We start from the raw sequence: 57671 nt of genomic DNA on the forward strand, positions 1-57671 counted from the left end.
TTCCTTATGAGCTCTACTGGTATGACAAGACGGAAGGCGTAATCTTCAAAGCACCGAAAATAGCTGCGTTCAATAACGGTAAACAAGGCTTTGTGGTATTTGAAGACAATGCCTGTGCGACATTCGCACTGACAGTCGCCAGGGCTTACGGCTCGGGCTGCGAGGTGAATACAGAGAAAACGCAGGCCGCCCAGACTGCAGCGGGAAATGCGAAAGAGATCGTTGCGAAATATAAAGATCTTTCAGACATTGAAAAACTTAAGGCGTACCGTGACGAAATTCTGTCGCTGGTGGATTACAATTACGATGCCGTGCTGAAGTACGAGGAGGATGCCATCTATGGCGATCCCTGGCAAGTGATTTATGTCTTTGACGGTGACAGCAGCACTAACGTGGTCTGTGAAGGGTACTCCAAGGCTTTTCAGTACCTTTGTGATCTGACGGATTTCACGGACAAAACTATCGTCTGCAATTCCGTTACCGGTGACATGGTCAGTGGCGCTGTCTCCGGACCGCATATGTGGAATATCGTTACCATCGGCAGGAAAAATTATCTGACAGACCTGACAAACATGGAGGGCGACAAGGCGCCGAACAACAACGAGTTGTTTCTGGCAGGAGCCGATGGCTCAGTGGAAGACGGCTACAAGATCAGCTGGTCCGATCAGTATATCTGTTATCTGTATGATAATATGACGCTGCAGGGCTACGAGAAGGCAGAACTTATGCTGGACAACTGCGGTTATTTCGGTCAGAATAAAGCTGGTTCCGGTGACGAGAAGTCGTCAGAAGACGGAAAAACAGACCCCGGGAAAGCCTCTGAAGACGGCGAGGGCAGCGACTCGATCACACCGACGGATGAAGAGGCAGATCGGGCAGGCATCAGCTCTTCTGTGGACAGGGTCAGCATTGCAGATCTAGAGAGCCGGATCATTGGGAAGAGTACGGAACTCAGCTGGAAAAAAGTTAAAGGTGCGACAAATTACCGTATTGCCTGGCGCGAGGCGGGATCCGGAAAATGGAAGACCGTATGGAGCGAGGGAAAGACCGGAGTAAAGATCGGCAAACTGAAGAAAAAAGGACTTTACGATATCCGTATAGAGACCTTCCGTCGGGTCAGAAACGAGCCCGACGCGGCATCCGGAACTTCAGGAGAGGCCTCCGCTTCTCCGGTCACAGTCTGGGTGCGCAGTGGGTGGTCCAAAACAGCGCATTATTTTGTTGGAAAGACAAAGCTTTCTGCTCGGAGAAAAGGCAGGGCGAGAATTTATGTCAGGATCAGGCGGCAGCAGAATGCCAGCGGATATCAGGTGTTCTGCTCTGCGAGCAAATCCATGAAAAAAGCCAGGGTGAAAACTCTACGGGGAAATCGCCATACGAGACAGGTAATCAGCAGGCCGAAAAGTTCCGGACGATGCTATGTCGCCGTGCGCCCGTACAGGATGCATAAGGGCATCCGTTATGTTGGGGTCTGCTCCGCTGTAAAGCAGGTGAAATAATCGAAGCTGTCAGAACATTATCACCGTAACCTCCGCATTGAAAAGTTCCGCCATATGCGTTACAATTTCATTTGTAATAAGTGTCTGCCCATTAAGTCCACGTCGGGCTTAATGGGCGCTGACGGCAGTTTATCAGCAGCGCCGCGGCGCACAATCCGATGACGGTGTGCGCCGGCAGGCCACGAATATACTCTCTGCAGTATTGGTATTTCAGAGATATTTGATGACTGAGCACGCATTAATAAAGCATGTGAAACGACAGTGAAACGGGAAAGAAGGACAGCATGGAAGAAGAAATGAAGCTGAAGAATAGCGGTTCCGCTCCGGATCGGGAGGAGCTGGTGAACTCTCTGATCCGCGAGATAAAGGGAGACTTCGCGGCGGAGGGACGTACTTCGGAGATCGCGAAGGAGGCCTGCGATATGGGTGTGGACTACGCCCGGACGCGGCGGTTCAACAATTCCGGGCGCTATCACAATTACGATTACCGGCTGGACGACGGCGGAAGCGTGAAGGCGTTCAACTATTTTGATATTTTTATGACCCGGCTGCAGACCTCGGCATATATGGATGCGGAGAAGGCAGTCCGGGGTTTTTTTGCGGACAGCGGGGACCGGCTGTTTCATCTGGTAAGGGAGCAGCGCTTCGGAATCAACGGCGTATTCAAGGCTGTCATGTCCTCCCGTGAGGCGCAGAATCTGAGCTTCTCCGACTATGTGCTGGTCATCGCCTGCTTCTGCGCGGGGTTTATGCTGGAACAAAATACAGAACGGTGAGGTGACGGCGCATGGCGGATTTCAGAAAATGTGACGGCAACTGCGAAGCCTGCGGCAAATGCAGGGGAGAGAGGCTCCTGAAGGAGCTCAGAAGCCGGAAAAGTGAACTGACGTACATGCCGGAGGGCTTCCGGTCGGCGGTCGATGACAGCACTGCAGACAATGAGCCTGCGGACGGGAACGGCAGTCCGGCGCCCGGGAGCAGTTTCGCAAACCGTCCGGAAACCGGTGCCTCAGAGTCCGGCGACCGACCGGGAAGCGGATACGGCGTCGCCTTTGATATCGGAACGACGACGGTGGTGGGACTCTGCTGGGACCTCGCGAAACGGGAACTCCTGGCAACCGACGCCGCCCGCAATCCTCAGGTGGTTCACGGCGGAGATGTCATCAGCCGCATCGGTTACTCTGTGCGGGAGGAGGAAAACCTGGAGGAGATGCGTCAGCTGGTGATTGACTGCATGAACGAGATTCTGGACGGATTTCTGGAAAAGCTGCCGGTTCGCAAAACTGAAATCGCGGAGATTACGGCGGTTGGAAACACTACGATGAGTCATCTGCTTCTGGGCGAGGATCCGGAGGGGCTTGCGGCAAGTCCGTTCCGCCCGGCGTTCAGGGGTGCGGTTCGGGAGAGCGCGGCAGCGCTGGGGCTGCGGGTTCCGGCGGAGACGGCGTTTTATCTTCTGCCGGGAATCGCGGGTCATGTGGGCTCGGATATCACGGCGGGATTGATGTCCCTGGATCTGGGGAACAAAGACAGCCTGGATGTGTTCGTGGATATCGGTACGAACGGAGAGGTCGCAGTTGCGGAGAACGGACGGATTCTGGTATGTTCTACGGCGGCCGGTCCGGCCTTTGAGGGTGCTGCGATCCGCCAGGGAATGCGGGCAACGGAAGGAGCCGTAGAGGGAGTCAGTCTTTGCGAAAGCGGCGCGGACATTGAGCTGAAGGTAATCGGAGACGTTTCGCCCGCGGGAATCTGCGGCTCCGGTCTGATCGACGCTGTTTCTGTCATGCTTTCTGCGGGGCTCATGGATCGTACAGGGAGAATCCTGACTGAGGATGAGGCTTTGTCTGCGGGGGTTTCTCCGCTGCTGGCGCGGCGGCTTGTTCTCCGGGATGAAGAGGCGTGCTTCGTTCTCCGGGAGCCGGATCCGGAAGGAAATTCAGCGGAAATCCTGCTGCGGCAGAGCGACATCCGGGAGGTGCAGCTCGCAAAGAGCGCCATCGTTTCCGGGATTCTGGCGCTGCTGAAGAAATCCGGGCATACGGCCGCGGAGGCGGACCATCTTTATCTTGCCGGAGCTTTCGGGAACTATATCCGGAAGGAGGCCGCCGTGAACATCGGACTGCTGCCCGACATTTCGCCCGACCGCATCATCGCGGTGGGAAACGCCGCAGGCGTCGGTGCCAGCCTGGCTTTGTTCGGCGACAAAGAAAAAGCCCGGGCCGAGCGCATCGCCGCATCTGCGGAGCACGTTGAGCTGGCCGGGTCGTCACTGTTTTATGATCTCTACATTGAAAATATGAATTTCTGAGGCGCGGTTCGGTCTGCGCCGGCTGCCGCGGCGGCTTTCGCCGATTATGCCGGAGCGGGAAGCAATTCGTATACTCCCCGCACGGACTGTTTTCACAGGCGGACGGTGAAGGTGATCAGGCCGGGGTCATTTTTCGCCGTAATTGTTCCGTGATGGGCTTCGACAATGGTTTTGGCGATGGAGAGCCCGAGACCGAAGTGTCCGGTTTTTCCGTTCCGCTCTTTTTCCACGCGGTAGAAGCGCTCAAAGATATGCGGAAGGTCCGCCTTCGGGATTGAGCTGCCGGTGTTGACGACTGTGATGACGGGGTGTTTGCCCTGTTCACGCAGCGTCATCTGAATGTCCCCGTTTTCCGGCGTATGTTCTATCGCGTTGTCCAGGAGAATGGCGCATACCCGGCGGAGGGCGTCGCCGTCGCCACAGTAATTGATGTTCTCCCCAATGTCGTAGGTGAGAGAAATGTTCTTCTCGAAGGCCGTGCTTTCCATGGACAGTGCGACTTCCTCGCATCCCTCCGACAGGGAGAACACCGTCTGATCCATGTGCAGCGTTTTTTCTTCTATGTAGGAGAAGGAAAGCAGCTCTGAAATCAGTCGGCTCATCCGTTCTGCTTCGGTCAGGATGTTACTGACAAGCTGGCGGCTGCTCTCGCGGTCACTGTCCGCAGAGAGCCGGTTCGGGGTTTTCGCGTCCCCGGCCGATTCAGCGTTCGGCATGTCTCCGCCGGTCGATTCTGTGTTCTGCGGCTGCCCGATGTTCATCGCGGTGACCGGCGCGTCCCCGGCCGATTCCTGATCCGCCAGGACCTGTGCATTGATGCGGATGGCGGCGACCGGCGTTTTCAGGTCGTGGCTGGCGTCGGAGATGAACTGCTTCTCACGCCGCAGCATTTCCTCGGCGGGCCGGGTCACGAACCTGGAAAGGTAGAGACTGACGCCCAGCAGCAGGAGCAGTCCGCCCAGCAGGAAGAAGATCCTCTTGAACATCCGCCGAAAGTCTGAGGACTGCATGGAGGCGTCCTGGAAGACGATATAGCTGGACCCGTCTTTGTTGCTGGCGCTGTAATACAGGTAATCCTGCCACTGGTAGGAGTCGTCGTCCTGCGCGCTGATGCCCCTGACTATTTTCGCGATGTCGGCCTTTTCATATTTTCCGTTGCTGGACTGGATACGCAGGATGGTCCCGTCTGATTTCACGGTGACGGCGTAGATGGGATTGGTCCCGCTGGTCTCGATATCGGAATCGTCCAGCTTCTCCTGGAAGGAGTCGCTTTCCGCGATTTCTCCGAGGGTGTACAAAGTATCGTACTTGTTCCAGTAATAGTCGGAGATGCAGTACACCGCAAACAGAGCGGTGAATACGATCGCGAACAGCAGCATCGTCACGATAACAAATTTTTTTCGCAGCTCTTTAATCATCGCGCCGGCTCCTCCAGGGAATACCCCACGTTCTTTGTCGTTACGATGGAAACTCCGGCCTGAATGAAACGGAGCTTCTTCCGGAGGAAGGAAATATACACTTCCAGATGATTGTACTCCGGCTCCTCCTCAGGATCCCAGACCCGGGAAATCAGCATATCCTTTGTCAGGATATGTCCCCCGTTGACCAGCAGATATTCCATCAGCTCGTATTCTTTGTGCCCGAGCTTGACCTTCCGGTCCCGGCACGACATCTCCTGGCGCGCCCGGCTCAGGGAAATGTCTCCGAAGGAAAGCTCCTCCGATTCACTGTAGTCTCCGCCGCGGATCCGCGCTCTGACACGGGCCAGCAGCTCCGCCGCGTCGAAAGGCTTTGTGATATAGTCATCCGCGCCGCAGTCGAGACCCTGCACCTTGTCCATCGTCTCCGACTTCGCGGTCAGCATGATCACCTGCGTCCGGCAGCCCTGCTCGCGGGCGGTTTTCAGCACAGAAATTCCGTCCTTTCCGGGCAGCATGATATCCAGAACGACGAGGTCGTAAACGCCGCTCAGGATCTCGTCGAGTCCGCTGAGGCCGTCATAGCAGATGTTTACCGTATATCCGCTGCGTTCAAACAGCAGGGCGAGTCCGTCCGCCAGTTCTTTTTCATCTTCAACGATTAACAGTCTCAAAGCCGTCCCCTCACTGCCTTAAAAGTCCGCGTAGGTGAACGCCGGGCTGGAGAACATTCCGCCGAACAGCGAAAACAGGTACAGCACAGCCATCAGCACGAAGAAGATTAACGTCTGCTTCGTGAAGAATATCCGGAACACCCGGGATGTTTTAATTTTCTTTACAGAAGTTATAAATCTGTTCATCAATCAGTACCCATCCTACGTTCCAGGGGTGCTGCGCATCCCTGGTCACAAAGTTTTCATAGTCGAATTTCGATAAATCGGAGGTTTCCACTCCGTACTGCTTTCCGAGCCGGATGATTTTGTCCGTGGTCTGCTTCCGGATCGCTCTGGTCGTTCCGATATAATCATACCATCTTCCGTTCACCGGTAAAACGATTATTTTGGCGTCAATGCGGTTCGCCCTGCAGATTTTCAGGAAAGCCTCGTAATCCCCGAACTCAGGGGAGTTCACATCCGTCTTCCGGTCGAATTTGCTGCGCCCGGAGCGGTAGATCTTCCGGTATTTCTGTTTCCAGCTTCTGTCCGACATATAGAACGGATTGCTGGACTTCCGGCCGCTGGCGCTGATGGCGTTTGTCATGATTCCGCCCCAGTCATTGGAGGGCATGGGCTCATGCGGCGGCTCGGCTCCCGCGGCGCCGGAGGCGGGGACATCCAGCTTCATCGCCTTCATCGCCATGCTCACGGCGGCGTAGTCTCTGCGGTCGGCCTTGCGCTTCTCCATCAGGAACAAAGTACGGGTCACAGGATCCCGGCTGTTGTACAGCAGGCTCCGGTTGATGAGCTTCACCTGTGTGTATTTGTCCAGACTGGGACGGAGAAGGCTCTCCGTCCGGTCCGCCACGTACTTCTTCACATCAGCGGGAATATCTTTGTTCTCCATGAAGCGGATGTATTCCGTCTCTGAGAATCGGAAGGCGTAGCCGTTGGAATCCACGCCGTCGGTCTTGAACCAGGTGGGAGAAACCAGCAGAATCACCTTGCGGCTTTTCAGCTTTTTCTCCAGAGAACCCAGCGCGATGGTGTGAAAGAGCGTCTGGTTCCACGGTCCGCCGACGGACACGAGCTTGAGATTACTCTTTCGGAACATATTCCGCGGGTAATACGCGGTCTTTCTGCCGTGCCGGAACTCCGAGGAGCCCAGCAGCAGAACAGTGTCTTTTTCCATGTTTTCCGACAGCGCGGCGTAGGACATGTCTTTGTACGCGTTGAACCAGAACCCGAAGTCCCGGTTGTCCATCTTCAGAGAACCGCGTTCAAAAAGACCGTTCACGATCAGTACGAACACGAGCAGAAGCACCAGCGCCGCGCCGAAGGATTTCAGTTTATTCATCTCCAATATCCCCCTGTGGATTCGGTCACGCCTCTTCCAGCTTCTGCTTCACGATCGCGATAATCTTGTTCGGCGTGTCCATCTCCTCCCGTGTGTATTCGGTCGGAGAGATGATCACCCCCAGCTGATCCTGAAGATCCATCAGCAGTGTGATGTAGTCGAAGGACTCCATCAGATGCTCCTCCACCAGATTGATATCCGGTTCCTCCGAGACAACCTCGTCTCCGCAGATGTTTTCCAGTATCTTCAGTACTTTCTCTTCCATTTCAGTTTCCCCTTTCGTGTGTTGAGTGATAGTTTTTCATTTATGTAAATCGCAATATAATCGCTGTGTAATCGGTGTCTGTTCATGAAGTCGCCGGTCGTCACCACGCCCTCCAGTGCATCAGCACGTTCAGTCTCCCTGAGAAGATGAAGAAGCCGAACAGAACCAGATGGAGGGTGAGCGCCCATTCGATTATGATGAACCATTTTTTCTTGCTGTATTTGCGATACAGACCGGACCTGGTCCGGATGATCTCGAACAGTGTGAGCAGCACGCCGTGATACAGTCCGTACAGAATATAGTACGATGTCAGACCGTGCCAGAATCCCATCAGCAGCATGTTCGTCATGAACGCGATGGAGGCGATGGTCAGCCGGCGCTTTCGCAGTCCGGTACGCATCAGCGACATCGTGACGCGCGAGAACACGTAATCTCTCAGCCAGTGAGACAGCGTGATGTGCCAGCGGTTCCAGAAGTCGTTGATATCGCGGCTGATGAACGGCCGGTTGAAGTTGTCCGGGACCTTGATTCCGAACAGATATCCTGCGCCCACAGCCATCAGACTGTATCCCGCGAAATCGAAGAACAGGTAGAAGCCGTAGGTGTAATAGTAGATCAGCACGCCGGTCATGTCCTTCTCCATGCCGTACTGCTTCATCAGGAAGTACAGCACCGAGGCGATCACGGTTTTGTACACCATGCCCAGCAGGATTTTGTAAAGTCCTGTTCCCGCCAGCTCCAGGTATTCCGACCGCGTGATTTTCCTGTTCAGGTCCTTGCTGAACCGGCGGCTCCGGTCGATGGGGCCGGAGGTGATGGTCGGGAAGAACAAAAGCAGGTACGCGTATTCAAAGGGGCTGACTTTCCTGATGATTCCGTCGTAGATCTCGATGATCATCTGTGCGACCTTGAAGGTCATGTAGGAGATTCCCAGAAATCCGAAGATGTGCCAGGGATTTCCCGTCAGCGCCAGCACCTTGTAGGTCGCCAGCGGCGCGATGCTCAGCAGCAGGAACAGCCAGTACAGGACTTTGCTTCTGTTTCCGCCGAGCCGGAGCTGCAGATAGATCTGTATGATGGTATACTCCAGCAGGCAGAAAACGATCAGGTATGTCAGCGCGACGGTGTTGTGCCCCAGCGCCAGCCAGAGGAACACCAGAGAGGCGAACATGCCGTAGTATTTAATCGGTTTTTCAAAGACGCCCAGAATGAAAGCCGGGATCGTCATCACTATCAGCCACGCGAAGAAGCTGTGATCGGCGAACATCTGCATTTTACGACATCGCCTCCAGCTGCTTTCGGTCCAGCTTGCCGTTTCCGGTCATCGGGAACTTTTCTACAAAGCGGATCTTCTTCGGCACCATGTAGGCGGGGACGAGTTCTCTGAGCCCGGAGCGTACAGCCTTGCGTCCCGCGTAATCGTCGGTGATGCCGTTGCCGTCGCGGATAATGAAGGCGGTCAGAAAATCGATTCTGCTTCCGCTGCGGGACGGTGCGACCACGGCTCTGGAGACTCCGGGAAGTTTTTCCAGATTGGCCTCGATGTCCTCCAGTTCCATCCGGTAGCCGTGGAGCTTGATCTGGTGATCGAGACGGCCCTCACAGTAGAGCATGCCGGTCTCGTCCAGGTAGCCTTTGTCCCCTGTGCGATAGGAGCGGCAGGGGCCGCAGAAATCGTCGGAACCGTCTGCACTCGCGCCGCTGAGACCGCAGGAACCGCCGGCATTGGTTTCACATTCGGAAAAAACCCTGGCCGTACGTCCGGGGTCTTTGTAATAGCCGGGGCTCACGGTGTTTCCGGTGATGATGATCTCGTTTGTTTCAGGATCGGTTTCTATTCTGGTCATGGGGCCCGGTCTGCCCACGGGAAGCGGGCTGTCCGAGGCCGCCATGGCGCCGGTAATCCGGACCTGCGTCACGCACACTGTGGTTTCCGTAGGTCCGTAAGTGTTAACGACCTTTGCGTCCGGGAAACGTTCCATCAGACGCCGGGCGGTCTCATTGGTCAATACCTCCCCGCAGAACAGGAATGCCCGGATTGACGGGATCCTGTCTGCGCTAAAGGAAGGCTCTCCCATACACAGCTCCGCAAAGGAGGGGGTGGAGACCCAGTATTCAATATGCTGAAGACTGAGAAAGTCTGTCATCTTCGGAATATCGTTCTGCAGCTCGCGGTCGATTGAGACGATTTTGCCGCAGGTGGCCAGGCTCAGATACAGGTCCATGACCGATAAATCAAAGGAGTAGGGGGCCTGGTTCAGGAACACGCGGCCGCGCTGAATGCCTCCCGCCAGATCCACGGCCCATTCCAGATAGCCGTTCAGATTATCGGCGGTGATCTGAACCCCCTTGGGTTTTCCGGTGCTGCCCGAGGTAAATATGATGTAGAAAACGTCTTCGCCGCTGCAGCCGCGGAGAGCAGTCTCCGGTGCGGACTGTCCGGCTTCTCCGGACGTTTCCGTGATGCGGCGCAGCCCATCGTAGGAGATTACTTTGTACTCCGTCTCCGGGAGCCCGCAGTCCTCCGGATGCGCGACGAGAATCAGCGGATCGCCGATCTCCCTCGCGACGGATGTCAGACGGTCCTCCGGCATATTGGTATCCATCGGACAGTACGCCCGCCCGCTTCTGACGCACGCCAGAAAACAGATGAGCATCATCGGGTCTTTATGTCCGTAGACGATGACCGGATCCCGGTTGTCTCCCATCTGTGCGTCGATTCTGCCGGCGAGGCGGCCGGATTTTTCCCATAGCTGCGCATAAGTAAGACTTCCCGCGCGTGAAGTGAACGCGACGCGGTTTCCCTCCGCGGCGGCGTTGCGCGCGATGCTTTTCAGAATATCCATCTCCCAAATCCCTTTCTGCTATTCTACCCTGATAACCTTTTTATCTCTATGGACAAAAGAATATGCAGTCTACCTTAAATAAACCTTGAACAGATGAAAAATAAGTGAAATTTTTCCGGATAATATTTTCGGATGACATGAGAGGAGCAGGCGAACGGACGTGAAACGATGTGCAGTGAGAAACAGTGTACGACGGGAATGATGTGTGGCGGGGAAATATGATGGCTAAATGCAGGAAATTGATTTTTTGACAGAAATATCACTCAGTTAAAGGCGTGCCACTTCTGGTGTGAGTGTGATATACTGTCCCTAGCAATTGTTTAGAATGAATAAAGGTGAAGCAAGGATGTCTACTTTTAAAGGAGCAGGATTGTGTAATATAGAAAGTTTTTCAAGACGTTGATACAGTTTTAATCAGACAGTAAAGCAAACTGTTTGGCTATTATCTATTTTCGAGGAGTATGGTAGTATGGCATTAACGATACGTAGAGCATTGTCTTTTGGGGGACTGTCTGATGCAACGGTGGTTGCAGGAGAGAATGGACTGGATCGTCCTCTCGAAAGTGTAAGTGTATTGGAAGTTGCAAACAGCGATATTTCCAAGTGGGCACTTAAAAATCAGTTGTATATCACATCTTTTTATGCAATATTTGATGATATCGAAAAACAGAAAGAGGTTGTCAATACATTAATTGGTTGTGGATGTTGCGGCTTGGTATTGTGCTATGTAGGCACCTGGGTGCAAGAAATCGATAGTGAAATTATTCGTATGTGTGATGAAGCGGGATTCCCTCTTCTTCAGGGAAATAGTGATGTTTCTTACATTGATATCATGAGGCCGATACTGGATAACCTGTCAGAGACAAGCGACAATAGCGATATTGGAGACAAAAATCTTCCGCTGCGGAATGAAATTTTAAGAATTATCGTAGACGAAGAAGATGACAATGTAATATTCGGACGAATCAATAAAAGGTTGAGAAAGAAAATTTCATACTATAACACTTACGGAAAGCTTCTGTTTTCAGATCAAGATAAGGCAGTGTTAGAGAAGGAAGAGCTTTTTGTTGCGGAAAATTTCAACCATATTCTTTATACCTGCAGTGAGACAGGCCATGCTATAATGGATATTGGAAGTCGACATTGCCTTGTTGCGTTAATTCGTTCAAGGAAAAACCTCTTTGGCTTATTTATCTTAGATGGTGCTGAAACTTTTTCACAGGAAATGGAAGAAACGTTGATTGATGCATTAGTGGTCTCTGGAGCGTTGGTATTAAAAAGAAGGAATCGTACAGAAGAATATCGGGACAAGGCTATGCAGGAGTACGTGACGGACTTGATAATTTGGAATTTTCAGTTACCTGAAAATGCGGAGGATCGTGCCAAGGCACTGAAAGTTTGCATCAATGACAAAAATCGAATGGTAATAATTAATATCAATTCTATTCAACGGCAAAAGGCAAATCGACAAAAAGACATCCAACAGTATATTAAACAAATGATTCTGCCAAGGTTAAAGGAATACATTTGTAAGCTTAATTCATCTAATTGGTTGGCAATGCGCAGTGATATGATTCTTTTCTTCCTCGTCGATGAGGGCATGAATATGCTTGAGTTCTGCGAACGGATAAAAAGTATTACTATGGATCGCTCGCAGTTTTCAACCTCTATAGGAATCAGCAAAAGGATTTGTTTAGAACGAGAAATTCCAGAAGCATATAACTCGGCTAGACTTGCTGCGCTCTTAGGAAGAAAATATTATGGTGAAAATCGCATTACGAATTATGAAGAAGTTTATTTTTTCGCCAAATTGGAGGAAATACGTTTGGACGAAAACGCAAGAGCGGTGGGCGAACAAATATTGAAGCCGCTAATTTCTTATGATGAAATTCACGGAACAGAACTTCTACGAACTCTATTTGTTTTAATCAAGTATAAAGAAAATACGCAGTCTGCGTCACAAGAACTTTACATTCACAAAAACACGTTGTTGCAACGAAAAAATAAAATCGTTGGTTTGCTCGGAATTTCTCCTTTTGAAATGCCGTATGAAATAAACTTCACTATTGCCCTGATGATTTATAAAGGAGACGCATGGGTGTTGTAGTAAATAATGGGAATTTGCTATTCAATATAGCCGTAGAAGGAAAACTTGTAATTGTGTGCAAATAATTCGCCGTACTACGAATTTTAGACTGAGCCCATAAATAGTACATGTAATTGGCACCATGATTTATGATATGCATTTAAAAAAGTGTCGTGATAAATCGTCCTTATATGTGAACACACATAAGGACGATTCTTTTGTGTTCTCTGAACCGATGAAATAAAGAGAAAAAAAGACTATGCTTTCTAAAAGGCGTAATTATTATTTAGTAGAAAAGGAGGCATTATGAGCAACGGTGCAGATACAAAGGTGACAGTTGCGGCTAATAACAACGATAATGCAACACGTCGAGTGCCTGAAGATGAAAAGAAAGGTTTTTTGAGTATAGCATTTGTAGCGGCAGGGTATTGTATTTGTATGTCAGGACTATACACGGGATCCGCAATTGCATTTGGCATGACTTTCAAGAACGCCCTTATTGCAGTCGTAATCGGAAATATTATTTTGAGTCTTTACGGAGGAGCTATCGGTGCAGCTGGTGCCAAGGAGGGTGTGGCTTCTGCGATGCTTGCTCGCCATAGTTTCGGACGGGAAGGATCCAAGTTTATTGGGATTTTGTTGGCAGTGGTCATGCTGGGATGGTTTGCTGTTCAGGTTGGATTTTTTGGATCAACTATGGCAGCACTGTTCCCCAACGCAGGAGTAATTACTCAGAAATATGTAGCAGCTGGGTGGGGCGGAATTCTGATGATGATTACCGCGTATTTTGGATATAAAGGATTGAATGCGTTAAGTTATGTGGCAGTTCCTTTGATTGCTATTCTGGCTACTGTTGGAAGTGTCATAGCTGTTGAAAATGCAGGAGGTTTGTCGACAATCTTGAACATTGCGCCGAACAAACCGATGACAATCGGTGCAGCTGTGGTTACAATTGTCGGTTCATTTGCAGGAGGTGCAGCGGCACAGTCTGATATTACTCGGTACGCAAAGACTCCAAAAACCGCATGGGCAGGAACAATCTTTGGGTATTTGATTGCGAATTCTTTTGTTATCTTGGCAGGATATATTATTGCAGCATCCACCGGTGAAAGCGACCTTCCGGTAGCATTCCTGGCAATGGGTTTGGGCGCGGCAGCACTTATCATTTTGATTCTCGCCCAGTGGACAACCAATGATAATAATCTGTACACGGCCAGTCTCGGTCTGTCTAACTGTCTGCCCTTTACCAAGCATCAGATTGTATTGGGTGCAGGTGTTCTAGCGACACTCGTAGGAGCCATGGGCTTGGCGGACTATTTTACTACATGGTTGAGTATTCTTGGAATTGGCCTCCCTCCGGTTGCAGGGACAATCATTTGTGATTATTATTTGTTACGTGAGCGTAAATATGAATACGGACCAGGAACAAAGTACAGCAAGGTAAACCTATGGGCATTTATCAGTATGATTGGAGGGATCATCGTAGGCTTTACTGTGAATTGGGGCATCGCTTCTATAAACTCCCTTGCAGTAAGTATCGTTGTCTACTACATCTTTATGAAACTGTTTGGGGAAAAAGGTATTGGCATTCTGGGCAACGAGATCGAAAAGTAGTTTATAAAAATCACAGTGTGATATAACAAAGTACGATTCAGCAAATTATTACATCCATGAATGAAAGGAGTATATTATGCCACAACCAATGGATCTAGAACTTGCAAATGCATGTTACAAACTGATGAATGATCTTATCAAAGTGAAAAAGGGAGAAAGTGTTTTGATTACTGTGGATTCTGTCGCCGATTTTCATGTTGTAGAGGAAATGGCAAAAGCGGCGGAGGTTTTGGGAGCCAAGACCATGGTGGCTTGGCATTCTACACCTAAGGGATACGGAGCACTGACTATGCCGTACCTTCCGGATCCGTTGAAAGCATGTGTAGATCAGACTGATGTCTGGATTGAAATGAATAATCAGTGGTTGCTGTACTCTCCGATCTGGGACAAGGCCGTTACCAATGGGAGAACTCGACAGGTTATGTTAGGTGGACTGAGTATTGAAAGAATTGTTCGCTGCATCGGAGAAGTGGATCTAGATGCACAGAAGGCGTTCCAGAACAAACTGGCCTGGATGACTAAACACGCTAAGAAGATGAGAATTGTCAATGCAGCGGGGACTGATGTTTCATTTGAGAACCATACGAAGCGTCCGGTTGCTAATGAGTGTGACTATAGCTTTGCAGGAGGTCATTTCTTGATTGGTCAGATTGGCTGGGCACCAAAGGAAGAGACTATCAATGGAGTTATTGCATTTGATGGCACTATTTCCGGCGGGGGAGACGCAGAACTAGGTAAACTGAAGGAGCCGGTAAAGTATATCGTAAAGGAAGGCAGAATTCAGGATATCACTGGTGGAGAACAAGCCAGGAAATTGAAGGACTATTACAAGAAACTGAATGACCCGAATATGTATATTGCGGCCCACGTCTGCTATGGTGTTAATCCTAATGCTAAACTGGAAGGCTGTACTACAGAAGATGAACGTGTATGGGGAAGTACAGAATGGGGATTCGGACATCAGGGCTCTTGTTATTCTGGCGGTGTGCCTAGAGAAGCTAAGAGTCATATCGATGGAATCTGTTTAGATTGTACAATCTATCTGGATGGCAAAATGATTTTAGAAAAGGGAAAATTTGTCGAGCCAGAACTTGTTACACTGGCAGAAAAACTAGGGAAATAAATCGATTTTGCGGTGGGTAATACTTACCGCTCTTTTACAAGAAAAATGGGAGTGTATGATGAATGAAAAAAGACTGAAAGTTTGCGCAGATCCTTTTCCCCCTTACCAATACCTAAATGATGAAGGAGCATTTGTAGGAACAGATTACTTTATCGTGAAAAACTGTTTGGAATCAGCAGGTTATTGTGTGGAGATGAGCATTGCTCCTTGGAATGAGATATATCCTCTGTTCGAAAAAAAGGAAATGGATGTGTTATTTCAGGCACAGGATTCTCCGGAACGTTTGGAGAGATTTTACCTCTCGGATATGTTTCGACGTGCGGTTACCGAGGTTATTACTACAAAAAAAGAGTTGGCAGGTATTTGGAGTCATGATGATCTAAAGAACTATCGCATCGGAGTAATTGATGGATTTACTAATGGGCCAAGAATTGACTGCTTACCAAAGGAAAACAAAAAGTTCTTCCAAGATACAGAGGCTATTTTAAAAGCTTTAGACCATGGACAAATTGATTTTGGAGTAGTAGATCAAGGTGTTAAGAATTATGTGAAACCAGATGATATGGAATTGAATACAGTTACGGCACTCACCTATGAACGGCCCCTATATGTGTTATTCAATTCGCAAAAAGTCCGAGATGACTTTAATTTGGAATTAAAACGACAAAAGTGACAGGTGCGAAAACAACTTTTGAATAAGGGATAAAAAAGTTGCAAAAGGATCCTTGGATAAGATGAGGAACGGAGTACAGGAGTAACAAATGTGTAAAATTTTTGATGGACATGGGGATATTTGGACAGATGTGACTACAAGAATTCTTGCTCATGGTGAGAGAGATATTTTTCGTAATCGACATTTAAAAAAGTTCCAGGAAGGAGAAGTAGGGGGTGGAATTTTCGTAATCTGGATCGATCCACCTTATGACAGGGATCCAGCCGCAAGAGTTAAACAGATTGTCTCTTGTATAAAGCGAGAAATGGAAGATTCTAAAGATATCCTCAACTATGTGACAAGATTTGCGGACTTTGCAAAAGGGACTGAAGAGGGAAAGATTAATGTGGTGGTAGGAATCGAAGGTTTGTCTGGAATTGGTGAAGATATCGACCAAATCGATTATTTATATCATGAGGTAGGTGCGCGCCATGCCATGTTGACATGGAACGAGGAAAATGCACTGGCTACAGGTTGGCCGCAAGATATAAATCGAGGCCTTACAGAAACCGGACGAGCTGCGGTGAAACGAATCCAGGATCTTGGAATGGTGATGGATGTTTCTCACCTGAATGATAAAAGTTTCTGGGATGTGATTGATATCGCGGATGGAAAACCTGTGATCGCATCTCATTCCAATGTCCGGGCCATATGTCCGGCTATGCGAAATGCTACAGATGAAATGATCCATGCGATCGCACAGACCGGGGGACTTCTTGGAATAAACAGCATGAGAGAATTCATCGCTGAGGAATACACAGAACAGGACGTAGAGCATTTAGCGAATCATGTGGATTATATCGCAGACCTGGTTGGGATTGATTACATAGGCTGTGGATTTGATTTTGATGATTATCTAGAGGAGGGGGCGCTTTCCGCATTTAGTGAAAACTTGAATTATCCAAACGGTAAAGATATCGCAAATGAAGCGGAGGCAAAGAACCTCATTGGTGTGCTCCGTAGACGCGGCTATTCGGAAGAAGATTTGGACAAAATCGCATATAAAAACTACTATCGAGTATTTAAAGAAGTTTGGAAATAGATGTCACAGATGACATTACGATAACGTGTGCACAGGAATCGGTATTAATTTAAAGAGATACTGGATGGACAGAGAAGACCGTACGCATGATGGAGATTTTCATAAAATATAGAGTTATAATAATACTTGAATTATTTGTGCAAATGAATTATACTTTTCTCAAGGGATATTAGCTATTGTCAATGTTAATGCTAGGGGGATGAGTACGATGAAGACGACAGGTGTTCCGGTAGATATGGGAATATACGATATTCTGCCGACCATAGTTCTGGTTGCATTCGTTATAGGAGTCGTTGCGCTGGTCATAGCGGTGATTGCGGTACTGCTTTATATCAGGAGAGTTTGCAGGCTGATAGAAAAAGAATCCGGGGAAGACGGAAATCGGATTGCACGGCGGGGAAGACGGCTGTAGAAAACCGTAAGGCCTTGCCGCCTGCCGGCGCGGAGCGATTCAGCTCTGATGCGCATCCGACATGCGCCCGGTCTGCGCCTGTACGCCGGCAGGCACTGTCTGATATCTGTGCAGAGGGATTCGGTGGTTTCCGAAGCCCCCCTGCATTTTATGATGTCCTGAACAAAAAACGTCCTCTCTGCAATCGTACATAGCCGGAATTTCTGCTGCCTGCACGCCCGTAGGACCATTGAAATTAACGGGAAAGAAGACTTTGTTAAAAAATAGATTATTTTTTGTGATTTTTATATCATTTAAGAAATTTCCGTGATATAATGAGGCTGAAAAGAAGTGAAAGGAGGAGTCCGAACATGAGCAGACTTGAATTCAAGAAAAAAGACCAGGCCCAGAAAGAGGTGGAGCGTCTGTATCAGGACCTGGAACGCCGTGTCGTGGCCAGCCCGCCCAGCCAGTGTCCCGTGGATATGACGGCGTCGTTTCTGAAGCTGTGTCAGGCTCAGTCCTGCGGAAAGTGCGTGCCGTGCCGCGTGGGCGTGGGACAGATGATTAACATCATCGAGGATATTCTGGATCTGAGCCGGGAGAGCAGTATGGAGGATCTGATCCTTCTGGAGCGTACCGCAGAGTCTGTCCGGAATTCCTCGGACTGCGCGATCGGGTCGGAGTCGGCGGAAATGGTGCTGAAGGGAATGAAGAGCTTCCGGGAAGACTACATATCCCATATCGAGAAAAACCGCTGCTCCGACCATCTGAGGGACACCCGGCATTCTATCCCCTGTATCGCCAAATGTCCTGCGGAGGTTGATATTCCGGGATATATGGCGCTGGTCCGCAGCGGACGCTACGATGATGCGGTGCGGCTGATCCGCAAGGATAACCCGTTCCCCACCGTGTGCGCCCTGATTTGTGAACACCCCTGCGAAAGCCACTGCAGAAGAAACATGATCGACGCGCCGCTGAACATCCGGGGACTGAAGATGTTCGCCGTAGATCACTGTTCGGACGAAGTGCCGATTCCGCGCAGAATGCCGGATACCGGCAAGCGGGTCGCTATCGTCGGCGGCGGCCCCAGCGGTCTGACCGCGGCCTTCTATCTGGCGCTGATGGGGCACAATCCGACAGTGTTCGAGAAGAGGAAACAGCTGGGCGGTATGCTCCGCTACGGAATCCCCAGCTACCGTCTTCCCCGGAAACGGCTGGAGTGGGACATCCGCGCGATTCTGAAGGCAGGCGTAGAGGTGAAGCTGAATGTGAACATCGATGACGAGGAAAGCATCAGGAAACTGGTGGACGGCTATGACGCCGTCTATGTCGCAATCGGTGCGCATAACTACAAAATGATCGGAATCGAGGGCGAGGAGAGCAATGGCGTATACTCTGCCGTGGATATGCTGCGTGCCATAGGTGACAATCACATGCCGGATTTCAAAGGGAAACGGGTTGCCGTCGTCGGCGGCGGAAATGTTTCCATGGACGTGGCGCGTACCGCCATGCGTCTGGGCGCCTCCCATGTGGACATCGTTTACAGACGCCGCAAGGTGGATATGACGGCCATGAGTGAAGAGATTGAGGGCGCGATCGCAGAGGGCTGCCGCCTTCTGGAACTCCGCACGCCGGTCCGGATCGAGTCAGATCCGGAGGGCAACGTATCGGCGCTGGTCATCAAGCCGCAGAAGGTAGGCGAGTTCGACGATTCTGGTCGTCCCAGATCCTTCCCGGCAGACAAAGAAGAACAGAGACTTTTGTGTGACGTGGTTGTCGGCGCCATCGGGCAGGAAATTGATTCGGACGTGTTTGAGAAAGCCGGCGTCTCTGTCCTCTGGAAAAAACTGAATACCGATTCCTCCATGAGCGTCATCGGAACGCCGGGCATGTTCGCCGGCGGCGACAGCGTCACAGGTCCGTCTACGGCAGTGAACGCCATCGCACAGGGGAAGGTGGCGGCTGCGAACATCGACAATTATCTGGGATATAATCATGAAATCGAGCTGGATATCGATATTCCCGAGCCTCTTCTGGAGAACAAAAGACCCTGCGGCCGCTCGGAGCTCACGTCCCGCTATCCGGATGAGCGGAACAGGGATTTCGACGGCTTCGAGAACGGACTGCTTCTGGAAGAGGCGGTGCAGGAGGCGGGACGCTGTCTGCGGTGTGACTGCAACAGCCTTGGCGCGTTCCGCGGAGGGAGGCAGGTAAAATGGTGAATTTAAGAATCAACGGAATCGATCTCTCTGTGCAGGAGGGAACTACGATTATGAACGCCGCCCACAGCGCGGGCATCGATATCCCTCATCTCTGTTACTGGGAGGGACTGAACGAGATCGGCGCCTGCCGGATCTGCGTCGTGGAGGTGGCCGGAATGGACAAGCTTCTCTCCGCCTGCAACACAGAGGTGAAGGAGGGCATGGAAATTCTGACCAACAGCCCCAGGGTCCGGCTGTCCCGTAAGACGAATGTACAGCTGATTCTCTCGGAGCACGACTGCCAGTGCGCGACCTGCACCAGGAGCGGCAACTGCGCTCTGCAGACCATCGCGAAAAACCTCGGCATCGCCAACCCGATTTATAAGGATATTACAGAGAAATTTCGGTGGAACCGGCATTTCCCGCTGATCCGCAATTCCTCCAAATGCATTAAATGTATGCGGTGCATCCAGGTCTGCGACGACATTCAGGATCTGCATGTATGGGAGATGGTGGGAACCGCCCAGCGAACCAGCGTCGGCGTGAGGAACGGCGTCCGTATGGATGAGGCCCGGTGTTCCCTGTGCGGACAGTGCATCACTCACTGTCCGGTGGGCGCTCTCCGGGAACGCAACGACATGGACGAGGCTCTGGACGCGCTGGCGGATCCGGACAAAATCACCATGGTGCAGTTCGCTCCGGCGGTCCGTGTCGCCTGGGGAGAAATGGCGGGACTGCACCGCGTGGAGCAGACGACAGGCAAGCTCGTTGCGGCGCTGAAACAGATCGGCTTTGATTATGTTTTCGATACCGTGTACTCGGCGGACATGACGATTATGGAAGAGGGAAGCGAGCTGATTAAGAGGATGGGGGACAAAGAAAAGTACAGCTGGCCCATGTTCACCTCCTGCTGCTCCGGCTGGCTGCGCTTTGTGAAAAGCGAATTCCCATGCTTCCTCCCGAATCTCTCCACTGCCAAGTCTCCGCAGCAGATGTTCGGCGCGCTGGCCAAGACCTACATGGCAGAAAAGCTGGGTGTCGATCCTGCCAGAATCGTTTCCGTCTCGCTGATGCCCTGCACGGCCAAGAAGTATGAAGCGGATGTGGAGCAGGTGAACGGCTCCGGATTCAAGGATGTGGACATCGTCCTGACGACCCGCGAGCTGGACAACCTGATCCTCGCGGACGGAATCAACGCCGGCGAGCTGAAAGAGATGCCCTTCGACAGTTTCTTCGGCGAGGGCACGGGGCAGGCGTTATTTTCGGAGCTACCGGAGGCGTCATGGAGGCGGCTCTGCGCACCGCGTATTTCCTTATCACAAAGGAAAATCCGCCGGCTGACGCCTTTAAAAATGTCCGCGGCATGAACGGATGGAAGGAAGCCACATTTACCGTGGCGGGAACGCATATGAAGGTGGCTGTCGCCAACGGCCTCGGCAATGCAAGAAGACTTCTGAACGCCATCAAGGCAGGAACTGTCGAGTACGACTTCGTCGAAATCATGGCGTGTCCGGGCGGCTGCGCCGGCGGCGGAGGACAGCCGATACACGACGGCCGGGAAATGGCGGAAATCCGCGGAGGTGAGCTGTATAACATCGACAGCACCCTGCCTCGCCGATTCTCCCACGAAAACCCCACCGTGCAGCTGACCTACCTGGAATACCTGGGCGAGCCTCTTTCCCGCCGGGCCCATCAGCTTCTCCACACCGAAGTAGAGGGCTGGGACCTGACGCCTGAAACGATGAAGCAGTAGCCTGGGATCCCGACTATTTTCGCAGAATAATGTAAACCAGGTAGATTGTATACATGATGAGCATGAAGACTCCCTCTCGCCGAGAGAGGGATTTTTTTGTGCTGCAGAAGCCCCATACGATCAGACTCACGACGATCAGCACGCCCATATCCACCAGATTCGCCGTGACGATGGCGATAGGACTGAGGAAGGCGGCTACGCCCAGAATGAACAGAATGTTGAAGATATTGCTGCCGATTACGTTGCCGATGGCCAGATCGAGCTCGCCCTTGCGGGTTGCCTGAATGGAGGTCACGAGCTCCGGCAGGGAAGTGCCGCAGGCCACGATGGTCAGACCGATCAGTGTTTCGGAAAGTCCGAAGCTTTTGGCGATATAGGAGGCACTGTCCACGACGAAATCACCTCCGAATTTGACGGCGACGGCGCCGCCTGCGACATAGAGGACCGACTGCCACATCGGCAGAATCCGGTATTCCTGCGCAGCCTCCTGAAACTCATCGTCATGCTGAGAGAGCCTGGCCTTCCGGGATTTTGTGGCGGCCCGGACGGTGTATATGATGTAGAGAACAAAGGCAGCGCACAGAACAGTGCCCGCGAAGCGGCCGATGCACATGCCTTTGTAACACATGATCATCAGGCCGGCGGTGCAGAGTATACTGATGGGAAAGTCCCGGCGCAGAACCCGGTCGTCCACGTTCAGCGGCAGAATCAGCGCGCTGGCACCCAGAACAACGACGAGGTTGAACAGGTTCGAGCCTGTCACGTTGCTGACGGACAATTCATTGTTCCCCTGCAGTGATGAGACGACGCTGACCGACAGCTCCGGCAGCGAGGTCCCCATGGCGACGATGGTCAGCCCGATGACGAGCGGGGGTATCAGCAGTGTTTTGGCGATGGAGGAGCTCCCGTCCACAAAAAAATCGGCTCCTTTAATCAGCAGCACGAACCCCAGTATTAATATTCCTGTGTTTATCAGCATTTCCATACCCGTATTATATAGAAAGATTCCCGTCAAGTCAATGAGGAACCGGGGCGGATTGACCTGTGCATGCGAACCGACTGACGCGTATCTGGGAGCCTGAGATTAAGTTCAAAATCTTCGGTGGATTTTTTACCGTAGCGTGCTATAATGGTTATAGGTTCTGCTTTGTGCTAAATGTGCGGCGGGACGCGGCGTTGCGAGAGCCGTTTATATATTGAGATATTGCCGATTGTAATGGTTGAGAAAGAGAGTGAGAATATCTTGACAGGCGATAATAAAAGAAGGACAATCTTAACAGACAGACAGACAGACAGACAGACAGACAGACAGACAGACAGACAGACAGACAGACAGACAGACAGACAGACAGACAGACAGACAGACAGACAGACAGACAGACAGACAGACAGACAGACAGACAGACACTGTCTTTTTGCTATAGAATAATTCACGAAGCGATAACGGAAGAGTCAGACCGGGAAGGGAGTAACCGCCGCAGATGCGGACGGAGACTTCCTTTTTTTGCGTGTCTTTATGCGTCTGCCCGCGGCAATGTGAGGCGTGCGGACGGAAGATGCGCGGCCGCGTGAGGATGCGGCTGCGGCAAAGGCTGATGTGGTATTTTGACAGATACCGCGGCGGGATGCTCTGAAACAGCGGAGACATCGCGCTGATGAATTGTTAAGAACGGTAATCGGGGGATTGCCGTTTTTCCGGTATGTACCCGCTGCTCGGGGGAGCAGGGGGCGTCCGGGAGTTTTGATACGTTACTGCAGGTTGAGAGAGGAGCAAACTGTGAGAAGAGTGAAAAGAGTATGGCTGACAGTATTGTGCTGTGTTTTTCTGGTGACGATGTTCGGCGTCGGAAATATTTCTGCGGCGGACAGTTTCACGCCGCCGGAGGGAAAGCGTCTGACGGCGCTGAAGGAATATCCGATAGCTCCGGGAATAAAGGAGCAGCATATTACCATGGTTGACAGCAAGGGCAATAACCAGATTGAAGGTTATGCGGCAGTTGTCAATCTGAAAAACAAAGATACCGGTATCCTTGCGGGCTATAAGGATTATGACACGTCCGGGAGATGGGGAATGCAGACCGTGCGCGATCAGGCGGCGTCTGCCCAGCGCAAACTCGGCGGGGATAAAAATATCGTCGCTGCAACAAACGGCGACTATTTCAATATGTCCACAGGCGAGCCGAACGGCGCGCTCGTGATGGGCGGAAAAGTCGTCAGAGAGGCGGGATATGAATATTACTTCGCCATCCTGAAGGACGGAACCGCCGCGATCCGGGATCCCGGAACCCCGATGGACGATGTTGAAGAGGCGATCGGCGCACCGATTAAGCTGGTGCACGACGGAAAACTGTATTTCAGAGATGAAAACGATCACTGGGATCAGGACACATCGCTGATGCCCCGTAATTCCATCGGTATCAGAGAGGACGGAACGGTCGTCATCTTTGGAGCAGACGGCAGACAGGCCCCCAAATCTGTCGGAATGACATTGAAAGAAGTCGCACAGACGATGATTAATATGGGATGCAGGGAGGTTCTCTACCTTGACGGCGGAGGTTCCTATACCTATGCCAGTAAATCTGAAGGAACAAAGGAGCTGACAGTGAAGAACAGCCCTTCGGACGGAAATGAGCGGAAAGTTTCATCGTCGCTGTTCGTGTATTCTACAGCGAAGGCGACAGGCGAATTTGATCACGCTTCCGTTTCTCCGGATAACGAGATCTACACGCCGGGCTCCACAGTGAAATTCAAGGCTGTCGGGGTTGACAGCGCCGGAGGCTCGGCGCCCCTGCCGGCGGATGCCAGGTTCGCGCTGAAGGATGCGTCGATGGGCTCCATCACGGAGGACGGCGAGTTCAAGGCCGGCGATAAGACCGGAGCTGTAAGCGTACAGCTGAAATCCGGAGACAAGGTTGTGGGTGAAACTTCGATTGAGATCCGGAATCCGGATTCCATCTCCTTCACCAACGAAGAGATTACTATGGCCTTCGAAGAGGAATCGGATCTGGGACTTGCCGTCAGGTATCAGGGCAGGCAGATCCATTACCATGACGGTGATTTCAAGTGGACGATTTCAGATGTAAAGGACGCTGATAAGAAGGACGTCGACAATCCGGAGGAACTGGGAAGCTTTAAGGGGAACAAATTTACATCATCCGACGGTAAAACCCTTTACGGGACAATTACCTGTGCTTCAAAAAGAGACGAGGCGGTGAAGGGAAGCATAAACGTTATTGTAGGTCTTCAGCCGTCGGTTGTCATGGACTTCGAGAACCATAAGGATTCGGAGGGAAATGAAATTCCGGCAGAAAAATACTGGGATTTCAATCGCGCCAGCTTCGAACCGGGCGGCGGAACCATTCTCGCTCTGTGGGACAGAGAGGGGAACTGGCTGGATAAGGCCACCGCGAGAATGCTGTACGGCCATTATGTGAACGGCGTGGATCCTGTAAATAAAACGGAAAGCTCCCGCGGCGGAAAGGAATCTGCGGAAATCGTCAACATTGCCAGCGGCGAGCCGGTGAAGAAGGGCAATAACTCGCTGAAGATAAACTATGATTTCCGAGAGGCGAACGGCACGGAGGGCGCCTGTGTGGGATTCTCATCTCAGACCCAGGAGATCCCGGGAAATCCTACCGCAATCGGGATGTATGTGTACTGTCCGGAGGGGACGCCCAATCTCTGGCTGAGACTGCGTGTGAAAGACGGAAGTGACGTTGTGCAGACTGTGAATTTTACGGAAATAGGATGCTCCAAAGTTGATGCGGACAAGCTGGGCGGTCTGGACTGGACCGGCTGGAAATATGTTGAGGCCAAGCTCCCCGGCAAAGGCCCGTATAAACTGATCGGAGGAGAGACGATCCGCGTAATGTACCTTCTTAACGGCAGCGGGAACTTCAGGATGGAAAACGGCCATATCGTTCAGATTCCCAGGAACGAGGTCAAGGGCTCCCTTTACTTCGATGATCTTCAGTTCGTCTACGGCGCCAATACCACAGACAACGACAACCCGGTCATCGGACGGATCACCGCGGACGGTCAGGAACTTAAAGAGGACACTGTCGTAAAGTCCAATGATGTGAATTTTGAAATCAATGTGTCGGATGTCCAGAACAAATATACTTCCGGCGTTGATTATGACACAAAAAATATCTGGATAGACGGAAAAAATATTACGGATAAGGCGATCGCAGACAACCGCTTTGCGCATGATGAGAGCAAGGAAGCGTTGTTCCTGTACAAGCAGCACCTGTCCAACGGGGAGCATTCTGTCAAGGTTCTGATCCGTGACAAGGAGGGTAATGAGGCGGTAAAGTCTGTTTCCTTCAGCGTTGACGGCAGTGAGACAGATAAACCGAAGGTGAAGACGGGCTTCGACGATGGAAAGGTCTACGTCGGGGAGAAGGCCGGAATAAGCCTGAAATCCGATAAGACGGACGCGATACAGAAGGTTACAGCGGAAATAAAACTCGGTAAGGACTATTCTGACTATAATGTGGAGTATGCCGAAGGCTTTGAGGAAAACGCTGAGCCGAAATACAGTCCGAAGACCGGTATTCTTACCGTTTCTGCGAAGCGGAAGGAGGGGAGCGCTCCGTCCGCTGACGGAAAAATAGCGACTGCGTATGTCAGAGTTCCCCTTTCCGTAACAAAGGGAACGTCGATGGGCTTCTCAATCCCGTCAGGGGAATTTGAATACAAGGATGAGTCAGGTGAAATCCACGAGTCATCTTTTGTCCGCAAGACGCAGGAGGCGGAGATCGGCGCCCGATATACGATCAGCGCGGATAACACTGTTGCGGGCATGGATACGACCTTCATCGTAAAGACGGAAGCGGGAAAGTCCGCGAAGAACGTCGGCATCTATCTGAGCGACGATCAGAAAATCGGCGAGACAGATCTGAACGGGAAATTTGCCACGGATAAATTCCGCAGCGCGCAGAAATACGCAGTCTACGCGAAGGATGAAAAAGGCGGATATTCCTTTGTTCTCCACTCCGCAAGCAACGGCGCGGGTGCAAACGAGGACGGAACGCCGTCATACATTCAGCTGAACGCCGCGAAGAATTCGGAAACGACGAAGAACATCACCTGGATGTCCCGTCCGGGCGCTGCGGAAAAGGCGGCGGTCGTGAAGCTTGCGCTGAAGAAGGATTATGATACAGATAAGGAAAAGGCGTTCAGGGAATACAAGGGAACTGTGGAGCTCCTGAACTTCAACGGCTCCTCTGAAAATGCGGACAACAGGGCCGTATATCTGAACACGGTGGAACTGAACGGATTGAAGCCTGATACCGATTACGTCTACATGGCGGGTGACGGAGACGAGCACTGGTCAGAGGTCAGAAGCTTCTCCACGGCATATAACGGGGAAAAGACGAACTTCTTCATTCTGGGCGACACACAGACTGAAGATGTATCTCTGGAAAACATCATGACGGAGCTGGCGAAGAAGAAGTACGCCTTCGGAATTCAGACCGGCGACTTTGTCGAGAAGGCAGATCTGTACGGAGACTGGACAGGAATCCTGAAACTGTTTGATCGGGAGCCGTTCAGCAGCACAGACATGATTCATGTTACAGGAAACCATGAGCTGTACGGCGACACCACCGGAAACATCCAGAAGAGCCTGTTCAATATCGAAAGCCAGCGGCACTACTCGGTGCAGTACGGGAACGTGTATGTTGCGGTGCTCGGATTCTCGTCGCAGGAGAAGGATGCGAAGGAATACGCGGAGTGGCTGGTATCGGATGCGTCAAAGAGCAAGGCGAAGTGGAAGATTGTGGTATCGCACCAGCCACCTTATGGAACAAATGAAACAACGGACGACTGCGCGGCGTTTACAAAGTATCTGCCTAAGGCGTGTGAAAAGGCCGGGATTGACTTCATGTTCTCCGGACATGACCACTCGCTTGTGAGAACTAACCCGACGACAGACGGCAGGACCGATGAGGCTAATGGAGTCGTGTACTACGTCTGCGGTTCTACCGGAGGGAAGTCATATACTCCGTCTAACAGCAGAGGCTTCAACTTCGCGGTGGATCCGACGAATGATTATGACGGAATCTATCTGACCGCAGAGGCGACGGACAGCGAGTTCAGAGTCAAAGTCCATGAGGCGAACGGAAGCGAGCTGGAGAAGTATTCTTACACGAAGAAGAAGGAAACCTGTGAAAACGGACTGCATGAGTGGTACTGTGCCGACGATGAACATCTGATCTGCGGGAAATGCGGAATGACCAGAAAGATCACAGCAGACTTTTCGGGAAAGGTCATTGATCGGAAGAGCGGACTGGTGAGGTACCTGCAGGACGGTAAATTCGAAAAGAACAGATGGCTTACAGACGGTGATGAGAGCTATTATATCGGAGCAGACGGTTATGCTGTGACCGGAACCGTTACCATCGACGGAAAGAAGTACACATTCAACAGACACGGCGTGTTCGTGAAGGGAAGCTTTGTGAAGGAGACCGTCACGCTGAAGAACGGAAAACAGAAAGACATCATCCGCTATTATGAAGCGGGAGGCAATGCGGCGAAGCGCTGGAGAGTAATTGACGGTGATTTCTATTACTTCAGAAAAGCGAGCGCCAACAGCACTGAAGAAACAAATCCGGATGACGGCGAGATGCTTGCGGGCGGAAAATTCAAGATCAGGACTCCGGGAAAGAATACGATAAGAGAATTCGTGTTCGATCAGAACGGCGTCCTCACACGCGGAGCCTTTGAGTCAGAAACAGACACGAAGGGGAAACTCGTGGGCACCAGGTATTACTGGGGTGATGAGTATGTCAGAAAGAGCACCGTCGTCGATGGCGTCCGGTACGACTTCGATCCGGACACGGGATATATGGCGGTGAAGGATATTTCAAAATGCAGTATCGCACCGATTGTCGACCAGCTGTATACGGGAGCCGCACTGAAGCCGGAGGTTGAGATCACAGACGGAAGCCAGAAGCTGAAGTCGGGAACGAACTTTAAGGTCACATACAGTGAGAACACCCGGATCGGAAAGGCGGCAGTGACGATTAAGGGAATTCCGTCGAGAGGTTACAAAGGAACGGTCCGGACGGAGTTCAGCATCGTGTCGAAGCCGAAGAAGCCCGGGAAGACATCCATCACATCGGTTAAAAACATTAAAAAGAAATCGATTGAAATCAGATGGAAGTCGGTAAAGGGCGCGGCAGGCTACAAGGTGTACCGCGCGACTTCAAAGAAAGGCAAGTTCAGGCTTGTGAAAACCACGAAGTCGAGAAGCTGGAAAAATACAAAGCTGAAGAAAGGAAAAACCTATTATTATAAGGTCAGAGCCTACAGCAAGGCCGCAGGAAAGACCGTATACGGATCATATTCTTCCGTAAAAAGCAAAAAAGTAAAGAAATAGTTCAGCAGTGCATCAGAACAAGGATGCGGAGATGAGGACAGACATGAGACAGATGAGAAGATCCCTGATGCTGACGCTGGTGCTTGCCGTATTAATTGCGGCAGGCATCGGCGGTTTATGTATCACATATGCGGCAGATAGCGGCGGAGCCTCCTTCAGGGAAGAGTATGCGTCGCCCGGAGACAGTCTTCACGTGGTATACAATGGGACCTCCGGTGAGGATATCAGTTACAGGTGGTATATGGATGACCAGAAGATCAGCTGCACAGGGAACACATATTGCGTGACCTCCGACGATATGGAGAAGGTGATACGCGCAGAGGTCTGGGAAGGCGGAAAAAAGGTTTCCGACTGTTCCATTATCTGCAGTGTGCTTCCGGTCGTCTATATTAACACGCAGGAAGGAAAAGACATTACTTCGAGAGAAGAATACCTGCCGGCTGAGATGAACATCCAGGGCTGTGAAAAATACAATCGGACGAATACGGATCTGTATACCGGAAAAATTGAAATCAAGGGCCGCGGGCATTCCACCTGGAAACGCTTCGACAAGAAGCCGTACAAAATCAAACTGGACAAAAAAACGAACCTGTTCGGTATGGGGAAAAACAAGCACTGGGTTCTGCTGGCCAATTATATCGACGAGAGCGGAATGCGGAACATGCTTTCCTCGTACTATGGTAAGAATCTCGGAACCACGGCGATGGACGGCCTCTGGGTCGACGTCGTCCTCAACGGGAAATTTATCGGAATGTATCAGCTGGCCGAGCACGTCCGTGTGGATAAGAACAGAGTGGATATTTATGACTGGGAGGGCGCTGCCGGCGATATTGCCAAGGCGTTCGCGAAGAAAAACGGCCTGTCGAAGGATGAGGAGGACGCTCTGGGAGATCAGCTGGAGCAGGATGTTTCCTGGATCACGACGGACAGATTCCGTTACGGGGGGAACGAATACAGCGCCTCTGATTATTACAGCAGACCGGAATCCGCAAACGGAGGATGCCTGTTTGAAATCGACGCCGATCCGGAAAAGACGCCGGGCTTTTATACCGACAGGAATGTTCCGGTGAATTTTGACACCCCGGAATTCGCGACTTCAGGCAGCACATTTTCTTCCATGATGAGAAATTCTGTCCAGAAGCTGGAGGACGCGTTTTACAGTCCGGATCAGTGTGTGAAGGACATCGGGAGCGGTCGCCTGTCGTATGTGGACATCTGTGATGCGGACAGCCTGGTATCATTCTGGATGGCTTCCGAATTCATGAGGAACGAGATCGGAGCGAAGAGCACGTTCTTTTATAAGGATATCGACCGGCCGATCTGCTTTGGTCCGATATGGGATTTCGACTGGAGTTCAGATTCTGTGGCTCCCTTCGGAACATCAGGTGCCAGGAGCTGGGTCACAAAGGATCGTCCGTGGTTCGCGGAGGCGAAGAAGAGCGCCTACTTCGCCGTCAAGGCGAGGGAACTGTTCCGGGACAAGGAAGACATGCTCCGGGAATCGGTTCAGAACGGCGGCACTGTTGACCGGTGGCATGATTACATTCGTCAGCCGGCGCTGAAGAATGAGAGTATATGGAAATATTCCAGAGGCTTTGAAGCAGATACGTCCGCGCTGAAGTCCTGGATACAGAAAAGAATCAGCTGGATGGATGAGCAGTTCGCGACGGATCAGAGCGCGATGAAATCGCTGGGTGTTCCTTTGTCCGACAGGCTCAGCATCACCCTTTCCGGCGAGGATGTGGAGCATATCGCGGATCAGGCCTATGAGACAAAGACATCTCCGGCGAAGACGATACGCGCGGCGGTCAGCATCCGGGATAATTCATACGCAAGCCTGAATTATTATATTAACGGAAGATATATCGGCAGCGTGAAGCTGGACGGAGAAAGCGAAATTCCTCTGATCCTGGACGAGAGCCTGTTCACAGAAAAGCAGGGAAAGAAGAATGTGATCAGTGTCTGGCTGAAGACCGGTGACGGACAGTTTGCGGAGCAGCAGTACTGTACTCTGAAATTCACGCAGGGTGAAGAGCAATACTGTGATGTTGTGCTGAATGAGCACGGCTCATCCCGCGTCATAAAGACGGCTTCAGGGAAAAAGTTCCGACTGCCGAAGGTGGCGGCGGACAGCTCTATGCTGTTTACCGGCTGGAGGAAAGAGGGAAGTGATCAGGACATCTCCCCGGGAGAAAAGCTTTCGATTACTTCACGGACCGTGTTAAACGCACACTTTGCGGAATGCAGGGACGGCGATGTCTATCATGACTGGGAGGCGTCCGGCGACGGTTACAAATGCAGAAAATGCGGTCTGACAAAGGAGGACGATAAGGAATATGTGGACATTGCGGATTGTGATGTCACACAGAGCAGCCGTTACGGGACACAGTACACCGGACGTGCGGTCGCTCCCGTAATCACCGTCTCCTATTGCGGGCGGATACTGACAGAAGGCAGGGACTACAGACTGAACATCACCAATAATGTGAACATCGGCTTCGCTACCTACAAAATCAGTGGGATCCGCTCGGCGGGCTTTGATGGAACCGCAGAGCTGAGCTATCGCATCGTTCACAGGAAAATCCGTACGGTCTCCTGTGAACTTTCGGAGACGCTGTATAAATATGACGGAAAAGAAAAGACTCCGGGGGTGCATCTGTCCTACAGCGGAATCGCTTTGAAGCAGAACAGGGATTATACCGTCTCATACCTCGACAACAAAAAAGCCGGAACTGCGACTGTCGTGATTACAGGAAAAGGCAATTTCACGGGCGAAAAGAAGGTTACCTTCAGGATTTCAAAGGACATTAAACCGAGAAAAACCTCACTGAAGAGTCTGAAGGCCAAGAGCGGCAGAAAGATAGCCGTGGTATGGAAGAAGCAGACAGCGAATACCGGGGGATATCAGATACGGTATGCCGCGAATAAGAAGTTCAAATCAGCGAAATATGTGAAGGTGAAGGGCAGTAAGAATACGTCGAAAACGATCAGGGTCAGGAAATCACGAACGAAATATTACGTTGAAGTCAGAACGTACGTGAAGGTCGGCAAGAAAACGTATTATTCCTCCTGGTCGAAGGCGAAAACCGTCCGGACAAAGAAATAAAACAGAAGAAGTGTCAGGAGAGGTGCTTCTATAAAGACGAAAAGCGATATTTTACTATACTCGGATACACCTTGGAAATTGTACATCCCAGGGTGTATCTGTTTTACTGCATCAGAAACAGAGCCGGGCATCCGGAGACAAATTGCCCGTTCAATTTGCGTTTAGATGAACATTTAAACAAATGATGAACACAAGCTCGAATTTTCGGTGGATTTTTTGCCGCGGCATGTTATAATGGTTATAGGTTCTTTTTATATCAAGTGTGTGACGGATTGCGGCGCTGCGAGCGCTGCTGATATATTGATATTGCCGATTGTAATGGTTGAGAAAGAGAGTGAGAATATCTTGACAGGCGATAATAAAAGAAGGACAATCTTAACAGACAGACAGACAGACAGACAGACAGACAGACAGACAGACAGACAGACAGACAGACAGACAGACAGACAGACAGACAGACAGACAGACAGACAGACAGACAGACAGACAGACAGACAGACAGACAGACAGACAGACAGACACTGTCTTTTTGCTGCGGAATAATTCACGAAGCGATAACAGAAGCTTCAGATGTAAGGGGGAGTGAGCGCTGCGGATGCGGGCGTCTGACTTCTTTTTTGCATGCCTTTGCGGAGCCGGCCGGGAGCTGACGCCGGAATCCGCATTCAAACAAACGGTAAAAGCGATATTTAATTATATACGGATACGCCCTGGAGCCTGTACGCCCCAAGGCGTATCTTAATGTGTGCGTTGCGGAGAGGAGATGTATGCTCTAAGTGACTTCTTAATCATGTTTTTTGTCATGGTTAGTGGAGCAGTCACTTAGAGCATTTCCATTTCAGGAGATACAGCCATGAGAAACGAGAAAATCACCCCTCTGTATGAGCGTTTGAGCCGCGATGATGAGTTACAGGGCGAAAGTAACTCCATATCGAACCAGAAAAAGATGTTAGAGGACTATGCCTGCCGGAACGGGCTGCCGAACCTCACCCACTTCACCGATGACGGCGTATCGGGAGCCCGCTTTGATCGCCATCAACGACGGCGTGGATAGTCTGAAAGGCGACGACGATTTTACCCCGTTCCGCAACATTATGAACGAGTTTATCCGCACCGTCCAGGAAACGCAGGACGCCCAGCAGCGCCACGACCTGTTCCAGCAATTCGATTTTCAGGCCGCGCTTGATTGCCCGCTTGTAGTCCTTTTTGAAGGCGGTCGTGTACTTGACGGTGTACTTTGTTTTCCTCATTTTTTCAGGTCGGCAAACAACTCGTCAAGGTCTTTGTAGCCCTTTACAGACGGGTCTTTTGCAATCCTTTCCGCTTCCAGCATGGCAGCAATCGTTTCCTTATTGGGCTGTTCCAGCTTCACTTCAAAGGGAATACCGCCCTCACGAAGCGACTGGCGCACGAAGATATTGAACGCCGTGGATAAATTCATGCCGAGTTCCGCAAACAGGGCATCGGCCTGTGCCTTCAAATCCGCGTCCATGCGGATGCTGATGTTTGTGGTATTTCCAGCCATATCATCAACCCCTTTCTGCTGGTACTTTTAGTATATGCCATTTGCACGAAGAAAACAATACTTTGCACGAATATTTAACAGTAAATCCATTGGAGGAGGTCGCTGTATGAAACAGATTATTTTGTCCGTCACTGTCTACCTGAATGTCCGACTGCCCCTTGCCCTCTTGCAGCCGGAACCGGCAGACGCGCCCACCGGCCCGGAGCCGGAGGCCCATGCCTGCCAGGGCCGCGGTGGGTGCGGGCGGCGGTGCTGCCGCTGGCCAGGAAAATTGCAGCTTTTTCGTGAATTTGATTAAAAAGTCCTTGACAACTAGTTTCGGGCGGTAAGGAATTCGAGTTTTTTCACACACATGAGTAATTTTTGTGGTATACTAAAACACATTGTAAAAACCAAATTACGAGGCATTTATGAAGAAACTGAGACGATGTGCGATAGTAGTTCTGGGGCTGGTTGCTGCAATCACGACCCTGAGCATATCGACGGTTTTCGCAGACACGTCCGTCGTGGATACCACGGATGCGAAGTACAGTTATGCGGATCTGACCGCAGATGCCAAGGCGCTGGCGAAGAAATACAGCGATCGGTGCAGGCTGTCTTCCCTGGGAAAGTCCTGGGACGGAAGAAATATATGGTGTCTGCGGATCGGCAGCGATAATGCCAGCAGGCAGATCGTGGTCTTTGCCTGTGTCCACGCCCGGGAATATATCAACGGGCCGGTCGCGATGGCAATGGCAGAGGAATATTGTAAGAACTACACAACGAAAAAAGTAAACGGGAGAACGTACAAGGACATTTTTTCTCATACGCAGCTCTATATCGTGCCGATGGTGAATCCTGACGGCGTAATGATCGCGCAGGAGGGACTGGATTCCATACGGGACAAAACGCTGCGGGAGAAGGCGGAAACCTATCCGGTCAGCGGCGGATACTACAACTGGAAGGCAAACGCCCGGGGCGTGGACATCAATCGGAATTTTGAATCCGGGTTCAATGATACGACGAACAAAAATACGGTGCGCAGCAGTGAGCGCTACGGAGGAACCGAGCCCTATACGGAGAAGGAAACCATGGCGATGGTGAATCTGGTGAAGGATCTGAACTGTCAGGCGGTCATCAACCTTCATACCATGGGGCAGGTGTATTACTGGGGCTACACGGATCAGACGAAGGAAGCAGAGGAGCGCCTGGTGAAAATCGTGTCGGAGGAAGCCGGCTATACCGGACAGCTGGAGACCGGAAACGGAGACGGTGATGCGGAGCACTACTTCAGAAATATCACTCATACGCCCTATGTGTGTATTGAGAACGCAACGGGAGGTTATCCCAACGATCACAGCCAGTTCACATCAATCTACGAAAAAAATGTGAACATTCCGGTGCGGACTGCGAACGCCTTCCGGGGAGAAATCGTTAAAAAAACAGACACATCCACGGAAACGTCGAAGGAAGGCGACACCGCGAAGAAGAAACTGAAATCTGCGGTGAGCCTGTGGCTGCTCCCGCCGTGGATTGCCCTCGTCATCGCGGTGGCCTGCGTCGCCAGTTATCTGATCTGGACCAGAATCATCGACCGGCCGGGACGCCACGACGCGCCGGAAAAGCGTAGGCGCAGAAGACCTGCTCCCCGGAGCACGCGAACTGAACATGACCGGAACAGCAGTAAAAAAGGCTGAGAGGCCCCGACTGTCCGCGCAGCTGCGAAAAATCATGCGGACGTCATGCGAACGTCATAGGAGGATTGAACATGCAGAAGCTATACCGAAAACAGGGACCCGATATCTACATTCATTTCAAGCCCCTTGTTTTGCTGCTTACGGCCGTCGCTTTGATCCTGCTGATTCTCATATACGCCAACGGCGTGATGACGAATCAGAAACAGGAGCGGCTTACGATGGAGAACCTCACGCAGAGGCAGGCGGTAGGGCTGGTGCTGCTGGATGAAGAGGCGGAGCTTCCGGGAACAAAGGAAGCCCGGGCGGTAGTCGATGAGTATGAACGCAAGCAGGAGATCAAACAGCAGAAATGGCTTGCCGCACAAAAGAAACGTGTCGCCGCCGCCAAGGCGGCCGCTAAGAAAAAGGCGGAAAAGAAGGCCCGGGAAGAGGAGCGGAAGAAAATTCTGCAGATCGCCAAAGCGAATACCCGCAGAACCTACTCCGGAACCTATAACGGCGCCGTGCTCTCCCGAAGCGCGGGAACCGTCATGGGTCCCTCCGGTAAGGAGACCTATTACAATCTGGATATGTCTACCTGCGTGCGCATCATGCGCGGGATGGGGTTCTCTGCATCGCAGTATCCGTACAAAGTCCGGTCCGACGGCGTCAAGACGCTGGGCGGCTATGTGATGTGCGCCGCCAATCTGAGCCTGCGGCCGAGAGGAAGCTATATCATGACTTCGCTGGGCGTCGGAATCGTAGTGGATACAGGCGGTTTCGCCAGCCGCAATCCGACACAGCTGGATATCTGTGTGAACTGGTGAAAATATCTGGTGTATGCCTGAGGTATTGTGCATGTCCGGGGAATCCCCGGACATTTTTTGTGCCTGCCGATCCCGAAATTTATTGCGCCTGCTGAGTCTGCGAAGGCTGCTGTTTGCGGAACATCGGTCTGCGCCGGAACTCTTCCGGAAGATGACTGTCTTCATTCCAGACGGTGATTGACGCGCGTTCGCCCGGACGGGGTCCGGCGTCCTGCGGACCGCCTGCCGCAGAGGCAGACGCCGCGCCGCCCGAAGGGGTTTCTGTGACTGAAGCGGTTTCCGCAGGGGTGAATACCTCCACCCGGTTCAGTCCCGCGTTGGAAATCGGGTGCTCCCAGATCTCGTCAATCGGGAGGTTGGCGATCCCCAGAAGCAGGGCGGACAGGCAGACCATATGAGATGCGATAAGTATCGTCTTCCCGGGATTGGCGTGGACGCATTCCCAGAACGCACGCGATGCGCGCTGCTGAACGTGCAGAAACGTTTCTCCGTCGGGAATCTGAACCTGACTGGGACGGCTGCTCCAGAGCTCGAGCTCCTTCGGATACCGGAGACGGATTTCCTCGGCGGTCAGGCCTTCCCATGCACCTGCGTTTTGTTCATGAAAATCGAACACCGGCTCCGGAGCGATTCTGCGATCCTGCAGGATGATGCGGGCCGTTTCCATAGCCCGGCGCAGCGGACTTGCGTATGCGGCGTCAATCACCGTGCCTTTCAGAGCGTCGCGGGCGCAGGACGCCTGGTATCGTCCTGTCTCGCTGAGAGGAATATCGCTCATTCCCTGGAATTTTCCTGCCCGGTTCCATTCTGTTTCGCCATGCCGGACTAAAATTATCGTTGTTTTCAATGAAGTCCCTTTCTTTGAAATCTGCTTTGTGTGAATAATTTCTGAGAAGTCCCTTGATTCGCTGCCGCGCGTGTCATGCCCGCAGTGCGCGGCGTGCGTCCTGCCTGTCGCATCCGTTGCCGCCTAAATCACGTAGAACCATGTGGAGTCCTGTTCCAGTTCCTTCTCTTCGGGTTTGTTTTTCGCGCCCAGCACCATCTCGTGAGTCTTGATGGTGACGGTGGAGTGCGGGGCGATAGATTTTGTTACAAAAGAGTTGCCGCCGATGACGGAGCCTTCGCCGATGACGGTGTTGCCGCCGAGGATGGAGGCCCCGGAGTACAGGGTCACATTGTCCTCGATCGTCGGATGACGCTTGCTTCCGTGAAGCTTGTGACCCTCCTTTGTGGACAGCGCTCCGATGGTCACGCCCTGATACACCTTGACGTGTTCGCCGATGATGGAGGTGGAGCCCACAACAATGCCGGTGGCGTGGTCGATGAAGAAGTATTTTCCGATGGTCGCGCCGGGATGGATGTCCACGCCGGTGACGCGGTGTGCATACTCAGTCATCATGCGGGGCAGCAGAGGAACCTTCAGCAGAAACAGCTCGTGCGCCATGCGGTAGATGGCTGTCGCCAGCAGCCCGGGATAAGCCAGGACGATCTCGTCCTTGCTGTCCGCCGCAGGGTCGCCGTCGAAGGTGGCCTGTATGTCTGTATTCAGGTATTCCCGCATTTTCGGGATCTTGCGGAAATAGTCCAGACAGATTTTCTGCGCCGCCCGCTTCCGGACGATCTTCTTGCTGTCCGAGTATTCCGGGTCGAACAGCAGCGCGACCTCAATCTGCTTCCGCAGGTCGTACATCACGTCTTCAATCAGGACGCTGAGCTTGATGTGCGTGCTGCGGGTGCGGTATTCCTTTTCGCGGTAATAACCGGGGAACAAAATCATCAGCAGCTCATGGATGATTTCTTCCACAATTTCCTGATCCGGCTGCTCGAATACATTCATGTTGTCGATGTCTCTGCCGTGGCTGTAATCTGCGAGAACCTCCTGAACGATATCGTCCATCTCTTTGTTCAGGGCGTCCTCGTCGATATCGCCGCCGCCGTCGCAGATCCGGCAGATATCTAGAACATCCAGATCCTTGATGTTTTTCACTGTCATTGCTGGTACCTTACTTTCCTGCTGTACGCGAGTCTCCCGTGCGGCCGCGGTGCGCGCCGTCTGACGCGATTCGCCGCATCGCGCGGCCGCGGTGCCGTGCCGTGTGCTGCATTGCCGCACCGTAAATTCCCGCATACGCCTTAAACGAAATAATCAGGACACAAATGCGCCTGACCGTGCATATACATTTTTATTTTATATCCCGTTTTCGCGTTGATAAAACAGGTTTGACAGGATTTCCGCCGAGTTATATAATCGGAAGATAAAGAACAGAAGAGCTGCCCGCGTAGGCTGCGTCCGGCGAAGTGGATAACAGGCCGGCGGCTCCGGGCGGCAACGTATGGAGGTGCACGCAATGAAAGAACACATTTCAAGGGAAGAGGCTCTGGAGCTTCTTCGGAAATATAATAAAGAGCCTTTCCACATCCGTCACGGACTGACGGTGGAGGGCGTCATGCGCTGGTATGCCGAGGAACTGGGATACGGCGAGGACAGAGACTTCTGGGGCATTGTCGGACTGCTTCACGATATCGACTTTGAGGAATATCCGCAGGAGCACTGTCTCAAAGCTCCGGAGCTTCTGAAGGAAGCCGGCGTGGACGAGGATATCATCCACGGCGTGGTGAGTCACGGCTATGATCTGACGGTGGATGTGAAGCCGGAGCACGAGATGGAGAAGGTTCTCTATGCGACGGACGAGCTGACGGGGCTGATCGGTGCTGTGGCGCTGATGCATCCGTCGAAGAGTGTGATGGATATGAAGGTGAAGTCGGTGCGGAAGAAGTTCAAGAATCTGAATTTCGCGGCCGGCTGCGACCGGGAGGTCATTCAGGCAGGCGCTGAGATGATGGGCGTAGAGCTGGATGAGCTTTTCGACAAAACCATACAGGCTATGCAGAGCTGCGAGGCCGCTGTGGATGCGGAAATGAAAGACCTCGGCCTCGAGGAATAAAGCCGGGCGGCCGCCATTTTTGCCGGGTCTGCGCCCGGGCGGCCGTCTTTCTGCTGCGTCTGCCCTGGCGGCGGCTGCGGACTCATCTGAAGAAGCGGTCAGCCCTGCCGGGAGCCGTACTCCTCAATTGCGGTCAGCTCAGGAATTGAAAACTGATAGGCTTTGTTGCAGAACCAGCATCGGACCTCGATGGACTCGCCGTCGGCGATGATTTCATCCAGGTCTTTTTTGTTCAGTGTGGCCAGAGCCCGGGAAACTCTCTCCTTAGAGCAGTCGCAGTGAAAGCGGCAGTCCCCGGTCTCAAATATATCGAGCCCCATGTCTCCGAGGATGTGCGTCAGAATTTCCTCCGGTCCCATGCCGCGCTCCAGCATCGCGGTTACCGGCTCCAGTTCCGCGACCCGGTTTTCCAGCGCGGAAACCGTCTCCTCATCGGCAAAGGGCATGAGCTGCAGAATGAATCCGCCCGCCTGAAGCACGGAGCAGTCGGTATCCACCTTCACGCCCAGCCCCACCGCGGAGGGTGTCTGCTCCGACATTGTAAAATAGTAGGCAAGATCGTCGCCGATTTCTCCGGTCTGAATCTCGCACTGTCCGCTGTAAGGATCCCGCAGTCCCAGATCCATGCTGACGCTGAGGATGCCGTGCCCGACGGCGGAGCCGACGTCAAGCTTTCCTTTGTACTTCCTCGGGATGTCCACCTGAGGATCCGCCACATATCCCTTGACATTGCCGGCGCTGTCCGCCGTGACGGTCATGTCGCCGATGGGGCCGTCGCACCGGTACTGGATGGTCAGAAGATCTCCGTCACCCTTCATCATAGAACCCATCATTGCTCCCGCCGACAAAAGTCTGCCCAGCGCTGCGGTGCAGACGGGTGACATGTGATGGATCCGGCGCGCTTCCTCCACCAGATCTGTGGAGCGAATGGCAAATGCCCGGATGCTGTTGTCTGCCGCGGTGGCCCGCGCGATGTAGTCGTTCATTGTAGTCCCTGCTTTCCTGTAATCTGTTCCGCCCTCTGCGGCTGCGTCAGTCTGTTTTTCTCTCATAATCCGGAACGTTTCCGGCATTTCTTTATTTCGATAATACCAGTATACCGAGAAGCGAGGGGATTTGCAACAGCATCTGAAGCCGGAGCTGCAGCCGGACCGTATCGGAACAGATGGCGCGGCCGGCTCTGCATCTGGACAGATGGCGCGACCGGACTGCATCTGCGGAGAGGGTTCGCGGACATATTGCGCCGTGAATTCACATAACCGACAAGGAACCGTCAGTTTACGCAGAAGAAACGACAACTAAACTACGGGAAAGCGTTCCCGGATCATCACATAAGACCTCTATACTTAAAACTGTCGAAGGGAGATGATAGACAGCAGACAACACCTCACAAACTCACAGATAAAACAATAATACTTTCTTTCAACACTTTCTTTCAAAACATTCTTTCTCACATAATAACTCATAAAAGAAAACCTGACAGACTCCGGCGGTGACAGAACGCCGGAGCCTGTTGGTTTTTGCGGCGGCCGGGAACAGCAGCTGCCCGGGCGGCCTTGGTGTCGCCGCTGCAGCCCGGTCGGGGAAAGGCCGGGGTGAAATCTAAATAATCTGCCAAAGGCGAAAAGCCTTGATTTTTTTTGCTGCGGTGATAAAATCGAGGCGTATAAGGAAAGGAAGTGCATTATTGTTATGAAAAAGGTGGTCGTTTGCGTGTGTCTGACGGCGTTTTTATTTGGCACGATGGAGGTTGCCCTGAAAACAGGGGGCGGAAACATGGATTCCGTACAGCTCACGTTCCTGCGGTTCATGATCGGCGGTCTGATTCTGGCGCCCTTCGGAATTGTGGAGGCAAGGAAGAACAGTCTTCGGATAACAAAAGGGGAGGCGGGCTGGCTGTTCCTGGTCGGCGTTATGGGGATTCCCGTGAGTATGCTCTGCTTTCAGCTGGGCGTCGAGAGATGCAACGCGGCGACGGCTGCGGCTCTGATCTGTCTGAATCCGCTGTTCACGATGGTCATCGCCCATCTGTTCACCTCTGAGAAAATGGACAGAGTGAAGAGCGCGGCCTTTGTAATCGGGCTGGCCGCGGCAGTGTTCATGATCCGGCCCTGGGACGTGCAGGAGGGAAATACGATTCCCGGAATCATCCTGATGCTCATCGCATCCGTGACCTTCGCGGCGTACACCGTCATGGGAAAACGCACCGTCGGCAGAATCGGAACGTTCGCGCAGACCAGCATCAGCTTCATCCTGGGATCGCTGGTGCTGCTGGCAGTTATCGCCGGTACCGGCCGCCCGGTCATGGACGGCGTGGCGGACAACTGGATGATCGTCGCATACTGCGGAATCTTCGTGACCGGCCTCGGCTATCTGTTCTATTTCATCGCGATTCGCTGCTCCGACGCGACGACGGGTTCCATCGCCTTCTTCATCAAGCCTGCAATTGCACCGTTTCTGGCCGTTCTCCTGCTGAACGAAACGGTTTACTGGAACACGATTGTCGGAATTGTCCTGCTGATTTCCGCATCGTTCCTGACGCTGTACGACGCCAGGCGCGGTCTGGCACGGGAAACCCTCGTCACGGTCAGCGACGAGGCGCTTCAGAAGCTGGAAGCCGAGAGCTCGGCGGCCAGGGCCAGAGGTTAACCGACCGTATCGATAACGCACTCTGTAAAGGACCGGGTGGCGGGCAAAGGCTCCTCGCCCGGTCTTTGTGCGATTCCGAGAGAACGGAACATGGGCGGATCCAGGGAGATGTTGATGGTGTCCGGAGGATAATTCTCCAGCATCAGGTCGCCGGCCAGCGTGACGCCCAGATGATGCTTGACCATCTGAATCGCAGTCATGTCATTTTTGCAGGTATACATGACGTTGAACTTGACTTTGTGGGAGGTGAAGGTCTCCGGCCACAGCTCGTCCGGCCGGGAAATCGCTCCGGTCGCGTAGGAGATGAAGGGATATTGGCTCATCTCCTCCAGCGTGATTTTGTCTTTCAGGGACAAAGGATGATTCTCCGGGACGACGGCGAAGACCTCGTCCCATACCAGAACCCGGGAAATGTAGCTCTTCTTCTCCGCCACCTCCATCAGAGCCAGATCGATGCGCCCGCTCATCAGCATGCGCTCCAGCTCCGGGGCCTCGTGCTCCAGCATGTTGATCTTGATATTCGGAAACTGCTGCGCGAAGATTTCCAGGATGCGCGGCATCCAGGCGGTGCTGATGCTGGAGAGGCACCCCACTGTAACAGTTCCGGTTTCCTTGCCGCTCATCCGGTCGCATTCCTGCCGGATCGTCCGCTCCCAGCGATGCTCCTCCCGCATGTACGGCAGCAGCGTCAGCCCGTTCTGCGTCAGATTGGCTCCTTTGTTGGTGCGTCGAAGAAGTCTGACGCCCAGTTCCCGCTCCAGAGAGTTGATCATCTGAGTGATTCCGGACTGCGTGTAGCCCATGCGTTCCGCGGCCTGTGTGATGCTGCCGGTCTCGGCGATGTTGATCAGCGCTTCATATTTTCGGTTATCCATGGCGCTCCCTCCGATATTAGAATCTGTAATTTCAAATATAAGAAAAAAACATTTTACTTATTATATGTGATATATTATCATAAGTCAAGGAAGAGAGGTAAGGTCTTCCATATAATGCCTTAAACGAATAATAATTACACTGGAAAGACGTCACAGAGCGATCCCCAATTCGCAACGTGACGGTTTTCTTTTTTTGACCAATGCGGCGGCCTGACGCAATCGCTTTGTTCATGAATAAAAACTGCCGCAGCATTTGATGCGGCAAGCCTGAATGGCATACAGGAAGCCCGCTCTGTATGAAGAACGTGGCTCCCTGTATAATAGAGTTGTTATTTTACCGCACGGTGTTTCTCCTGAAAGAATTCCGGCGTTACCTGACAGTGACAGTGACTCTGACGTAAACTCCGTTCTGCGCATAAGCGTAGACCGAGCAGGAGCCGGCTTTCACAGCTCTGATCTTCCCGGAGGAGCTTACTGTTGCGACCGACGGGTCAGAGGATTCGTACACCACTCCGCGATGCTTCCGGAATTTCAGTTTTTTCGACTGAAGTGTCTGCCTCGTGCTGACCTTGCAGGTCTGTCCGGGCTTCATGGACTTCAGTTTTTTTCTGATTGCGGAGGCGTTCTGCAGGGAGAGCTTTCCGGGATTGGTATACTTGCCTCCGTCTGTTGTGACATGAACAGTCAGCGATTTTGAGAGAATCCTGCCGCGGCTGTCCTTTGCGACAACGTACATCTTATAGTAAGTGCCTTTTCTGAGTTTCTTTCCGGAAATCCGGCTGACAGTCGTTTTCAGACCTCTTGTAGAGGTGACTTTTTTGTAGTTTTTCTTCCCGTCACATCTGCTTGCGTAGACAGTATAGCTGGCCGCTCCGGAGATTTTCTTCCATTGGAGACGGAGTGATTTTTTCGTCTGACTGAGGGATCTGGCCTGAAGCAGAGGCTTTTCTGCGGTTTCTTCCGGATTGGGTTTTACAGCGTCCTTTTTGCTCCATGCGGCCTTCAGCGTCAGGTCGTCCTCGATTATCGTATTGAAATCGAATTTGTTTCCTGCAGAATCATACCAGCCGGCGAAATTGTATCCGTCTTTTTCCGGCGCTGCCGGTGCGGCGATCTTTTGCCCTTTGCCGACCGTCACGGCGGCGATTTTAGAGCCTCCGTCGGAATCAAATGTGATGACAGCCGTTTTCGCAGTATAATCAGAGGTATAGAAGAACACCATCTCATCTCCGTCCTGCAGTTTCATTTCCCCGAGTGTTTTGTCGGTTAATTCGCCGTTGACTTTGTACATCCATCCGCTGTTGTCCCCGGCCTCCTTCTGAGCCAGAACTTTGCCGGAGGGCGTTGTTATGGCTGAGATGTAGCTGGAGCTTCCTGTATAGGAATACCCGTTTTCCTTTAATGCCTTTGTCAGAACATCGAAGGCGGAAGCGTTTTTCTTAACGGAAACCGTTCTCAGATTCAGGAGGGTTTCACCCTTCTGTCCGAGCAGACGGAAGGATACGGAAACTCCGGCGTCCGGATTGGGATCCGCACCTTTTTCGCCCCTGACCGTCATCGTCGCTTCTGCATGCTGACGATAGAGCCCGGCAAACAGCGACATTGCGTCTTTGTCACCGTCTTTTCGGGCTTTTACAAAGTATTTTCCGTAGACTTCATGTGTCAGATAACTGTCTACGGTGACCTCTGTATCGTATTCCGGTTTGCTGACAAGCAGGTTGGAATCGGCTATCACAGAGGGTTCGCTGGAGTTGAATCTGCGGTAGTCATTATCATTGCCGCCGTCAGGATTCTCCACATAGGTATCCGCACTGACGCCGGTCCGGGTTTTTTCATCGGCCCGGTATATGAAAGAGACTGAACCGTCATTGTCGGCGTTGATTTCCTGGAAACTCTGCAGATCTCCGGTGATGTTATCTTTCGCTGTATTATTGTTTCTTATTCCGTCCCAGTATCCGCTCACGGCTTTTTTCATTAATGCTTTAGCGGTTTCCAGTTCCTCTTGTGTCAGCGGCTGTACGGTGACGTCGATGTTTCTGGAGACTTTGACGCCGGTCGCCTTGTCTGTGATGGTTACCGTAATCGTGACTTTTACCGGAGGCTTTCCCGGAAGAGGCCGATAGACTTTGACGGATGCCGCATTGTTCAGGGGCTCGCCGTCCTTGTTCTTCCAGGGTTCAATCACGTCCTCGTTGCTGCTGGTGATCGTAACCGGCTGATATTTGCCATCGATCCTGAAATCTCTGGTCGTCGGGAACTGTATATTGTCTGTGACACGGTCGGTGTCCAGCGCCCTGCCTGTGGAAAAATCGGTGAGACCCGGATTCTCCATGCCCTTGTCCAGTTTTTCCTGAAGCTCGGCCTCCAATGCTTCGTTTGCGTTCTCAGAGGTTCCTTTGACAGTCACGGTGTAATCCTTTGTTACCGTGACAGCGTCCAGACTGTTGCATCGGATTGTTGCGGTCAGTCTGACCTCCTTGTCATAAGCCTTTGGGTTAACGGTCACCGCATACGGTGAATAATATGGGTAGTCCGGCGCGTCTCCCACCTTTACGACGGAAGAATCGTCCGATGTCCATGTGACCGTCGCCCAGCCGTTGAAGTTGTCGTACTGACTGTAATCAGGACTGGTTACGCCTTCTTTGACCGGATAACGCGGAAGCGTTGACAGTCCGCCCTTTGTGACCGGCTCTGACGGAAATGTTATGCGATCCAGTTCAGACTGCAGTACTTCTGAAACCTTTTTCTGATCCCACGGCATCAGAGTGTACATCTGTTTTTCAACGGTGATGCCGTCTCTGCTGAGCAGGAATGTCGTATAGAAATAATCGCCGTTGCCGGACATCGCGGGATTGAAGTAATAGTGGATCGTTCCATCTTTGTCGATGGAGGAATATCTTCCTTCGGATTTCTCCTTCACGGATATTGTAATGTTCTCGTATCCGGAATTTTTCAGCCGTGTGCGGATTATTTCGGTCGCATCGGTATCTGTTCCGAAGACAGGAGTCAGATTGCCGGTGAGCGAGGCTGCCGCGGTATTCAGAGATTCAGTGGTCTGAATCGCCTTTTCGGAATAGACCGTGAGAACAAAGTCTTTGCTCTGTGTGGAGTTGTCTGATGTGTCGGTGACGGTTGCCGTAATCGTAACGTTGACAGTACCCATCAGCGGCAGAGCGGTTACATCTCCGGTGTCGGATATGCAGTCAGTGTCACTGCTTTTATAAGATACTTTATACCCGTCGCCCTCTGTCGGCAGTTTCAGGGAACCTGTATTCCGGACGATGTCGTCCTCCGGAAGAGCTGTCCGGACAGATGTAAATGCCTTGTGGAATACAGTTTCCTCCCAGACGGCATACAGTGTCTGTCCGTAACCGTCACCGTAAGAGGCGTTCCAGATGTAGTCCTCTTCATCGTCATATGATTTCGACCAGTTGGACGGAGAACTGCTTGCGCACCATTTCACAAACTTATATCCGTCCCGGGTGAATGTGCATTTCGGAAGTCTTGCAGTTACGCCGTTCTCTACGGTCAGAGGCTCCATACTGCCTTCGCCGCCGTTGGCGCTGAAGGAAATTCTGTTCTGATAGTTGCGATAGTGTGCGTAAAGCCGGGTGTTTTCATTGAAAACAGTATCCGGATCAATTTTCTGACCTCCCTCTGCGGCGGTATACCAGCCGTCGAAGACCTTTCCGTCCAGGGATGCGGAGGGCAGAGAGCCGTAGGCAGTCCCTCTGTCGATGCTCTTGGAGGATACATAGCAGCTTCCGCCGTTGGCATCAAAGGTGAGAGTTACCGCCTGCGCCCAGTGGGCGTACAGGGTTTTCCCTTTCAGAGCGTCTTCCGCTGTAAATTTGTACTGACTGGTAATTGTGTACCCGCCTTCTGCCGCATCGAACCAGCCTTTGAAGTTCCAGCCGTCTCTCGTCGGGTCCTTCAGCTCGCTGTACTTTGCGGAAGACCCGGAGCTGATGTAGTTGTAGTTCGATCCTACGACTCCGGTTCGGGAGACCGTCCTGTTATCGGTGTCATAGTTCAGATCGACAGTAACGGCGACGTCATTTCCTGCCCAGACCGCGTACAGTGTCTGCACGTCGTCCTGTCTGCTTTTCAGGTTACTGACAGTCTGATCTTCTCCGTAGGTTTTTGAGGAGCCGGAAGTCCCCCAGCCGACAAAGGTATATCCGCTGCGGGTAAACCCGTTCTTCGGCAGAACAACTTCCTGATCATAGGTGGCTGTAATGGAGTCCATTGTTCCGGTTCCCCCGTTTGCATCGAAACGGACAGTATATGTGACCGGCGTCCATTTTGCTGTGTAGGTTACATCGCTTTTGATCACGGTGTCCTTCGTCAGCCGATCTTCTTTGTTATACCAGCCGCCGAAGGTATATCCTTTTCTGGTCGGATCCGCGGGCATCTTTGCGGTTCCGATTGCGGTGTTCCGGGCAACGTCAACGGAATCGGTGCTGCCGTTATTATCGAATATTACTGTATAAGCGTCATCCCATACGGCGTACAGATCGATGGAACTGTTCAGTGTAATGCCTGCACCGTCCGGATATTTCACTGTGCCGTCTGCGGATTCCGCCCATCCGGCAAAGACCTGCCCTGTTCTGGTGAACGTGTTGGTCTGCAGTGTGCCTTTGCCGCCGTAGATTTTCTGCTCAAGGGTTTCTGAACCGTTGTGGAAGGTGACGACTAAAGCCTCTCCCGCACTGAAATTGCGCAGATAGCAAGTATCGTCTCCACCGTCTCCGCTGCTGTCCTTTGAATAGGTAAAGACCATCGTATCGCCGGATTTGACGTCAGCCTCCGCTCCGGTCCAGTCGACTTCTCCGCTGGCGTCTTTCACCAGCGCTGTGCTGCCGTGCATGATGCTGAATTTATCATATTTCTTTTCTGAGGACACTTTGTACTCAAAAGAAATATGAGTGTCTGCCGTAAATGTCAGTGTCAGGGTACTCGTGGAGTAACTCTTACCGGCATTACCGGACTTCAGGATCTTGTCGGCAGTCGCCGTCCACTGTGTCGTTCCCGTTCCCGGGTTCGCCGTGACCGGCAGTCCTTCGAAAACGTCGCTGACGGACGTTGCCGCATATACGTCTGTCGTGCCGGTCATGAAAGAAAGTCCCGGCATGAAGGTTACGGTCATCAGTACCGCCAGGAGTAGAATTGTGATTCTGCTCCTGAGATTTCTTGTTTTCATTTTTTTCTTATCCTTTCCTCGATTAACCTGCCGGTTTTCGTTTTCCCTTTCTACACCTCCCTTTCCTTTTCGGAAAACAAAAAAACCGCCCTGAGGCAGCCTATGTATCGCAATGATCGCAGCAAATCCAAATCAATGCCGTCAACACACAACCATTGTTTCAAAACCAATAATAACATCAGAAAGTGCCGTATCTGCAGAACTTCGCGCCGCTATAACCCGAAGCTCTCTACGCTCGTTTCCCTGTCTGAATGGATGGACATACGTGCCTCAGGAATGAACCATCCAAGCCACTGCTCGTCTCCCGACTCATGCCCTGCGGCATTCACGGTTGCTGTGGACAGTAGGGGCTTTTCACCCCGTTTCCGTTAGCAGCGCTTTTATAATAACTTGTGAGGTAATTCTACCACGGTGTTATTTGCCTTTCAACACAAAATAAAAGTGTCCGCCTTCTTCGTTCAGGAACGACAGGAAGGTGAACACATTCTGGTTCAGGGGGGGTGCCCGGGCATATCATAATGCGCTGGCCGCACCGCATCAGGTTTCAGTATTCTGTCAGGGTCAGCGTGCCGGTTTCGCGGGTCTGGTTCATGTCGATGACCCGCTGGTTGGTGCTTCCGCGGTACCGGAGGGTCAGGTCGCGCTGCGCCTCTATGTATTTTCCGTCAACCAGAACGTCGATGGTGTTCAGCAGCTTTCGCAGCGCTTTCCGGTCCTCTGCCAGCCGGCAGGGGCTTTCCGGCCCGGAGCGGGCCAGGCGGGACAGCTCCTCCAGCGTGTACCCGGTATACATCCAGACATTCAGACCGCGGCGTTTGATCTCCTTTGCCAGCGCATAGAAAGGAGCCGGCTGACACGCCGGCTCTCCGCCGCTGAAGGTGATCCCCTGAAGAAGGGGGTTAGCGTCCACAGCGGCGAGGATTTTGTCGATATCACAGTCATAGCCGCCGGAGAAATCGTGAGTTTCGGCGTTATGACAGCCGGGGCACCGGTGAGGGCAGCCCTGACAGAAGATGACGAACCGTATTCCGGGACCGTCTACGATGGATTCGCGGATAACGCCGGCGAGCCGAAGAGCCGCGCCCACGGCTACAGCCTCTCAAAGCCGGAGTTCAGGCCGTGCTTGACCCGGTCCCGCTCCTCCGCGGTCTTGGCGTCGTTCCAGTTATCCATGGTCCCTACCAGATAGCCGGTGATGCGGCGGATCCGTTCAAAGTCCGGGTTGCCGTCGCCCTCGCGGCGGCCGCAGCTGGGGCATTCGTTATCGATGATGCCGGTATAGCCGCAGACCGGATCGCGGTCCACAGGATGATTGATAGAACCGTAGCCGATGCCGCTCTCCTTCATGCACCGGACGACGCTTTCGTAGGCCTCCAGATTTTTCAGCGGGTCACCGTCCAGTTCAATATAGGAGATGTGACCGCCGTTGGTCAGCTCGTGGAACGGAGCCTCCTTGCGGATTTTGTCGAAAGCGCTGATCTCATAGTAGACCGGGATATGGAAGCTGTTGGTGTAGTATTCGCGGTCTGTGACGCCCGGAATCACGCCGAAGCGTTCGCGGTCGATGCGGACGAACCGTCCGGAGAGTCCCTCCGCCGGCGTGGCGATCAGGGACCAGTTCAGCCCTGTCTTGCGCGCCTCCTCGTCCATCCGTTTCCGCATGTAGGCGACGATTTCGATGCCCAGCTGTTCTGCCTCCGGCGATTCTCCGTGATGCTGCCCGATTAAGGCCTTCAGGCATTCCGCCAGACCGATGAAGCCGATGGTCAGAGTGCCGTGTTTAATGACCTCCTCCACCGTGTCCTCCGGTCCCAGCTTGTCGGAATCGATCCAGACGCCCTGTCCCATCAGGAACGGGAAATTCTTGACCTTTTTCTGACCCTGAATCCGGAAACGCTCCATCAGCTGGCCGATGCAGAGGTCGATCATGTGATCTAGATTCTCGAAAAAGATTTCCTGATCTCCCTTCGCCTTGATGGCAAGGCGGGGCAGGTTGATGGAGGTGAAGGACAGGTTCCCCCGTCCGTAGACGATCTCCCGGCTCGGGTCGTAGACGTTGCCGATGACCCGGGTGCGGCAGCCCATGTAAGCGCACTCTGTTTCAGGATGGCCCTCCTTGTAGAACTGTTTGTTGAAGGGCGCGTCCAGGAACGAGAAATTCGGGAAGAGTCTCCGCGCGCTGGTGCGGCATGCGAGCTTGAACAAATCATAATTCGGATCCTCCGGATTGTAGCTGACGCCCTCCTTGACCTTGAAGATCTGGATGGGGAAAATCGGCGTTTCACCGTTCCCCAGTCCAGCCTCCGTGGCCTCCATCACAGATTTCATGACCAGACGCCCCTCGGGGGAGGTGTCGGTGCCGTAGTTGATGGAACTGAACGGAACCTGCGCTCCAGCCCGGGAATGCATGGTGTTCAGATTGTGAATCAGCGCTTCCATCGCCTGATAGGTTTTCCGGACGATTTCCCGGTCCGCGAACATGGCGGCCTTCTCCTGCAGCTGGCGGACGGTGGGCTCATCGGCGTACTGCAGCAGCTGTTGAAGCTCCACCTCCCGGTAATCGTTGTCCCAGGCCATACAGGGGAAGACGCCGAGCTTCTCCTCAGCCTCCCGGCCGAAGGCTCTCATTCTGGCCGTGCCGTTCTCCAGACCGAACAGGAGCTCCAGCATCTTTCCCATGTTGTCAAAATAAAGACGCTTGTATGACTTGCGGACGCCGGGCGCCATGCTGTAATCAAAGTTCGGGATGGACTGGCCGCCGTGCTGGTCGTTCTGATCCGACTGGATGGCGATGCAGGCCAGGGCCGCATAGCTTTCAATGTCGTTGGGTTCTCTGAGGTGACCGTGCCCGGTGGAAAACCCGCCCTTCAGCAGGCTCAGAAGATCGATCTGGCAGCAGGTCATGGTCAGCGTGTAGAAGTCCATGTCGTGGATATGGATGTCGCCGTTTTCGTGGGCTCTGGCGTACTTGGGGTCGATCACGTACATCTTGTAGAACTCTTTCGCACCCTCGGAGCCGTATTTCAGCATGGTTCCCATGGCGGTGTTTCCGTCGATGTTGGCGTTTTCACGCTTGACGTCGTTATCCCTGGCCTCCTTGAAGGTCAGATCCTCGTAGATGTGCATCAGCCGGGTGTCCATGTCCCGGATGCGGGTGCGCTCCGCACGATAGAGGATGTATTCCTTGGCGGTTCTGGCGTGACCGTTCTCGATGAGAATCTTCTCCACCGCATCCTGAATCTGCTCCACCGTCGGGACGCTGTTGTGGCAGACCTCCAGCAGATAGAGCTCCACCTGCTTCGCCAGATAAGAGGACATTTCCCTGTCCTTTCCGCCCAGGACCTGAGCGGCGTTGAAAATCGCGTCGGTGATTTTGTCGATATCAAAGGGGACGACCCTGCCGTCACGCTTTATGATACGTTCGATAGTCTCCATTTGTTCAAACTCCTTCTCTTTTGTTAACTTTGTCACGCGCTCCGTAACACTATATGTTGTAGAATTCTGTTTTGCTGCTCCACAAATTATACTACGCACCAGAGTCCCGGTCAACAAGGAATCGCCGGAAAACTCCTTTTCTCCGCATTGCACAAAACAGAAGGAAAGAGTATAATTGTAAATCCAGACGGTATGATATCCGGCAGGAAAGGAGACGAACGGAGATGAAGGGCACAGAACGCAGAACGGAAATTATCCGCAGAATCAGCAGCAGTGAGAAGCCGGTTTCCGGGACGGATCTGGCGGCGGAATACGGCGTCAGCCGGCAGGTGATTGTACAGGATATCGCACTGCTCCGGGCCACAGGCTGCCAGATTATTTCCACCAACCGCGGGTATCTGCTGGTGGAAACCGACCGGCCGCGGAGGGTGTTCAAGGTGAGCCATACGGCGGAGCAGATGGAGGACGAGCTGAACGCCGTGGTGGATCTGGGCGGAACGGTGGTGAACGTTTTCGTATGGCACAGAGTTTACGGCAAGGTCACGGGGGATCTGGACATCAGCTCCCGGCGCAAGGTCAGGGAGTTCCTGGAGGGAATCCGGGAGAGCCGGTCCGCTCCACTGATGAACATCACCTCGGGGTATCATTATCATACGGTGGAGGCTCCCGACGAGGAGACGCTGGAGCTTATCGGGCAGGAGCTGAGCGCCAGAGGATATCTTCTGCCGGAGGACTGACGTGCGGCGGCAGAGTCCCGCGGGAGGCGTGATCCGCGGCAGCAGAGTCCTGCGGGAGGCGTGATCCGCGGCGGGGACATTTCCCGGGAGGGGCTGCGGATTTTCCGTCAGACAGTATTGCAGTATCAGGGAGACTTGAGATGATTCCACAGAAAACAGAAAACTATGAAATGCATCGGCGGGGTGACGCCTGTTATCTGACCTTTCCGCGTCTGGACCGGTATCCGGAGCTGCGTCATCTCTTCACCACACGGCGCGGCGGATTCAGCGAGGGGCCCTGCGCCACCTGGAATCTGGGCTTCGGACTGGGGAACGATCCGGACACTCCGGAGAACCGGGCCCGCAACATCGGCGTGCTGGCGGAATGTATGGGCGTCTGTCCGGAGGATCTGGTGTTCACGTGGCAGACTCATACCACGAACATACGGAATGTGACGGAGGCGGACCGGGGCTGCGGCGCGACCCGGGAGCGCACCTATCAGGATGTGGACGGGCTGGTGACGGACCGGCGCGGCGTCGCGCTGGTCACGCTGCATGCGGACTGCAATCCGATCTACTTTTATGATCCGCGGCGCCGGGTGATCGGTCTGGCGCACAGCGGCTGGCGCGGGACGCTGGACGGAATCGGGTCCCGTATGGCGGACAGAATGCGGTCCGACTACGGCTGTGACCCCGGCGATCTCGTCTGCGGAATCGGACCGTCGCTGTGCCGGGACTGCTTCGAGGTGGACGCGGACGTGGCGGAGCTGTTCGCGGAGCGGTACGGTGATTTTCCGGAATTTTCCCGGCATGACGTGAGACGGGACAAATATTACATCGATCTCTGGGAGCTGATCCGCAGGCAGCTGACGTCGGCGGGAATCCGGCGTGAGAACGTCGCCTGTATGGGCCTTTGTACAAAGGAGAATACGGACGTGTTCTTCTCTCACCGCGGGCAGGGCGGTAGGAGAGGACTGATGGCGGCCTGCATGATGATGACGCCGCCGGAACAGGAGGAGGTATGAGTCTGAGCTATGTGGTTGTCGGCGCGGGAGGCGTCGGCGGAAGTGTCGCGGCGTTTCTCGGAATGGCGGGCCGGGATGTTACGCTGATTGCGAGGGGAAGTCATCTGGACGCCATGAAGAAAAACGGACTGATTTTTGTCCGGGACGGCGGAGAGCAGGCGATCCCCGCGGTGAAGGCTTTGTCGGCGGAGGAATATCTGGATCGGAGGGAATCTCCGGACGTGATATTCCTTTGTACCAAAAGCTACTCGGTGAGGGAGGTCGCTCCGTTCATCCGGCAGGCGGCGGGGAGCGGCACGCTCGTCATCTCGCTGCTGAACGGCATCGCGGCGGCAGAGGGGATTCGCGAGCTGCTGCCCGGCGTGAAGGTCGCAGACGGGCTGATTTATATTTTCGCGCGGAAGGACGGAGACGGTAGGATTTACCTCAGCGGAGACCGTATGCACATCTATTTCGGGACGGGGGATCCGGAGGTCAGCCGCGAGAAGCTGGAGACGATTCAGAAGGAATGCGCGGTGCCGGGGATGAAGGCGACTCTTTCCGAAGATATACAGAAGGAGGTTCTGCGGAAATTCTCGCTGGTGGGGGCGATGGCCGTCACCGCCCTCGTGTATCACTGCCCCATGGGCCCGTTGATGAAGCCCGGAGAGGAACGGGACTTTTACTGTGAGGCGATCGGGGAGGTCGTCGCCCTTGGGGAGAAGATGGGGATTCATTATGAAGAGGATCTGACAGAACGCAATCTTACGATTCTGGACCGTTCCCGGCCGGAGGATACTACTTCGCTGCAGCGGGATGTGGCAGCCGGCGGTCCGTGCGAGACGGATGCGTTTATCCTGCGGCCCATTCGGATGGGAGAGCGCTATGGCGTGGACATGAAATGCTGGAAGCGTGCGGCGGAGGCGCTGGGGCTGTAGTGTAAGAGGCGGGCGCGCCGGCCTGTGCCCGCCGTATTCCGCACAGCGCATCGCATAGAAATTCTATAACAGGAGTTTTCTGGATTTCTGAAAGAAAGCTTCTGTATTTCATTGTATTCAGAGGACAAAAATGATAAAATATTGACCAAATATGTACCGTAGCATATGCTGTACAGAACAGCCGATACAGAAAGGCAGAAAGTCAGAAGGAACCCATATGAATAATAAAAAATACAAGGGCGTTTACTATCCGGTCAGGGATGTGACCGATCTGAAGGACATCATCGTACAGAGCACCCGTATGTTTCCGGAGCACCCGGCGTATCTGGTGAAGGACCGGAAGCTCGGCAAGTTCGTTCCCATCACCTACGGCAAGGTGAAGGAGGATCTGGACGGCTTCGGGACCAGACTGATCGACATGGGACTGAAGGGTCGGAAGATCGCGGTCATCGGTGAGACCAGCTATTACTGGATCCTCACCTACTTCACCGTGGTTGCGGGCGTCGGCGCCATCGTGCCGCTGGACAAGAATCTTCCTCAGGATGAGCTGCTGGGACTGGTGGAGCGGTCCGGCGCCAGTGCGATCGTCTATTCCGACAAATCCGAGAAGAGCATCCGGCCGCTTTTTGACAATCCCTTTGATATTGAATTCTTCATTTCTATCGACGGAAACGAAGACACGGACAGGACTTTGTCCATGAATAAGCTCATCCGGCAGGGGCGGGAGCTCCTTGAGGCAGGGGACCGCCGTTATGTCAGCGCGGACATCGATCCCGACCAGATGGCGACACTGATGTTCACCTCCGGGACCACCGGTCTGGCCAAGGGCGTCATGCTGTCTCAGCGGAACATCGCGGCCAACGTGCAGAACATGTCCATGATGTTTGAGATTCCGGAGCCGGGCATCGTGCTGTCCATCCTGCCTGTGCACCATGCCTACGAGATGACCTGCGACATCTGGACCACCTTCTATCAGGGCAAGACCATCGCAATCTGCGAGGGACTGCGCTATATACAGAAGAACATGGCGGAGGTCCACGCCAACGTCATGCTGGGCGTGCCCCTCGTCTTTGAGAAGATGTACAAAGGCATGTTCAAGCAGGCGGAGGCCCGGGGCGAGGGCGACAAGCTCAGAAACGCCATCGCGCTGTCGAAGCGCCTGAAGCTGTATAACAACAGACCCGTCGTCAAGCGGATGTTCAAGGCGATTCATCAGTCCTTCGGCGGCGATATGCAGAAGTTTGTCGCGGGCGGCGCGGCCATCGATCCGAGGGTCATCGAGGATTTCGAGGCGATGGGCTTCACGATGATTCAGGGATACGGCATGAGTGAGAACGCACCGATTATCGCGGTGAATCAGGACCGGTACAGCAAGGCGGAATCCGTCGGCCTGCCCATGCCGCACACCGAGGTCCGCATCATCAATTCCGATGAGGACGGAGTAGGCGAGATCATCTGCAAGGGACCTTCCGTGATGCTGGGCTACTATGAGAATCCGGAGGCGACGGAGGAGGTCCTGCACAACGGGTGGCTTCACACCGGCGACCTCGGCTACATCGACAAGGACGGGTTCGTTTATGTGACCGGACGGAAAAAGACCGTCATCGTCACCAAGGGAGGCAAGAACATCTTCCCCGAGGAGGTGGAGACGGTTCTGCTGGAGAACGAGCTGATCCAGGAGGTGCTGGTGCACGGCGTGACGGACGAGCGGGTCGGAAACGTCATGATTACAGCGGATATCTACCCGAACTACAAGCTCCTGAAGGAACAGAAGGGAGAGATGAATTCCTCGGAAATCTACCACTTCTATAAGGACCTTGTGGACGAGATTAACAAAAAAATGCCGGCGTACAAGCAGGTGAAGCGCATCAACATCCGGACAGAGGAGTTCGCCAAGACCACCACCGGAAAGATCAAGCGCTTCGGCAACGCGCTGATTACCAGCGCTGCGGACAGCCGGGGCAGAGCCTCCTTCAGCGAGATACGGCGCGCCCAGATGAAACGTGCCAAGAAGAAGGCGCAGGCTCTGGCGGACAGCACGGATCCCTATGTTGTATATAAAACCAGCCGCCCCATCACGGACATCAAGCAGATGATCGAGACGAGCACCGATATCTACGGCGACAGAGTGGCGTTTTATCAGAAATACCAGAAGGACATGCCCTACACGGTCATCACCTACCGTCAGATGCTGGCGGACGTGAACGGCCTGGGAACGGCGTTGATGAACCGCGGGCTGGGCGGCGCCCGGATTGCGGTGATGGGCAAGAACTGCTATCAGTGGGGAAGCAGCTACCTGGCGGTCATCTGCGGTACCGGCGTGGCTGTGCCGCTGGACAAGGAGCTCAGCGAGAAGGAGATCGCCCAGCTTATTGAAGCTGCGGAGGTTTCCTGCGTGATCTTTGAGGACGGGTACAAAGACATGTTCACCCGGATCCGCCGGAATTCTGAGAACCGTCTGCAGACCCTGATTTCATTCGGCGACGCGGATCCGGATCGGGAGGTGCTCTCCTGGAAAGAACTGATCCGGGAAGGGCAGAAGGAGGTCAGTCAGGGCGACCGGCAGTTCCTGGATGCGGAGATTACAGCCGACGACATGGCGGTCATCCTCTACACCTCCGGAACCACCGGCGTCGCCAAGGGCGTCATGCTGTCCCACGCAAATATTTGTGACAACCTGATGAGCGCGCCGACGCTCCTGAACGTGGAGCCGACCGACATCTTCTTCTCGGTCCTGCCGATTCATCATACCTATGAGTGCACCTGCGGCTTCCTGATGCCCCTCTACAAAGGAGCGTCCGTCGCTTACTGTCAGGGTCTGCGGTATATCGAGAAGAACCTGAAGGAGGTGCGGCCCACGATGTTCCTGGGCGTTCCGGTGCTGATCGAGGGGCTGTACAAAAAAATCTGGAAGGAGATCCGCAGGCAGGGCAAGGATAAAATGTTCAGCAATCTGCTGGCGGTGAACCGGCTGACGTCCAAAGCCCGGCTCAATCTGGTGAAGCCCTTCGCGGGAGATATCCTGAAGGTCTTCGGAGGCAATCTGCGGATGATTATCTCCGGAGGCGCGGCTATCGACCCGGCGGTGCTGGAATTTTTCAACACTATCGGAATTCAGGCGGTGCAGGGCTACGGACTGACGGAATGCTCGCCGATGGCGGCGCTGAATCCGGACGACCCCGCCAGAATGAAAAACGAGTCTGTCGGCCACTTGCTGCCGGGAATGGACGTGAAGGTCATCGGACGGGACGAGGACGGAATCGGCGAAATCGTGCTGAAGGGCGCGAACGTCATGCTGGGGTATTACAACGATCCGGAAGCGACGGCTGAGGTTCTGAAGGACGGCTGGTTCAGCACCGGCGATCTCGGTTATGTGGACAAAGACCGGTTCCTCTATCTGACGGGACGGAAGAAGAACGTGATTATCACCAAGAACGGCAAGAATGTCTATCCGGAGGAACTGGAGAATTATCTGAACCACAGTCCTTACATTGCGGAAACCATGGTCTGGGGCTGTGAAAGCGAGATCGATCCCGATGAAACGACTATCGCGGCGACAGTGACGCTGGAGAAGGACGAGGTGGAGGCCGCGCTGGGGGCGGATTATACACCGCAGCAGGCGCAGGATCTGATCTGGGAAGAAGTGGACCGCATCAACGGGGATCTGCCTTTGTTCAAGAAGATTAAAAAGGTGGTCGTGCGGGAGGACGATTTCCAGAAGAACACGGCGCAGAAAATCAAACGCTTCGTGGACGAGAACAAGGAAGGCTGACGGGCCGCGTGTGCAGAGAGGCGGATGAGCTGCCGGCGTCTGCACGCAGGCCGTGCATAGAGAGCTGACAGGCCGCATTCATTGACAATAAGCGGCTTGTAGGGTATAATTTGGCGCAAGCGGATAGCGCAAAGGAGGAAATATTAATGTCAGATGAAGTACTGTTGACCCAGGAGGGTTATGACAAGCTGGAGGCTGAGCGGGACGAACTTGTGTCGGTAAAGCGCAAGGAAGTTTCGGAAAGGCTGAAAGAAGCCATTTCTTATGGAGACCTGTCGGAGAACGCCGAGTACGATGCGGCGAAGAACGAGCAGGCCGAGCTTGAGGAGCGAATCCATAAGCTGGAGACGATGATGC

The 57671-nt window shown here is 53.0% G+C and carries 38 protein-coding genes and 2 pseudogenes (2 of these 40 only partly in view); 24 read left to right on the plus strand and 16 right to left on the minus strand.

The genetic code is table 11. From position 1 onward, the window contains the following. The 3 genes from BHK98_RS08945 to BHK98_RS08955 all read left to right on the plus strand — a co-directional run. Positions 1-1499, plus strand: the 3' portion of a protein-coding gene (locus BHK98_RS08945; RefSeq protein WP_075713528.1) for a hypothetical protein. It extends 562 nt beyond the left edge of the window; 1499 of the gene's 2061 nt are visible here — the last part of the coding sequence; the start codon falls outside the window, past its left edge; the stop codon is at positions 1497-1499. Between the two features lie 284 nt (positions 1500-1783). Continuing rightward, positions 1784-2275, plus strand: coding sequence for a hypothetical protein (locus BHK98_RS08950; protein WP_075713530.1), 492 nt, complete (start codon positions 1784-1786; stop codon positions 2273-2275). An 11-nt stretch (positions 2276-2286) separates the two neighbouring features. Continuing rightward, positions 2287-3810, plus strand: coding sequence for an ASKHA domain-containing protein (locus BHK98_RS08955; RefSeq protein ID WP_075713532.1), 1524 nt, complete (start codon positions 2287-2289; stop codon positions 3808-3810). Positions 3811-3902: 92 nt separating this feature from the next. Here BHK98_RS08955 and BHK98_RS08960 read toward each other — a convergent pair whose 3' ends face one another. The 7 genes from BHK98_RS08960 to dltA all read right to left on the minus strand — a co-directional run bounded on the left by BHK98_RS08960 (position 3903) and on the right by dltA (position 10352). Beyond that, positions 3903-5228 carry a sensor histidine kinase gene (locus BHK98_RS08960; RefSeq protein WP_075713534.1) on the minus strand — a complete coding sequence of 442 codons (1326 nt, stop codon included), beginning with the start codon at positions 5226-5228 and terminating at the stop codon, positions 3903-3905. Further along, on the minus strand, positions 5225-5902 hold the full coding sequence (locus tag BHK98_RS08965; RefSeq protein ID WP_075713536.1) for a response regulator transcription factor: 678 nt from the start codon (positions 5900-5902) through the stop codon (positions 5225-5227). The genes BHK98_RS08960 and BHK98_RS08965 overlap by 4 nt, the downstream gene beginning before the upstream one ends. An 18-nt stretch (positions 5903-5920) precedes the next feature. Then, complete coding sequence (locus tag BHK98_RS13545) at positions 5921-6088, minus strand: hypothetical protein (protein WP_158024485.1); 168 nt, start codon at positions 6086-6088, stop codon at positions 5921-5923. Then, positions 6054-7241, minus strand: a complete 1188-nt coding sequence (dltD, locus tag BHK98_RS08970) for a D-alanyl-lipoteichoic acid biosynthesis protein DltD (protein ID WP_075713538.1) — start codon at positions 7239-7241, stop codon at positions 6054-6056. Before dltD ends, BHK98_RS13545 begins: the two co-directional genes overlap by 35 nt. Before the next feature lie 25 nt (positions 7242-7266). Then, a complete protein-coding gene (dltC, locus tag BHK98_RS08975; RefSeq protein WP_075713540.1) occupies positions 7267-7506 on the minus strand; it encodes a D-alanine--poly(phosphoribitol) ligase subunit 2 in 240 nt (79 codons plus the stop codon). Between the two features lie 100 nt (positions 7507-7606). Beyond that, a complete protein-coding gene (gene dltB / locus BHK98_RS08980; protein WP_075713542.1) occupies positions 7607-8779 on the minus strand; it encodes a D-alanyl-lipoteichoic acid biosynthesis protein DltB in 1173 nt (390 codons plus the stop codon). A gap of 1 nt (position 8780) precedes the next feature. Continuing rightward, the gene (dltA, locus tag BHK98_RS08985; protein ID WP_075713544.1) at positions 8781-10352 is read right to left on the minus strand and encodes a D-alanine--poly(phosphoribitol) ligase subunit DltA; all 1572 of its coding nucleotides are present in this window, start codon (positions 10350-10352) and stop codon (positions 8781-8783) included. 469 nt (positions 10353-10821) lie between these two features. Here dltA and BHK98_RS08990 point away from each other — a divergent pair, with 469 nt between their 5' ends. The 8 genes and pseudogenes from BHK98_RS08990 (at position 10822) to BHK98_RS09025 (ending at position 21277) form a co-directional block, all read left to right on the plus strand. Next, positions 10822-12459 (plus strand): PucR family transcriptional regulator, encoded by a 1638-nt coding sequence (locus BHK98_RS08990; RefSeq protein WP_075713546.1) that lies wholly within the window; start codon positions 10822-10824, stop codon positions 12457-12459. Positions 12460-12744: 285 nt separating this feature from the next. Next, positions 12745-14052 carry a cytosine permease gene (locus BHK98_RS08995; protein WP_075713548.1) on the plus strand — a complete coding sequence of 436 codons (1308 nt, stop codon included), beginning with the start codon at positions 12745-12747 and terminating at the stop codon, positions 14050-14052. A 76-nt stretch (positions 14053-14128) separates the two neighbouring features. Beyond that, on the plus strand, positions 14129-15175 hold the full coding sequence (locus tag BHK98_RS09000) for a 2,5-dihydroxypyridine 5,6-dioxygenase NicX family protein (protein WP_075713550.1): 1047 nt from the start codon (positions 14129-14131) through the stop codon (positions 15173-15175). 58 nt (positions 15176-15233) lie between these two features. Continuing rightward, positions 15234-15848, plus strand: a complete 615-nt coding sequence (locus BHK98_RS09005; RefSeq protein ID WP_075713552.1) for a substrate-binding periplasmic protein — start codon at positions 15234-15236, stop codon at positions 15846-15848. 88 nt (positions 15849-15936) lie between these two features. Next, complete coding sequence (locus BHK98_RS09010) at positions 15937-16929, plus strand: dipeptidase (protein WP_075713554.1); 993 nt, start codon at positions 15937-15939, stop codon at positions 16927-16929. 208 nt (positions 16930-17137) lie between these two features. Beyond that, positions 17138-17341: a hypothetical protein gene (locus BHK98_RS09015; RefSeq protein ID WP_075713556.1), complete on the plus strand. Its 204-nt coding sequence runs from the start codon at positions 17138-17140 to the stop codon at positions 17339-17341. 350 nt (positions 17342-17691) lie between these two features. After that, positions 17692-19545: an NAD(P)-binding protein gene (locus BHK98_RS09020; RefSeq protein ID WP_075713558.1), complete on the plus strand. Its 1854-nt coding sequence runs from the start codon at positions 17692-17694 to the stop codon at positions 19543-19545. Positions 19546-19595: 50 nt separating this feature from the next. After that, a pseudogene (locus BHK98_RS09025) lies at positions 19596-21277 on the plus strand ([FeFe] hydrogenase, group A). 13 nt (positions 21278-21290) lie between these two features. Here BHK98_RS09025 and BHK98_RS09030 read toward each other — a convergent pair. Continuing rightward, complete coding sequence (locus BHK98_RS09030; RefSeq protein ID WP_342718782.1) at positions 21291-22256, minus strand: calcium/sodium antiporter; 966 nt, start codon at positions 22254-22256, stop codon at positions 21291-21293. Between the two features lie 798 nt (positions 22257-23054). On the opposite strand from BHK98_RS09030, the gene BHK98_RS09040 reads away from it, so the two are divergent. The 3 genes and pseudogenes from BHK98_RS09040 to BHK98_RS09055 form a co-directional block, all read left to right on the plus strand. Next, on the plus strand, positions 23055-28661 hold the full coding sequence (locus BHK98_RS09040) for a phosphodiester glycosidase family protein (RefSeq protein WP_075713561.1): 5607 nt from the start codon (positions 23055-23057) through the stop codon (positions 28659-28661). A gap of 43 nt (positions 28662-28704) precedes the next feature. Further along, positions 28705-31767 (plus strand): CotH kinase family protein, encoded by a 3063-nt coding sequence (locus tag BHK98_RS09045; RefSeq protein ID WP_075713563.1) that lies wholly within the window; start codon positions 28705-28707, stop codon positions 31765-31767. An 853-nt stretch (positions 31768-32620) separates the two neighbouring features. Then, positions 32621-32915: pseudogene (locus BHK98_RS09055) on the plus strand (recombinase family protein); the annotation flags it as partial. Between the two features lie 98 nt (positions 32916-33013). On the opposite strand, the gene BHK98_RS09065 reads toward BHK98_RS09055, so the two are convergent. Next, positions 33014-33292, minus strand: coding sequence for a type II toxin-antitoxin system RelB/DinJ family antitoxin (locus tag BHK98_RS09065; RefSeq protein ID WP_075713569.1), 279 nt, complete (start codon positions 33290-33292; stop codon positions 33014-33016). A gap of 106 nt (positions 33293-33398) precedes the next feature. On the opposite strand from BHK98_RS09065, the gene BHK98_RS09070 reads away from it, so the two are divergent. From BHK98_RS09070 to BHK98_RS09080, 3 genes are all read left to right on the plus strand, one after another. Beyond that, positions 33399-33590 (plus strand): hypothetical protein, encoded by a 192-nt coding sequence (locus tag BHK98_RS09070; protein ID WP_075713571.1) that lies wholly within the window; start codon positions 33399-33401, stop codon positions 33588-33590. A 112-nt stretch (positions 33591-33702) separates the two neighbouring features. Then, on the plus strand, positions 33703-34968 hold the full coding sequence (locus tag BHK98_RS09075; RefSeq protein WP_075713573.1) for a M14 family zinc carboxypeptidase: 1266 nt from the start codon (positions 33703-33705) through the stop codon (positions 34966-34968). Between the two features lie 71 nt (positions 34969-35039). Then, positions 35040-35774 (plus strand): hypothetical protein, encoded by a 735-nt coding sequence (locus BHK98_RS09080; protein ID WP_075713575.1) that lies wholly within the window; start codon positions 35040-35042, stop codon positions 35772-35774. Positions 35775-35853: 79 nt separating this feature from the next. On the opposite strand, the gene BHK98_RS09085 is transcribed toward BHK98_RS09080, so the two are convergent. Continuing rightward, the gene (locus BHK98_RS09085) at positions 35854-36621 is read right to left on the minus strand and encodes a histidine phosphatase family protein (protein ID WP_075713577.1); all 768 of its coding nucleotides are present in this window, start codon (positions 36619-36621) and stop codon (positions 35854-35856) included. Between the two features lie 123 nt (positions 36622-36744). After that, a complete protein-coding gene (gene epsC, locus BHK98_RS09090) occupies positions 36745-37770 on the minus strand; it encodes a serine O-acetyltransferase EpsC (protein WP_083628205.1) in 1026 nt (341 codons plus the stop codon). Positions 37771-38125: 355 nt separating this feature from the next. On the opposite strand from epsC, the gene BHK98_RS09095 reads away from it, so the two are divergent. After that, positions 38126-38722, plus strand: a complete 597-nt coding sequence (locus tag BHK98_RS09095) for a hydrolase (RefSeq protein ID WP_075713579.1) — start codon at positions 38126-38128, stop codon at positions 38720-38722. Between the two features lie 98 nt (positions 38723-38820). On the opposite strand, the gene hslO is transcribed toward BHK98_RS09095, so the two are convergent. Then, positions 38821-39774 (minus strand): Hsp33 family molecular chaperone HslO, encoded by a 954-nt coding sequence (gene hslO / locus BHK98_RS09100; RefSeq protein ID WP_342718785.1) that lies wholly within the window; start codon positions 39772-39774, stop codon positions 38821-38823. Between the two features lie 640 nt (positions 39775-40414). Between hslO and BHK98_RS09105 the strand changes: the two genes are divergently transcribed. Beyond that, on the plus strand, positions 40415-41371 hold the full coding sequence (locus BHK98_RS09105; RefSeq protein ID WP_075713581.1) for a DMT family transporter: 957 nt from the start codon (positions 40415-40417) through the stop codon (positions 41369-41371). On the opposite strand, the gene BHK98_RS09110 is transcribed toward BHK98_RS09105, so the two are convergent. The 4 genes from BHK98_RS09110 to BHK98_RS09125 all read right to left on the minus strand — a co-directional run bounded on the left by BHK98_RS09110 (position 41368) and on the right by BHK98_RS09125 (position 50884). Next, a complete protein-coding gene (locus tag BHK98_RS09110; RefSeq protein ID WP_075713583.1) occupies positions 41368-42246 on the minus strand; it encodes a LysR family transcriptional regulator in 879 nt (292 codons plus the stop codon). The genes BHK98_RS09105 and BHK98_RS09110 overlap by 4 nt on opposite strands. Before the next feature lie 370 nt (positions 42247-42616). Next, positions 42617-47449 carry an InlB B-repeat-containing protein gene (locus BHK98_RS09115; protein ID WP_075713585.1) on the minus strand — a complete coding sequence of 1611 codons (4833 nt, stop codon included), beginning with the start codon at positions 47447-47449 and terminating at the stop codon, positions 42617-42619. Positions 47450-47993: 544 nt separating this feature from the next. Then, a complete protein-coding gene (gene nrdG / locus BHK98_RS09120) occupies positions 47994-48536 on the minus strand; it encodes an anaerobic ribonucleoside-triphosphate reductase activating protein (RefSeq protein ID WP_075713587.1) in 543 nt (180 codons plus the stop codon). Between the two features lie 2 nt (positions 48537-48538). After that, positions 48539-50884 carry an anaerobic ribonucleoside triphosphate reductase gene (locus BHK98_RS09125; protein WP_075713589.1) on the minus strand — a complete coding sequence of 782 codons (2346 nt, stop codon included), beginning with the start codon at positions 50882-50884 and terminating at the stop codon, positions 48539-48541. Positions 50885-51108: 224 nt separating this feature from the next. Between BHK98_RS09125 and BHK98_RS09130 the strand changes: the two genes are divergently transcribed. The 5 genes from BHK98_RS09130 to greA all read left to right on the plus strand — a co-directional run. Continuing rightward, on the plus strand, positions 51109-51621 hold the full coding sequence (locus BHK98_RS09130) for a transcription repressor NadR (protein ID WP_075713591.1): 513 nt from the start codon (positions 51109-51111) through the stop codon (positions 51619-51621). A 140-nt stretch (positions 51622-51761) separates the two neighbouring features. Further along, the gene (pgeF, locus tag BHK98_RS09135) at positions 51762-52625 is read left to right on the plus strand and encodes a peptidoglycan editing factor PgeF (protein WP_075713593.1); all 864 of its coding nucleotides are present in this window, start codon (positions 51762-51764) and stop codon (positions 52623-52625) included. Next, positions 52622-53542, plus strand: a complete 921-nt coding sequence (locus BHK98_RS09140; protein ID WP_083628207.1) for a ketopantoate reductase family protein — start codon at positions 52622-52624, stop codon at positions 53540-53542. The genes pgeF and BHK98_RS09140 overlap by 4 nt, the downstream gene beginning before the upstream one ends. 217 nt (positions 53543-53759) lie before the next feature. Then, the gene (locus BHK98_RS13200) at positions 53760-57314 is read left to right on the plus strand and encodes an AMP-dependent synthetase/ligase (protein WP_158024486.1); all 3555 of its coding nucleotides are present in this window, start codon (positions 53760-53762) and stop codon (positions 57312-57314) included. A gap of 146 nt (positions 57315-57460) precedes the next feature. Next, positions 57461-57671, plus strand: partial view of a transcription elongation factor GreA gene (gene greA, locus BHK98_RS09155; protein WP_075713595.1) — the start only. Its footprint extends 272 nt past the window's final position; 211 of the gene's 483 nt are visible here — the first part of the coding sequence; its start codon is at positions 57461-57463; the stop codon falls past the right edge of the window.

Origin of the sequence: Hornefia porci (assembly GCF_001940235.1) — a bacterium.
Taxonomy (GTDB): domain Bacteria; phylum Bacillota; class Clostridia; order Peptostreptococcales; family Anaerovoracaceae; genus Aminicella; species Aminicella porci.

What these genes read in the sequence shown, in the direction of transcription:
- dltC (WP_075713540.1), bottom strand. Translation starts at nt 7,506, where the DNA reads ATGGAAGAGAAAGTACTGAAGATACTGGAAAACATCTGCGGAGACGAG.
- hslO (WP_342718785.1), bottom strand. Translation starts at nt 39,774, where the DNA reads ATGAGAGAAAAACAGACTGACGCAGCCGCAGAGGGCGGAACAGATTAC.
- epsC (WP_083628205.1), bottom strand. Translation starts at nt 37,770, where the DNA reads ATGACAGTGAAAAACATCAAGGATCTGGATGTTCTAGATATCTGCCGG.
- dltD (WP_075713538.1), bottom strand. Translation starts at nt 7,241, where the DNA reads ATGAATAAACTGAAATCCTTCGGCGCGGCGCTGGTGCTTCTGCTCGTG.
- BHK98_RS09110 (WP_075713583.1), bottom strand. Translation starts at nt 42,246, where the DNA reads ATGGATAACCGAAAATATGAAGCGCTGATCAACATCGCCGAGACCGGC.
- BHK98_RS13200 (WP_158024486.1), top strand. Translation starts at nt 53,760, where the DNA reads ATGAATAATAAAAAATACAAGGGCGTTTACTATCCGGTCAGGGATGTG.
- BHK98_RS09030 (WP_342718782.1), bottom strand. Translation starts at nt 22,256, where the DNA reads ATGCTGATAAACACAGGAATATTAATACTGGGGTTCGTGCTGCTGATT.
- BHK98_RS09070 (WP_075713571.1), top strand. Translation starts at nt 33,399, where the DNA reads ATGAAACAGATTATTTTGTCCGTCACTGTCTACCTGAATGTCCGACTG.
- BHK98_RS09080 (WP_075713575.1), top strand. Translation starts at nt 35,040, where the DNA reads ATGCAGAAGCTATACCGAAAACAGGGACCCGATATCTACATTCATTTC.
- BHK98_RS09125 (WP_075713589.1), bottom strand. Translation starts at nt 50,884, where the DNA reads ATGGAGACTATCGAACGTATCATAAAGCGTGACGGCAGGGTCGTCCCC.
- BHK98_RS08960 (WP_075713534.1), bottom strand. Translation starts at nt 5,228, where the DNA reads ATGATTAAAGAGCTGCGAAAAAAATTTGTTATCGTGACGATGCTGCTG.
- BHK98_RS13545 (WP_158024485.1), bottom strand. Translation starts at nt 6,088, where the DNA reads ATGAACAGATTTATAACTTCTGTAAAGAAAATTAAAACATCCCGGGTG.
- BHK98_RS09010 (WP_075713554.1), top strand. Translation starts at nt 15,937, where the DNA reads ATGTGTAAAATTTTTGATGGACATGGGGATATTTGGACAGATGTGACT.
- BHK98_RS09000 (WP_075713550.1), top strand. Translation starts at nt 14,129, where the DNA reads ATGCCACAACCAATGGATCTAGAACTTGCAAATGCATGTTACAAACTG.
- BHK98_RS09105 (WP_075713581.1), top strand. Translation starts at nt 40,415, where the DNA reads ATGAAAAAGGTGGTCGTTTGCGTGTGTCTGACGGCGTTTTTATTTGGC.
- BHK98_RS09130 (WP_075713591.1), top strand. Translation starts at nt 51,109, where the DNA reads ATGAAGGGCACAGAACGCAGAACGGAAATTATCCGCAGAATCAGCAGC.
- BHK98_RS09020 (WP_075713558.1), top strand. Translation starts at nt 17,692, where the DNA reads ATGAGCAGACTTGAATTCAAGAAAAAAGACCAGGCCCAGAAAGAGGTG.
- BHK98_RS08955 (WP_075713532.1), top strand. Translation starts at nt 2,287, where the DNA reads ATGGCGGATTTCAGAAAATGTGACGGCAACTGCGAAGCCTGCGGCAAA.
- BHK98_RS08995 (WP_075713548.1), top strand. Translation starts at nt 12,745, where the DNA reads ATGAGCAACGGTGCAGATACAAAGGTGACAGTTGCGGCTAATAACAAC.
- BHK98_RS09095 (WP_075713579.1), top strand. Translation starts at nt 38,126, where the DNA reads ATGAAAGAACACATTTCAAGGGAAGAGGCTCTGGAGCTTCTTCGGAAA.
- dltB (WP_075713542.1), bottom strand. Translation starts at nt 8,779, where the DNA reads ATGCAGATGTTCGCCGATCACAGCTTCTTCGCGTGGCTGATAGTGATG.
- dltA (WP_075713544.1), bottom strand. Translation starts at nt 10,352, where the DNA reads ATGGATATTCTGAAAAGCATCGCGCGCAACGCCGCCGCGGAGGGAAAC.
- BHK98_RS09015 (WP_075713556.1), top strand. Translation starts at nt 17,138, where the DNA reads ATGAAGACGACAGGTGTTCCGGTAGATATGGGAATATACGATATTCTG.
- BHK98_RS08950 (WP_075713530.1), top strand. Translation starts at nt 1,784, where the DNA reads ATGGAAGAAGAAATGAAGCTGAAGAATAGCGGTTCCGCTCCGGATCGG.
- pgeF (WP_075713593.1), top strand. Translation starts at nt 51,762, where the DNA reads ATGATTCCACAGAAAACAGAAAACTATGAAATGCATCGGCGGGGTGAC.
- BHK98_RS09045 (WP_075713563.1), top strand. Translation starts at nt 28,705, where the DNA reads ATGAGACAGATGAGAAGATCCCTGATGCTGACGCTGGTGCTTGCCGTA.
- BHK98_RS08990 (WP_075713546.1), top strand. Translation starts at nt 10,822, where the DNA reads ATGGCATTAACGATACGTAGAGCATTGTCTTTTGGGGGACTGTCTGAT.
- BHK98_RS09005 (WP_075713552.1), top strand. Translation starts at nt 15,234, where the DNA reads ATGAATGAAAAAAGACTGAAAGTTTGCGCAGATCCTTTTCCCCCTTAC.
- BHK98_RS09115 (WP_075713585.1), bottom strand. Translation starts at nt 47,449, where the DNA reads ATGAAAACAAGAAATCTCAGGAGCAGAATCACAATTCTACTCCTGGCG.
- BHK98_RS09075 (WP_075713573.1), top strand. Translation starts at nt 33,703, where the DNA reads ATGAAGAAACTGAGACGATGTGCGATAGTAGTTCTGGGGCTGGTTGCT.
- BHK98_RS09140 (WP_083628207.1), top strand. Translation starts at nt 52,622, where the DNA reads ATGAGTCTGAGCTATGTGGTTGTCGGCGCGGGAGGCGTCGGCGGAAGT.
- BHK98_RS09065 (WP_075713569.1), bottom strand. Translation starts at nt 33,292, where the DNA reads ATGGCTGGAAATACCACAAACATCAGCATCCGCATGGACGCGGATTTG.